The following is a 47,954-nucleotide window of genomic DNA, read 5'->3' on the forward strand; positions in this document are numbered from 1 at the left end:
CAGCGCGGCCGACCGGGACTTCTCGGCCGCAGCGACCTTCTCGGACGCCGCCGTGACCCGCTGCTGCGCCGCCGTGTACTCGGCCAGCGCGGCTCGCTTGTCGGCGGTCGGGATGAACGCGAACTGGGCGTCCCGGGCGCGGACCGCGGCGGCGGCCTGGGCCTCCTCGGCCAGCCGGAGCTCGTTCGTCGCGACGGTGACGGCCCGGATCGCGGACGGCACGGTCTGGAGCTTCTCGACCTGGAACACGCGGCCGAGGACCGAGTCGCCGGAGCGGAGGCCGACGGCGTTGAGGATCGCGAGCGCCCGGCCGAGGGTGCCGATGGCGGCCGCGGCGCCGATCAGGATGGGCCCGACGGGGGAGTCAGCGAGCGCGGCGAGTCCGTCGGCGAGGGCCTCGATCACCGGGAGGACCGCGGACCCGACCGGTGCGGCGGCGGTGACCAGCGCAATCAGGGCGCCCGCGATGGCGGCGAGGGTGTCCATCGCCTCGGGGCCGTTCTGCTGGATGTAGTCGACGAAGTCCTGGAACCCCTGCGACTGGTCGAGCCCGTCGGCCCAGTCGCGGAACGCCTTCGCGTACCCGACCATGCCCTGGGTGAAGGAGTCGGCCAGCGGGTCCATACGCATCATCAGGGACGCGAGGCCTTCGACGACGTACCCGAGGGTCTTCCCCATCGCGGACAGCGTCGGGGCGGCCTCGTGGTCCAGGTAGCTGATGAAATCCCGCCACCGGTCGGTGTTCAGGTGCTCGGCACCGTCCTGGGCGAGCCGGCCGAGCTCGCGGGAGATGGTGCCGATGATGTGCTCGACCTCGGGGGCGAGCGTCATCAGCTCGTCGATCGACTTGTCCAGCCCGGGGAAGAGGCCCTGCTGGGCGATGTCCTGGAAGTCCTGCAGCTCTGGGCGCAGCTCCTGGAGCTGGCGGACGAAGATCTGCCCGGCCGGCCCGAGGGCGTCCATAGTCTCCTGGAGCTTCTTCAGGTGCGCGTCGGTCGGGTCGATCTGGTAGTCGTTCAGCGCCTTGAGGGCGTCACCGACACCCTGGAACGCGAGCACGGTCACGCCGGCGGCAGCGGCGGTGGCCCCGAGCTGGTTCGCGAGCCCCGCGAGCGCCGGGACGCCGAGCGCGCCGAGGGGCACCAGGGCGGGAGCGAGCGCGAGCCCGGCCTGGACGAGGTTCGCCATCCGGCCGTCAGCGGACTCCAGGTCGGACGCGAACGTCCGGGCGGTGGCCGACGCGCCGAGGAGGGCCCGGTTGAAGGAGGAGACGTCGGCGTCGATGGTCACCGATACGCGGCGATTCACCAGTCACTCCTCCTTCGGCTCGGCGCCCTTCTCGTGGGCGTGCGTGGCGGCCTGGATCTCTTCGGGGTGCATCCGGCGGAGGTACACGTGCCTGCCGTCGGATGGGCGAGGGACACGGGCGCTCTCGAGGTGCGCCTTGATCCCGGCGTGCTGGTCGGGCTCGGTGTGGCGGCGCTCCCAGTCGCGGTCGACGGCGGCGAGCTTCCGCGCGTGCCGCTCGGATCCGGCGCACACCGCACAGACCCGGTCCTCGAAGGTGAGGACGTTGTTCTCGGGGTCGTCGAGGACCGACGAGTGCTGCCCGCAGCCGGGGCACACGTCTGCGTCGTACACGTACAGGCCCTCAGCGAGCGCCCGGTCCGCGGCACCCCACTCGGGCTCGAGCTGCCGGGTGATCGCCCTCACGACGTGGGTCGGCCGCCCCCACGCGTTGTAGGCCCACTCGTAGGTGGTCTCGAACGTCGGGGTCCAGCCCTCGTAGGCCTTCGGGGACGGACCGGCCCAGCCTTGGGCTACTCGGAGTCGGTCGCGAGCCGCTGGGAGTTGCGCAAGGCGGTCCGCGATTTTCCCAGGTCCACACCCGCGGTGTGCATCCGCACGATCTTCGCGGCGAGGCCGTCGCGTTCGCCGGGCGCCGAGTTCGCCTTGACGAACGCCCACGATCCGTCGGCGGGCCGCTCGTCGCCGTACCGGGTGATGAAGTGGTCGATGATCTTCAGCAGCTCATCGACGTTGCACAGCCCGATCCCGTAGAACCGGTCCCGCCGCGCACCGGTGGGGTCGTCGTCCTCGTCGCGCGCGGGGTGCTCGCGGGTGAACTCGGCCCACCGGTCCTCGTCGACGACCAGTTGCAGCTCGATCGACCGGGCGAGCATTCGTTCCCGGATCTCGTCGGCCTCAGCCGCGTCACGGTCGGCCTTCTCCTCGAGCTCCTTCAGGGTGCTCTTCTGCCCGACCCTGCGCTGCCGGCCGGGTCGCTCCCGGTCGGACTCGGCGTCCTCGCGCGCGACCTTCAGTGCGGCTTCTGACTCGGTGTACCGCGCCGTGGCGGCCTCGAGCTCGACCGACAGCTTCGGGGCCAGGCAGATCGTGTAGGCGCCGCGGAGGGGGCCGACGTCGGGGTCGTCGATCTGCATCAGCTGGGACAGGGGGATGGACATGCGGGTGCTCCCTTGGCTCGGAGGCTCGGATCGGCTCGGTGTGGTGCGGGCGAACGGAGAGGGCGGCGAGTCCGAGCCAGGCCTCGCCGCCCTCGTTCGTGGTGCAGGGCAGGCGACGGTCAGGCGGCGATGACGCCCTTCGCCACCTTCTGCAGCGGGTAGAGGTTCTGCTGGATCTGGTACTCGGCGAACTCGTCCTCGCCGGACTGGGTCTCGATCTGCGCGCCGCAGCGGACCTTCCACAGCTCGTACTTCTGGTCTGCGGCGAACGCCGTGTCGACGTCGATGCCCTTGCGGACCAGGACGTACTTGACGGTGCCCTCGGTGAGGAGGTCCTTCGCCTTGACGTTCGGGTCCCCGGTGTCGGCCTGTGGGTCGTCCGGGTAGGTGATCGCGATGGGCTGGTACTGCATGTTGCCCTCGCGGGGGAACTGGTCGCGGGTGCCGACCCGGCGGGGTGCGGTGCCGGTGTTCGGGGTCCGGGTCGGGTTCCACGTGTTGAACACGAGCGTCGCCTCGACCGAGCTGGCGGCGTTGACCTCAGTGGCCAGGCTGGCCGCCGCCGCGTCGACGACCGCGGACAGCAGCTTGATCTTCGTTGCGCCCTGGCTCTCGACGGCCTCGGGCTCGTAGATGGACATGCGGTTGCCTCCTCAAGGCGTCGGGTGCGCGACTCTCGGTTCGCGCGGTGGCGTTGCGTGGCTCGGAAACCGCCCGGGGACTTGCCCGGGCGGGGTCTCAGCTGGCTCGGCGGGCGTCGTCGGCCTCAAGCGCGGCGACGAGCTCGGGCTTGTTGCCCGGCGGCTCGACGACGATCTGGGGCTCGTCGTCGCCGGCGGCGTCGTTGCGGGCCTCGACCTCGGCCTGCAGCTCCTTCACGAGCCACTCGCCGTAGGGCCTGGCGACCGGCTCGACGCCGTCGACGGTCGTCTTCTCCGGGTAAGTGGCGTCGAGCGGGCGGCCGTTCCGGTCCACGGCCGGCTCGTCGACCACCTCGTGGCCCTCGGGGACGACCTTGGCGCCGACCGTGATCTTGACGCCGGTCTCCGGGTTCACGACCCGCACGTACTCGATGTCGGACTTGTGCATGACGGAGCTCCTCCGTGCTCGATGGTTGGCTGGTTCAGCGCTTGACGGCGGCGGCGTACCGGGCCGGGCACATGAACAGCGGCTTGCCGCCGGGCCGGGTCCAGGTGTCGTCGCGTGCGACGAAGAGGTTGTCCGGCGTGCGCTGGATGCGCCGGGGCCGGTCATCGGCCGGGGTGACGGTCTTCGCGTCGAGGAGGGATTCGGCGAGCTCGGCTGCCCAGAGGGACTGCCAGCGGTCGCCGCCGACCGCGGTGATCTGGAACTCGACGGCCCGGAGCGTCGACGTGCGGCCGACGCGTGCGCGGACCGGGGCTCCAGGGGTGGTGAACAGCACGAGGTACGGCAGCGGGGCGCTGATCGTCTTCTCGACGCCGTCGGAGTCGACTACGTGTCCGTCGTAGAGGGGCACGAGCTCGCCGATGGCGGTGCCGGGGCCTTCGACGAGCACGATCCGCTCGTCCGCGCCGAGGAGGTCCAGGACCGCGTCGGCGAGGGCGTTGCTGCTCACTCGGCGCCCCGGAGGACCGAGTCCTCGGCGTCGCCGCCGAGGTGGGAGATCGTGGTCGGCATCTCGCGCCACAGCGCCGCGGTGTGGTCGACGACGGGCGCGTTGTTCGACGTTCCGAACGTGAGGATCGCGGCGAGACCCCATCTGTAGCCGGCGGAGTCGAGCTCGCCGATCTCCCAGGTGAGTCCGAGTCCGTCGAGCTGCTGCATCTCGAGCGACAGCTCCGTGCCGCGGGCTCGGCGGTGGCCGGAGAAGTCCTGCATCATGCGGCGCTTGATCTCGAGCGCGGACCGCTTCATGGTGCGCGGTGCACGGCGCTGCAGCCGGCCGGGCGCCTCGGACAGGTCGACGGCGAGGCGGGCGACTTCCGAGGCGTCGATGTGGACGGTTCCCATGGTCAGCTCACCACCTCTCGCATCAGGAACCTGCGTGCGACGGCGTACGTCTGTCGCGCGGGGGCGACGATCCCGAACACGCGGCCGACCAGCTCGGGGTCCGTGGCCGAGGTCAACCAGGTGACGGTCTGGCCCGGGCCGACGGACTCGCCGGAGGTGTAGCCGGGTCCGTCGAGCGGCAGGTCGAGCGGGAAGTCCGACACCTGCCAGGCCGCGGAGCCCCCGTCGGCCGCCCGGGCGCTCCCGGCGGGCGAGTTCGCGCGCGAGGGGATGCGGGCCGGCCCCTCGTAGACGGTGACAGGCTCGGGGTCCTCGTACTTCCCCGTTGCGGGGTTGCGGGTGCGTTCCCCGTCGCCCGGGCGGGTGATCCTGCAGGTGTCGGTACGCAGCGCCGCAGCTTCGGCGATCCCGCGGGAGAGGAAGGCTGCGTCGATGCCGGACATCAGTAGCGCGGTGTCTGGTTGATCGCGAACGCCTTGCCGCGGCCCTTGCGTGCCGGGCCGGCGAGCAGCGCGAGCTCGCTCGCGTGGAAGTACAGGCCACCCTGGAGGGCCCTGGTGTCCCAGGTGACGGTCTCGGAGTACTCACCCTCGAGCGTCTTGCTGATGCTCTTCGCGCCGTCCGGGTTGAAGGTCGGCTGGAGCGCGCGGCGTACGGCCTGGACGAGGACTTGCTCGACCGCCTCGGGCGGCGTGGTGGCCGCTTCGAGGCGGTCGAGCAGTCCGGGGGACTGGGAGACCAGGATCGGGATCGCACGGTCGATCAGCGACTCGGCGGCTGCCGCCTGCTCTTCGGTGAGCGTGCGCCAGCCTTCCGCGACCGCTGCCGCGTCGATCGTGACGTAGTCCTCCAGTCCAGCCATCGGTCAGTCGACCTCGGCGTAGGGGCCCTCGACGATGCCCTTGCGGTTCTTCCCGGCCGCCTCGGCGGCCAGGACCCGCTGGACCTCGTCCTCGTCGGCGTTGGCGAGGTAGTTGTTCACCCCGTCGACGTCGTCGCTGGCCGGGTCGTAGTCGCTCTCCGAGGTGTCCGTGGTCTCGTCGGCGGCCGCGGTGGGCTCGTCGTCGGTGGCCTCGAACGCCTTGGGGTTGGTGACCTGGTCCTTCGCCCACGAGGGGACGGTCTGGCCGGGCTCGAGAACGACGTTCTCGAGCGTGTCCGGGTTGACCACGTGGACGAAGGTGGTGAGCTTCTGAGTCATCTTGGGCTCCCCTTCAGGTCAGGCGACGTCGGCGGCGAACGTCAGGTTCGGGTTCGCCATGACCGGCAGGCCGATCGCGGACGCCTTCGTGAACACCGCGACGGGGTCGGGGCTCTTGTACGTGCCCGCGACGATGCCCGGCTGGTCCGGGGACTCGATCGCGTACTCGTCCTCGAGCGCCTCGGCCGTCGTGCCCCACAGGGTGGCGCCGAGGTCGGTGCTCTCCGGGTCGTTCGGGTCGCCGGGCGCGGGCGCCAGGACGACGCGGTCGTCGGGGATGATCCGGGTCGCGGATCCGCCGACGTTGACCTGGGCGTCGTACACCTCGATCGGCGGCAGCCCCTCGGACTGCAGCAGGGCGTTGAGCTCCTCCGCGGTGACGCGGGTGCGCTCGGCGGCCGCTCCGGCGACGGCGTTGATGACCTCGGCGTTGCGCTGCATGAGCCGCGCGATCCGGGTCGACACCAGCGCGACGCCCGGCTTCTCGCCGTTCGCCGCCACGTAGGTGTCCACCCAGGACACGAGGTTCGTGATCGGGGTGGACGTGGCGGTGTCGGTCCACGCGGTGCCGGCGGTGACGGTGTGACCGGCGGCGCGACCGAAGTCGACCGTGGCCACCACGCCGTTCTCGGAGAGCACGATCTTGCCCTTGTAGAGGGCCTCGCCGCGGGCCATCTCCATGCGGGCCGCGATCTGCCGCGCGAGGCGACGGGCGTCGGCGTAGATCGCGTTGAGGATGGCGTCGTCGCCGGCCGCGCGGAGGCGGAGCCGGTCGTACTCGTTGAGCCGCAGCTGCCGCGAGATCGGCGGCAGCTCGCCGGACACGCGCTGGACGCCCTTGCGGGTCCCGAACGGGCTCGGGGCGTCGTACACGCGGAACGTCGCCGCGTCGACGAGGCCCTCGCCGCCGGCGGTGAACCGGTAGTCGAGGTCGTCGATGTTGCGGGACGGCAGGAACCGCGCGAGCGTGAACTGGTTCTGCTCGAAGTCGGCGAGCGCGGCGCGGGTGTAGCCCGTCAGCTCGGCCGGGTCGATGTAGTCAGTGATCAGGAACATGGGTCACTGCCTCTCAGATGTACTTGATCCGGCCGGCGCCGTCGGTCTTGCCGTCGGAGTCGATCGAGACGGGCAGGTTGGCCTCCACGACGGTGCCGTGGTGGAAGAGGACGCCCTGGACGTCGACCGAGGTCGAGGAGGGCGCCTTGACGGGCGAGAGGAGGTGGCCGGCGCAGACCTCGGTGCCGTCCGAGGCCGAGTTGTTGTACGGCCCGTACAGGCCGGTCGCCGTGATCTTGCCCAGTGGGATGCCGGACAGGAAGAACCCGTCCGGGTAGTGCGTGCCCGAGGTGAACGCCGACGTGTCCAGCGTGATGCCGACACCGTCGTCGGTCCCGTGCGCCGCACCGAGCCAGGACTGGTTGTCCTGGCCGTAGGTGGTGGTCTTGATGGAGAGGTCCATCGTTGACTCCTTCGGGAGATGGTCGGGGTGGTGCGGCTACGACTTCTTGCCGTGCCGCTGCTCGTAGGCCTCGCGCCCGGAGGCGACGGACCCGCCCTGCTTGCCGTCGGAGGGAGTGCCCTGCTGCCGGACCGGCTTCGGCCGGGTCGCGGTGGGCGCGACCTTGAACGCGTCGTTGTCGTCGACGGCCTTCTTGATCGCGGCGTCGAGCTTCGAGGCGAAGTCGTCGGCCGACGGGTCCAGATCGCGGACCGAGTCCATGAAGGTGCGGGAGTCGACCAGCAGCGCCGCGTTGGCGTCGTGCTTGCCGTGCCTCTTCAGGACCGCGTTCTCGATCTGGGTCGCCCGGGCCTGCCGCTGTGCAGCGGTGAGCTCGGACTTGAGCTTGTCGGCGTCGGGCTCATCCTCGGACTCGCCGGCGATGAGCTTGGCCAGCTCGTCGAACTGGTCGGCCTTCGTCTTGTTGCCCTTCGCCCGGGACTCCCACTTGCGGGACTCCTCGAGCGCGGTCTTGACGTCCTCGGGCTTCATGTCCTTGAACAGCTCGGTCCACGGGCTGTCGTCGGTCCCTCCGCTCGCGGCCGCCAGGGCGTCCTCGAGCTCCTTCTTCACCTGGTCGGGGGTCTTCCCCTCGAACACCGACGACCAGTCGTCCTCGGCGGCACCGAGGATCGGCCAGAGCGGCAGCTTCGTTCGCGGGTGGAGCCCGATGGCCTGCAGCGCCAGCCCCGTGCGGGGGTGACGAAGCGTCGGGTGGGTCGGCAGTGCAGCAGTGCTCATAGCAGGGTGTCTCCCGTGCGGGATCGGTCGCGGCACCGTGCGGCGCACGCGATGAGTGGGTGTTGCCAGCCGCCCGTGCGGGCGGAAGATCAGCGGATGCCCTCCTGGAGGCGGAGCTCGCGGAGGATCTTGCGGAGGTCGGAGCTGCCGGCGGCCCTGCGTGCGGCGTCGTACTTGCCGTACAGCTCGCCGGGGTCGTAGCCGTCCGGGGGCTCAGGGTTCGATGACCAGGTGACGTCCTGCTCGCAGTCGCAGAAGTCGTGGTAGCTGTTGTTCCGGCCGGCGCTGGTCTCGGACCGGTACACGTAGCCGCGCGATGCGAGTACGAGGCAGAACGCGCACGTCTCGGCCCCCATCGGGATCCGGGCGACCCGTGGCCGGGCTGGGTCGCGGCGGGCGGACTCGTTGAGGGCGTCCCGCTGCGCCTGCCGGATCAGCCGCTGCGAGGCGCCCTCGATCTTGGCGAGCATCGTCTCGATGTCGAGCTCGTCGACGTCGCGGGGCGGGGTGACGGCCCAACTGACGATGCCGTCGACCTGCGCCGAGTCGAGCGGGTCGGGCACGAGTGCCTGGAAGGAGCCCGGGATGCCAGCCTGGTCGCGCAGCTCGTCGTAGAAGTCCGCGGCCAGCGTGCCGGCAACCTCGCCCCACGCGGCGATGAAGTCCGCGAACAGGTCCCGGAGCGCCTGGATTCCTTCGTTGGTCGCGAGTTGCGCCGGCGTCAGCCCGAGGCCGGCGTACGCGGCCTGGAACTGCGCCCACGCTGTCGCGACGACCGTGGCCTGCGCCGCGGCCTGGGCGTCGAGTTCAGCCCTGCTGGCCACGACGCCGCGCAGCGAGGTCGATCACGTTGCTGTTGGCCGCCGCGAGGTCGGACACCATCTGCCGGGCCGCGGCCCGCCGCTTCTCGGACCGGAGCTGCGCGCGCTCGATCGGGGTGAGGCCGACCCTCTTGTAGGTGACCTCGGAGTCGGGGAGAAGGACACCGGCACCGATCAACTTGGTGGCCTCGTCGGCCGCGGCCTGCGGCGTCGGGGTCGCCGGGTTGGTCCAGTCCGGGGCGACCTGCTTCAGCTTGTCGACGTCGACCCTTCCGTCGCGCCACAGCAGCGCGTTGTACGCAACGTCGCGCCACCCCTGGGTGAAGCCTCGCTGCCGGCGCAGGCTGCGGTTGATGAGCCGGTCCTGGCCGGCTCGGATCGCGTCCGCAGACGCCGGGTTGTCGGTCGCGTACCCGAGGTACGACGCCGGGATACCGACCTCCGCGGCGAGCAGCATGGAGTAGGCCCGCACCTGGTCGATGTACGGGGTCGGCGGCGCCGCCGCGAACTGGCCCACCTGAGGGAGCTCGCCCCACTGCTCAGTGTCCTTGTCGAACGGCCGCGGCATCGCCAGCATGAGCCCGGCGACGGCCGCCCACGCGTCGGCCATCTTGCCTTCCTCGTCCTGGAAGACGGACATGTCAGCGCCCATGAGCCAGCGCTGAGGGGTGGTGTAGAACTCCCGGTTGACCTCCATGCCGAGCAGCGTCCGGATCGCGGCGTCGACGTAGTATCGGACCGCCCGGGTCAGCTCGGAGCGTCCGCCCTTGCGGGACGTCCTGGCGCGGTTGACGAGCCGCGACACGGGAACGCGGCCCTTCTCGTGGTCGTCCCGGTCGACGACCTCCATGCGCCCGTCGCGGCCGCGCTCGAGAGAGATCGTCTTGTCCGGCAGGTAGAGGGTCTCCATGTCGACCCGTCCGGTCGGTCCGACGGTGCGGGACAGCGCCGCGACGCTCATGCGGCGGCGGTAGTCCCACAGGGTGGTGCAGTCGGCAGGGGACTCGGCGGTGACGAGGATCGGCGGCTCGTCCTTGTCGGCGTCGCCGGTGCCGACGGTGACGAACGAGACGCCGGAGATGAGCGCGTCGAGCTGGGCCAGCGGCGCCTCCACGTCGAGGTCGTTGTCGACGTAGATCTCGTCCAGGCCCATGAGGTCGCCCGCGGAGACGAACTCCGACCAGTTCAGCCGCTCCTCGATCACGTCGATCGCGGTGCCGCCCCAACCGGCCGCGACCATGAGGTCCTTCAGGTGGGGCGGGATCGCGATGTCGAGCTGGCGAACCTTCTGCGAGCTCTCGTAGTAGCTCTCCAGCTCGCGGTTCTTCGTGGCGTGGCTCTGGAGCTGCTTACGCAGCTGCAGGTAGGGACCGAGTTCGTCCTCGAGCAGCCTGTGCCCGGCCAGAAGCGCGGGTGCCGCGTCGACGGGTGTTGCCACGCATCACCACCACCTTCTGCTGGTTCATCCGGGTCTTCTTGTCGCTCTCGCGCTGCTGCTGGAGCTGGGTCAGGTAGAACCGCCACATCAGCCGGGCGCCGACCATCGCGACGGCGGCGTCGACCTTCCGTGCGGACTCGCGGTGCTCCTTCGACAGCGAGATTCCGTGCTCGTTGGGCGCCCGGCGGGCGTTGCGGACGTGCTGCTCGAGGAGCGCGTGCGGCGCGTAGGTCAGGTCACCGTTCGCGATGTCGGTCTGGGTGCGCTCCGCGGCCTCGGTGAACTGCTTCATCCGGACCTTCGACCGCATGTCCCACACGACGGCGTGCTTGTGGTCGCCGGTGCGGACCGCCTTGAGCTTCAGCCGCCGGCCGTACCGGCGGGCCCACTCGTCGCAGAGGTTCTCCCAGTACCGCTCGCCGGTCTCGTCGTCACGGGCGTCCGACGGGTCGACCCAGAACCCGACCACCCGGTACGTGTTGAAACACCTGGTGACCTCGTGGTCGACGTCGGCCCGGTCGACCGTCCAGGCCGGGGCGCCGGCGGCGGTCGAGTGACCGGGGGGCTTCTGCCACACCTTCAGCGCGAACACCCGGCCGTCGGAGACCCGGCACGCGACCAGCGCCGTCGAGTCGTCGGACTTCGACGCGTCGAGGAACATCACCAGCTCGGTCCGGGCCGCGAGGTCGCTGTCGCGCTCGCAGGCCTTGAACTCCTGCGGGTCGGCCCAGGACTCCTCGACCGCGGTGATCTGGTTGTACCACTTCCGCCGCGACTCGCTGGCTGGGTTCTGCGGATTCAGGATCGACTTCACGATCCGGCCGCGCGGCCGGGTGTCGAGCCAGTAGGAGTCCCCGGAGATCGACCGGACGACCGCTGGCGCGTCCTCCGCTGTCAGGGGCGCCTCGGGCGGCGCCTCGAGCGAGTCGTACATGAGGCCGTAGTCGTCGATCGCGTCGTCGCCCTGGGTCTGCTCCCACGCTTCGCGCGCCTTCTCGCCGACGGACTCGCCGCCGGGCCGGAACGCGTTGCAGATGTCCAGCATCCGCGCCTGGCCGCCCTCGGACTTGGCCGCGTTGCCCTCCATCGCGCCGGCCATGTCGTGGCCGCCGTTCGACGAGTCCCAGTTCTGGGTCTCTGCGCGGATGGTGAGCGTGGGCCGGCCACCCTCGATCGCGGCCGGCGACGAGGTAACGGCTTGGATCTGCCGAGTGTCCGCGAGCCCGTAGACGTTGAGCTTGCCGACCTGGATGCCGTAGTGCTTCCTGGCCTCTGCGGACACCAGCCCGGGGAACAGCTTGAACGTGTTCCGCGTCTGCTCCTGCGACACGGCGACGATCTGCACCCAGGCGTTCGGCTCCTCGCGGCCGACCGGCTCACCGGCGTCGTCCCAGTGGGAGAACCGGACGTGCGCGAAGCACTCGGCGAGCGCGATGCACGCGGCGATCGGGTCCTTGCCCCAGCCCTTCAGCCGCTGCAGGACCGCCGAGTGGTACAGGAAATCGCCGTGCTCGTCGACGGCGTAGTACCAGAGGATGAACCGCGCCTGCTCCGGGGTGAAGATCCACGGGTCGCCGCGCTTGTCCCGCAGCCAGACCGCGCACCAGGCGAGGACGTTCCAGCCGAGCGTCTTCTCCGGGAGGACCCAGCCGTTGTCCCACTGCCAGGTGGGCCCGACCTTGATCGGCTCCCACTCGAGCTCGGCCGGCGGCGCGACCGCGGCTAGCTCGAGCTTCCACCACCGGATCCAGTCGTCGATCTGGTCCTTGATCGAGGTCGACTTCGACCTCGCGGCGGCCGACCGTCTACGCGCCACGGCGAGACCAGCGGGCGTTCGCCGCGTCTCGCGCCTTCGCCGACCGGTCGTTGGCGGGCGCCGGCTGGCCACCGCCGCCGCTGCCCTCGCCCTCGTCGGGGAGGTCGGGCAGCTTCAGCTTCGCGAGCAGCCCGGACAGCGTGGCTCGGTGCTGCCGCAGCTCGGAGACGAGCGGGTTGAGGACCATCTGCCCTTGGGAGCCCTCGATGAGGAGCGGCTCGTCGCGCTGCGCCTTCGCGAGCAGTTCGATGAGGTCGGCCTCTCGGCAGGCGTCCTCGAGCACCCGGTACTCGTCGGGACGCAGCTCGTACTCGCCGGCGATCTCGCGCCACAGCTTCTTGCCTGCGGCCTCGAGCGTGCGGGGTACGGGGCGCGTCGCGGTGCGTGCGGCCATGGTTCCTCCCGTGCGGGACTCGCCCTGTCGCCCGACCCCCGTGCGGGGCTCGAGCTGCGGCCACCGTGCGGCGGCCGGGGCGTCAGATCAGCGAAAAAACACAGGACGACCGGGCACGCATGGTCGGGAGTGCTATGCCCGCGGTCCTGAAGTCTTGGGGGTGGGGGAGGGGTACCCCCCCTGGGTACCGCGCGCGGACGCGCGGGTCAGCTGCGACGGGTGCGCCGGCGCCGGCCGCTTCTTGGCCTGCGCCTTCCACGTCGACGTCGACCGGTTGCACCGCTCGTGCTCGGGCGCCGTGGGTGCCGAGCAGACGTTGTCCGGGTGGCCCAGGTCCCACGCCTGCCCGGGCAGGATGCGGTGGTCCTGCATCCGGCACTGGTCTCCGCGCCTGCACTCGACCGTCCCGGTCGCCACGGTCGGCGCCCACGCCTCGCGCTCGGCACGATGCTCGGCGGCGCGCTCGGTCGCCTGGCTGGTGTGGCTGCCGTCGGCCCGCCTGGCCATCAGCTCTTGACCCGCGTACCGACGTACCAGAGGTGCCGCTTGTAGACGCGGTGCTCGGTGCGGATCTCGTGGATGCCGTTGACGTCGTCGACGGGCAGGATGCGCGGCTCGGTGAGGTCCCCCATGCGTGTCTCCCACAGGTCCCACGAGCCTGCTGGCGCGGACCGCTGAGCGCCGGACAGCGCCCATGCCCACGCGACGGTGTCGCCGAAGCAGACGTAGGGCGCGCGCCACGAGGGCGTGGCGTGCGTGGTTGGGCGGCGGTGCGGGACGAGGCCGCGGCGGATGATGCCGCCGCGGTTCTTCGTCGGGGACCAGTGGTACAGCGACATGCCCCGGTCGAGCGCGAGCCGGGTGAACGCCTTCTCGGTCTGCTCGATGGTGCCGGTGCACCAGTCGAGCTCGTCGCGAGGTGTGGCTCCGCAGTCCGGGCACGGGACCAGGATGCGGTCGCCGACCTTCAGCAGTTCGCCGTCGGCCAGGTCGTGGCCGACCTTCACCTCGGGGTACGCGCACTGGTGCGCGGTCGTGTCGGTCACGCGACCTTCGACCGCTTGATGATCGGCTTCGGTGCCCCGTGTCGGGTGCGGGAGTTGCCGGTCGTGCCGGCCCACATACCCCACTCGCCGCGGGTCATGGCCTCGCTCAGGCACGCGTCGGAGGCGGGGCAGCCGGTGCAGAGGGCCTTGCGCATCAGGTCGCCGGCGGGGCCGCCGGGCTTGTCGAACGCGGCGTCGACGAGAGGCAGGTGCTCCGGCTTCGTGCACGCAGGGCGGTCGAAGTCCGGGACGTGGAAGAGGACCACCGTGCTCACCTCCGCCGGCGTGCAGAACGCCCGGGGCCTGTGCGGCTCACCGGGCGTGCTCAGGGTGCACTCGTCCACCCCTTCGATGCTCACGGTACCGGACGTCGGTGGTCCCGCCTACGATTCGCCGGACGTGTCGCCCCACGGGTACTCGTGGATGGTGCCGTAGGGAACGCCCGGGTCGACCCGGGCAGTGACCGTTCCGTCGCTGTGGCGGACCATTCGAACTCCATACTCGCCACCTTGAAGCGCTGCCTCGCAGGCCTGCTCGATCGCGGCTTGGTTGAGCTCGGCCTGCTTGCGGGCCATCCCGGTGACCCCGCTATCGAAGTCACCCGTCACTGTCGCCACTCCTCGCGGTAATCGGGATGGTCGGCGTACACGGCCGCGAGGGCGCGCAGGGTGTCACACTCGACCGTCTCCAGCGTCGCCCCATCATGCGCGTCGCAGGGGTCGACACGGCCATGCAGCCCCACGATCCGCCGCTTCGCCTCACACTCGGCCAGCACGCGTCCGTCGTCCCAGAAGCCCCACGGGGCCGGGACAGCGTCGGCCGCCTCGGCGCCCGCCACGTCCTCTGCGATGCGCGCCAGCAGGAAGTCGGTGAGCGTCATGCGATCGGGTTCCCTTCCTCGTCCCGATGCCGGAGCTGGAACGACTCGACCGCACCGTACGCCGAGGCGGCCGTCACCAGCAGCAGGACGACGAACAGGATCCACCACCAGGAGCCGGCCCGGGCGGTCGCGACAAGGCCGCCGGCGCAGCCGATGGCGAGGATGGTGGCAGCGACCCCTGTCGGGATCTCGCGGGTGGGCGTGGACATGGGGATCATGATGCTGCCTCCGTTGTGATGATGGTGGTGCCTCGGTGGTCTCCTCCGGTGTCGCGGATCCGCTCGACCTCGCTGACCCGGTAGACCTTCCTGTTCTTCCCGTCGACGCCGCAGGAGCGGAGGAGCGGCGGGTGGATGACCGGCTTCTCGCCGCGGCGCTGTGTGGTGCGGCGGGAGGCCCAGCGTCGGATGGTGGACTCGTCGACCTCGGTGCGTTCGGCCATGTCGGTGGCGTTGAGGCGGTCGGCGTTGGCGATGTGGTCGGACCGGACGGCCATCCGGTACTCGGTCTCGGACAGGTCGCGGGCGCAGTGCTCGCACCGGTAGGTGACCTTCCCGTCGTCGGCGGTGGTGCGGAGGACCGGCCGCTTGCAGCGCTGGCAGGGTGCGCCCTTCTCGACCTGGTCGCCGTCGTGGAGGACGCTCTCGAGGTGTTCGCGGCAGTGCTCGAGGTCGTCGCCGAGCTGCTCGAACGGGAAGTCGGGGTCGTGGGCGAGGCGGGTCAGGTGCCCGGCGAGGTAGTCGCGGGCCTCGGTGAGGGTGGGGGCGTCGTCGCCGGGCTGGCCCAGGTGGTCGCGCACCTTCATCTCCCAGGTCCCGACCACCCAGGTCGGGTGGGGTTCGTCGCGGTTCGCGGCGTTGAACGCGACAGCGTCCGGGCAGGGTGCGTTGATGCGAGCGCAGGAGCGGTGCCGGCAGTCGCCTCGGCAGGTGGGGCCGTGGGACCGGGCGCCGTGGAACGGGCATCCGGCGCCGAGTGTGCAGGCACTGCCGTCGATGATCCGGCGGAGACGGAGCGCGTACGTCGTGGCGCGGGCGACCGGGCCGTCGAGGACCATGGCCTGCGAGTTGATCCCGCGGACGATCGCCTCACCGAGGAGCCGGGCCGCGTAGACGCCGATCAGGGTCAGGTCCTCCCGGACCTCGCCGATGCAGGATGCACAGGTCTGGTCGGTGCCGACGCCGTCGACCGTGACGTGCTCGTCACCGCAGACCCGGCAGTGCCGCTCCGGGCACGGCTGGCAGCCGACGCAGTGCGTGTTCTCGCAGCCCTCGAGGTGCCGGTCCCTGAGCACGCGTGGGCTCGTGGCCGACCTCGAGATGCAGGTGCGGGCGGTCTTCAACGTGCTCCCTCCCCAGGGGCGTCGGTGGACTGGTGGGCCGTGGCGGCATTGGTCGGCGCGAGGTCGGGGAACAGGTCGCCGATGCGCTGCGTCAGCGGTCGAGCTGTCGGCGTGGCCTGTGCGTGCGCTACTCGGGCGGCGTGGCAGAAGGCGCAGAAGCACTTGTGCGTCTGGTGGCCGAACCGGCTGTTGCAGTCCCAGCATGCGGCGACGAGGTTCGTGTTGGCGTTCGTCCCGCCGAGCAGCTTCGGCCACACGTGGTCGACGGTCTGCTCGTCATCGGGTGGGGTCACCTTGCAGTAGTGGCAGACCCCGCCGTCCCGCTCCCAGACGGTGCGCCGCTTGCTCGGGATGATCCCGTTCGTCATGCCGCGACCTCCTGGTAGTCGCCGGCATCGGTGAGCAGGACGCGCCTGGTCGCGATGTGGTCGCGGATCTTCACGCCCTGCATCGTCGTGACCGCGTTCCATCCGCCGAACACCGTGACCGGGACCTCCGCTGGGTCCTGACCGTGGCGGACCAGCCAGCCTTCCTGTTCAGCCGAGGACCGGTACTTCTCGATGAACCCGTGACAGCCCGTTGTGCCAGAGCCACATAGCAGCATCACGTTCGCTGGGGAGTTCACCTCACGGCGGCGGGAGCCGCCCATCCCGCGAGGCTGGCGGTGATGGAAGGAATGGTCGCCGGTCCAGGACTCGTCGAACAGCCGGGTGCCGCAGAGCTCCACCGGCTCCTGGCCGGCCGTCACGAGTCGCTCCCGGAGACCGGCGGCTGTCGCCTACGGATGGCTCGCGGCACGTCCTCGTTCGTGATCAGGACGTTGTGCCCGGGGTAGGACCGGGTCAGGTTGGCGACGTGCCCGTTCGCGCACCTGTGTGGGTACTTCGGAGGCCACGTCGTCAGGACCGTCGGGTCCACCCCGTCGCGGACCATCTCGGCCCCGCACTCGTCGCAGTCGTACCTCTTGCCGATGACGTAGGCGGCCACTTCGCGCTCAGCCACGGTCCTCACCACCCGTGGTCGAACCGGGTGGATTGCTTACGTCGCTGAATCGCCCACCGGGGCCGAACAGGGTCTTGGCGATGGAGCCGATGACCTCTTCGGCCCGCTCTCGCGTGTAGCCCTTATCGACCATCCCCTGGATGACGGCCTCGCGCTTCTCGGCCTTTTCCTCAGGTGTCACCGCGCACCTCCGGGCCGGGCGGGGCAGAGGGCCGTCCGGTGAACCTCAACGGCCCGGTCGTCGTGCGCCGCCCACCCGTAAGCCGGGTGGGCGGTCTGCATCCACGCGCAGTCGGGGCAGGACCACGACTGCGCTTTCTCGGTCGCCGGGGTGTAGTCGTCATTCGACATCGCGGGCCTCCCGTCGGTCCATCGCCTCGACGGCAGCCACGAGCAGTGCAGCGGCCTGCACCAGACGCTCGCGGTCGAAGTAGCCGGGTGCCTTGCCCTTGCCCTGACGGCGGGCGTAGGACGCTGAGAGCCGCACGAGGGTGTCGGTGTCGTGATGGTCGTCGTGGTCGCGGGTCCAGTTCTTATTGACCTGACGCTCGCGCTCGCCGGCGATGTCCCGGAGGACTCGGGCGGTGTCGGGGTGGGTGATGCCGCTCATCGGGTCGTCTCCTGGTCGATCTGTCGGTTCGGTGCGTGGTCGCCGTCGTGCCCGTAGGGCAGGCGGCAGTAGCGGCCTCGGTGCAGCGCGAAAGCGCATTGCAGACGCCGCGTTCCAGAAGCCGCTTCCTCGATCGGAAGGGAGCCGCCGCCGCGACCGGTCGGCGGCGCAGGTCGGGGATCGGTCGCGGGATCGAACCCGCTGGTGCTCGGCGCTGGGCGGTAACCGCTGTGTCGCGGTGGGATCCGATCGGTCATCACGCCTCCTCAGGCGTCGAGGAAGCGGGCGGTGTGACTACCGGCAGCGGATCGCAGGCGAGACACCGGACACCCGTCACCCACTCGCCCGGTTCGCGGTCTCGACAGAACCGGTCGCGGTGGTTGTGCCGCGCTGTCTCGGCCGTCATGACGCCACCTGCTCGGACAGCTTGAAGTACCGGTCGGTCTTCCAGCCGGTGCGGCGGGCGAGCTCGTTGAGGGACCCGCCCCTCGCGGTCCACCGGCGGATCACCTCGACCCGCTCGGCGCGGTTCGCGGGACCGCGCCACTCGCCGGAGAGGATCCGCTGCACGGCGACCTCGTCGACCTCGTCGACGGTGGTGAGGTCGCTGGTCCAGCCGAGGGGCCACGCGAGGGTGCCGGGGTCGTCCCACGCGGCCGGTGGTTGGTGGCCGGCCAGACGTGCGCGGCTGCGGGTGAACGCGGAACGGCCAGGGATGGTCTGGTGGTCGGCGTAGAAGTCGCGGACGCGGCGGGCTACCCCGACGGTGACCATGTCGCTGTACCGCCACTTCCCCGTGGAGGCGATCGGCATCTCGGAGAGCGGGTGACCAGCGGCCATGAGGCTGAAGACGCGGGCCTGGGTGAGGCCGGAGTAGACCTTGAGCCGCGAGTCGAGGTCGGCCTCGGTGAGGGTGGCCAGCGCGAGGTAGGTGGCGCGGCGGACGGGGCGGCCGGCGCGGATCTGCTCGCCGATCCGGGATCCGTGGGTGCCGCCGATGCCGGCGGCGGACCCGATGCCACCGTAGGTGAGGCCGAGCGCGAGCCATGGCTCGAGGACGGCGTAGGTCTCGGCGGCGGAGTACAGCAGCTGGACGCCGCGGTGGCGGTCGTAGCGGAGGTTCTTGTCCTCCCGGGCCCGGCCGAGGAGGCAGGCGTCGCAGGCGTCCTCGTTCGCGCGGCGGTGGGCCTGGTAGCCGGCGCGGGTGCCGTGGCGGGGGTCGTCGGGCGCGATCATGCGAGCTGCCTCCGGATCTGGGAGAGCACCGTGGCGTCCTCGACCTTGAACAAGCCCAAGGCGCCGCGGTACGGGACTGGTCGGTGGAGGACCCGGACCTCACCGAGGACAAGGTGGGCGGCGTTCTCCTCCGCCCACCGAGAGCACATGCGACCCGACAGCGGGTCGTAGCAGGCGTCAGCGGTGTGGATCGCCTCCACCCGGGCGGTCGCGACGAACCCGCCGTCCCCGAACCACGCCGTGTCCGCACGCGGCCCCCCGGCCGTGACGTCGAGGCCGGTGCGGTGGCGCACCACCCGGAACGCTTCCTCGCCCTCCCACCTGGACGACGCGTGCAGCAGCACCGTCCGCCCCGAGGCGGGCAGGAACTGCTTCCGCGCGGCCTCCTGGCCACGCTTGTTCGCCCTGTTCTCGACGTCCTTCCCACCTCTGCAGATGGCCCAGAGGTACGGCTGACGGATGGAGAGCGCCATCATCGGGCGCCGCCCAGGGTGTCAGCGGTGGAGGTAGTCCACTGCGGCGAGGAGCCGCGTGGGGTTGTCGGCGAAGTTCCCCAGGCCCCGGTTGCATGGGCCGCAGAGGATGCCGCGGACGCGGCCCGTGCTGTGGCAGTGATCGACGTGCATCCGATAGCCGCGCGAGTCGGCCGGCGGGTCGCCACAGATGGCGCAGACGCCGCCCTGGGCGGCGAGGATCTCGTCGTACTGCTCAGGCGTGATGCCGTACTTCTGCTTGAGGTAGGAGCGCCGCCGGTGGCGTTCCCACTCGTCTGGGTTCGCGTCTCGCCATGCACGCGTGCGAGCCGACGAACAGGACTTGCAGAGTCCCGGCTTCGCGGACATCCACTTGAGGTCCTTGCGGAGCTTGCAGTCGCGGCAGGAGCGGAGCCGCTCGGCGCGGGCCTCCGCGAGGTGCAGAGCGTACGACTCCGCGCGCTCACGGCGAGTGCCCGGTAGTGGGTCATGCCAGCCGCACTTGCAGGTGGCTCCGGGGCCTCGCAGCACCCCAGGGCGACTGAAGATCCCAGCATGACCGGGGACTCGGATACCCGCCACACCGCCACCCTTCCACTGGCCACCGACAGCAGCTGGCCCGCTGAACCGCTGATCGCGTACATCAGGCACCGCCAGCGAGGTCGAGGGGGCTGGAGGTGGCGTCGAGGGCGTCGACGGTGGCCATGTTCCGCTCGGCCTGGACGTAGTAGGACGGCTTCAGCTCGGCGCCGATGCCGTAGCGGCCCATCCGGACCGCGGTGTAGACCTCGGACCCGACGCCCATGAAGGGCGTGAGAACGCGCTCGCCCGGGAGGGTGCGGAGGTCGATGAACCGTTCGATCACGTCGAGCTGGAGCGGGTGGACGTGCTTCTCGTCGTCCTCGTCCTTAGCGTCCTGGAACGGCAGCACGCGGTCGATGCGTACGTCGTCCCAGACGCTCGACGCGTAGCGGCGCCAGATCCAGTGGGACCAGCGGTTCTCCTTCTGGTCGCCGGTCCAGCCGCGGTAGGGCTCGAGGTCGGCCGGCGGTTCCTCGGAGCCGGCGTAGATCCCGGTGAGGCCCGCGGGGTGGTGGACAGGTTCCGAGGCGCCGGGCTTCCGGAAGATCAGCAGTTCGTCCGGGGCTGCGACACCGCCGAGAGCGGCATCGTCGACGATCGTTTTGTGGGCGAGGTTCTTCGCCATCGTGCGCAGCCGGACGCCGAGGGGCTCCTTCCAGATGACGTGCCGGGCGATGAACGCCCAGCCGCGGGCCTGGTGGGCTCGGATGACGTCGCCGGGAAAGTCGGTGTAAGCGTCGCGGCCGGTGTTGCCGGACGGGACCAGCGCGGCGTGCACGGCGACGGTGCGGCCCGGGATGGTGACCCGGTAGAGCTCGTCGACGACGAACCCGTACATGGTGAAGAACTCGTCGTAGCTGCGGGCGTTCGACAGGTCGCGGTCGTCGCTGGAGTACTGGTACAGCCCCCCGAACGGCGGCGAGTAGATCGCGGCGTGGATCGAGTCGGCCGGGAGCGCCGCGAGGACGTCCATGCAGTCCGCGTTGTAGATCGCGTACCGGTCGGTGATCTGCTGCTTCAGGACGCCAGCCACGGCGGGACCTCCAGGGGGGTGTCGTAGGAGCGGGCCGGGGCGGCGGCCGCGTCGTTCATGTGGGCGACCAGCGCGGTGAACATCCGGTCGGCCTGGTCGGCCTTGCGGTGAAGGTTCGCGAGAGCGTTCTGGCCGCCGGGGGTCGTGATGACGTCGACCTCGACGGGCTGTGTCTGTCCGAACCGCCACATGCGGCGGACGGCCTGGTACAGCTGCTCGTAGGAGTGCGACGGGAAGTAGGTCATCCGGTGGGCGTGCTGCCAGTTGAGGCCCCACGCGCCGATCGAGGGCTTCGTGACGAGGACCCGGATCTCGCCGCGGGTGAAGGCCGCGAGCTTCTCCTCCTTCGCCTCGGGCGCGTCGGACCCGGTGACTTCGACGGCGCCGTCGATCAGCTGCGCGAGGAGCCGGGACTCGTCGTTGAGGTGGCACCACGCCACGGCTGCGTCTGCGTCGGCGAGCCGGGTGGCAGCTGCCTCGCAGCGCTCGGTCAGGGTGCGGCGGGTCTCGGCGCGCTCCTCCGCGAGGCCGACCGCGGGGACGTCGAACAGTCCGCCGTCGTCCTCCCGGCCGGCGTCGACAACGGTGACGCGCTCGACGAGCTCCGGGAGCACGAACGGCCCGTCCTCGAAGCCGTAGTCGGACGGCCTTCGGATTGCGCGCGCCCACGACGACACCCACTGCCAGAACGGGACCTCGGCGTGGCCCTTCAGCCGCCACCCGACGTCACGGCTGGTGGCGGCGAACCGCGACCGGTTCGAGACCGTGCGGTTCTTGTTGGTGAAGAACCTGGTCAGGACGTCGGTGTAGCCCAGGTCGCCGAGGGCCTCGCTGGAGGTGCCGAGCTCGGTGTAGTCGTTCGGGGCGGCGGTTGCCGTCGCGAGGAGCCGGTACGGCGTGCGCCGCATGAACTCGGTGATCTGGGCACGTGTGGCGCCGTCGAACGACTTCAGGATGGAGGACTCGTCGCACACGACGCCGCCGTAGTCCTCGTGGTCGAACTTCCCGAGCTGCTCGTAGTTCGTGACCGTGATCGGGGCAGAGACGTTCCCGTCGCGGGAGAGCGCTGCGTCGTGGCCGAAGCGGTGGGCCTCGTCGACGATTTGGAACCCGACCGCGAGCGGGGTGAGCATCAGGACTGGCTTTCCGGTCTGGCGGTGCACGTTTTCGGCCCACGCGAGGGTCATCGGGGTCTTGCCCAGGCCGCAGTCCGCGAAGAGTCCGGCGCGGCCGCGGCGGACCGCGAAGTCGACCAGCTGCATCTGGAAGTCGAAGAGGTGCTCCGGCATCACGATGGGCTCGAAGCCGCCGCCGTGCGCGAGCTGCGCGCGGCGCTCGAGGAACTCGGCGTACGTCGTGCTCACGCGAGCACCTCCGCGGTCTGCCGGCCCAGCCAATGCGCGACGTTGACGGGCACGGCGTTCCCGGCCTGCATCTGCTGCTCGCCCTGGTTGCCGTGAATGACGTAGGCGGGCACGAACCGCTGGGCGTTCGCTGCCTCGCGGGGCTTGAGCATCCGGAAGTAGCAGTCCTCGACCGCGATCGCCTCGGCGTCGCTGGTGAGGATTCCGTGGGCTTCCCGGGTGGCCATTGTCGACAGCGCCGACGCCGTCGCCGGGTAGGGCTTCGCGCCCTTCCGGTACGGGATCACCAGGGACCGCGTGGACTTCGCGGTGACCGTCCGCAGCGGCTCGGTTACCGGCCGGTTCATCGACGGGTCACCGGCCGCGTATCCGCCGTGGTGGGCGGAGATGAACGCGCCCGGCGGGATGGTGAGGCCGTGGTGGTAGCCGCCGGCGCTGAACGTCGGGACCGGGCCGCTGACGCCGTGGTTCTTCCCGTTGCGGCGCAGCATCGACACGAACGGCTCGGACATGGCGATGCCGTTCTGGATGGTGTTCACCTGCGCCGGCGTCGGGGACTGGTCCACCGGCCAGGCGCGGACGTACCCGTTCGCCGCGCCCGAGGCGCCGTCCCAGGTGTTCCCGGCCGCCGCGACGAGCGCCGGGAGGCCGATCGTCTCGGCGCCCATCGCGATCCGGCGCATGGTGGCCGCGCCGAGCGGCCGCTTGCGGTCCCCGATGCGCTGCCCGAGGTCGGTCCAGTCGATCGCGGCCGCGGCGGGCGACACGTAGGGCTCGACCACGCCGTGGGCCGGGTTCTCGGGGCAGGTGTAGAGGTACTGGGGCCCGTACTTCCCGACCGGCTGGCCGGCGATCCGGCGGGCGCCCGGCTTCCACGCCTGCTCGGCCTCGACGTCGTGGCCGCAGGCGGGGCACCACGCCAGCGGGCGGGGCTTCAGATCGGGGAGCCGGACGCCGCGGCGGGTGATGCCGAAGTAGAGACGGTCGCGCCACTGCGGGGCGTGCTGGTTCACCTCGTCGCCGATGTGCGCGGCGGAGACGCACACGATCTGCACGTTGTAGCCGAGGGTCTCCCAGCCGTGGAGCCACGTCGGGAACAGGTGCCAGTCAGCGGCTTCGACGACGTTTTCCACCAGGATCGCCGAGTGCTCGTGCACCTCGGCGGAGCGGAGCACCTCCCAGAACGTGACCCTGGTGCGCTCGAACGCCTCAGCTGGGACGTGGCCGTGCTCTTCCCAGAGGGTCGGCTGGTCCGCCGCCTGGCGGCGCCGGCGGCCGCCGGCCGGGGAGAGCTCGGTGCAGATCGGCGACGCCCACAGCAGGTCGGTCTTCGGCAGGTAGCGGACGTCGACCTTCTGGATGTCCGCGCACAGGTGCTCGGTGTCAGGGTGGTTGGCGGAGTGCGTCTCGATCGCGCGTTCCCAGTCGTTACCGCGCGCCCGGCCCTGGTGGACCCGGAGGCCTGCGTACGTGTCGAACGATCGGCCGCAGCCGCACTCGAACCGGGTCCGCTTCTTCACCTGGGGGGCGGCGTAGTCGGGGTGCTTGGTCGCCATGTGGCGGCGGAGGTTCTCGAACGAGCGGGAGCAGCAGGGGCAGACGCCGTTGGCGATGCGCTGGCGGTCGCGGGCGTGCGCGGCCCGGGCTGCTTCGCCGTCCCGGATGGAGGCCTCGAGCTGGTCGCGGAGCGCGGTCTCGCGGGCGGTGGCCTGGGCGAGCTTCTGCTCGACCGTGTCGCCGCCCCAGACGCGGGCGTGGCCGCGGGGGCAGTACCAGGTCTCCCCGGTGCGCTTCGTCTGCTCGTAGAAGGTGCGGGTCATCGCGAACTGCAGGCCGCAGCCTCCGCGGTCCTTGGGGCCGCAGTTGACGGTGACGAACTCGACGGTGAGGTGCATGGTCTCCATCAGCGGGTCACCTTTCTGGTCGTGGCCGGAGCTGTGGGGCCGTCGTGGCAGTCAGGGCACGGGCAGTGACCGACCATCCGGACGTCCGTGGACGTCTGCACACCGCAGTGGTGACCGCAGCGGCTGGTGAGTTCCTGCAGGCCGGTCACGACTGGGCCTCGATGTGCACCCGGCCGCAGCCAGCCAGGAGTGCCTGACGCTCGACGGACCGGCAGATCACCCGGTGGGCTTCCTCGCGGGTGGTGAACGGCTGCACCAGCAGCGCGACCGTGCAGCGGACCCCGAGATTCCGTTCGTAGGCGATCGCCTGCGCGGCCTGGGTGGCGACGCGGCCGGCGTCGATGCTGGCGAGGGTGGTCATGCTGCGTCCTTGCTGGTGTCGGCGGGGGTGCTGTCGCACCTGTGGGGGCGGTGCCAGGGGTAGCCAGAAACGAGCTCGCGGGCCTTGTCCTCGGGCATTCCGCCGGAGGTGACCTGGAAGTGCTCGATCAGCTCGCGCGGGGTGAAGGCCTCGCCGGCGACGATCACGTGGCAGCCGACAGCGAGATCCGAGAACGGGGCGCGGTCCTCCCACTCATATGGGCGGCGCTTCGCGTCCGCAGGAGCACCGGCGCGTCGAGCGAAGATCAGCTTCGTCTCGCAGCCCGGCCGGTTGCACCACGCCCACGGCTTCTTCGGAGGCGTCATGATGCACCGCCCTCAGCGTTCGGAGAGCTGCCCGCTGCGAGCAGCCGCAGGGCGGCGTCCACCTGGCGCTTGGCGTAGCCGAAGGGGTCCTCCAGCGACTGCGCGACGCCTTCCAGCTGCCGCGCTGCGCGCTTCGTCGCCTCCCGCACAACCATCGCGTCCACGACCGTCTCGGCGATCAGGCCGTCATCCACGCGGTGCCAGATTTCGCGGGCGTCCGCCGCCTCCTCGATCTTCTTCAGCAGGTCGTGCACGCGTGCGGCGTGGGGAGTGTCCGCCCCTATCTGACGCTGCGCGAGACGCTCGCGAGCGTCGTCCCAGAGTCGCTGATACCGGTCACGGTCGCGTTCGGCCTCACCCAGCGCGGTGCTCTGCCGGTAGAACGACCACGCCAGGAGCCGCTGCAAGCCGGGGGCGGGGTTCTTGGGGTGCAGCTTCGGCGCAGGCCGCACGATCGTCATGGACCGCGTGCGTCGGCCGGACGGGGGCGACATGATGCCCCAGGCCTCTGGGATCTCCAGTCCCTCGACCAGGGCAGGGTCGGCAATGACGAGCCACCACCGCTCGCAGAACTGGAGCCACGGCTCGGCCTTCGTGGGGTCCTGCAACTCGACCATCACGTCGGCGCGCGTCACCTTGATCTCGTGGCCGATGAGGCCCGTGCCGCCCGACGTGGTGAGCGGCATCCAGAGCGCGTCGGCGCGGCGTCGGCCGTCAGGGGAGCCGATCTCGGAGGCGAACACGCCGCCCGCCGGCCGGCCGGCGGGCAGGTAGTGCCGCCGGAGGATCGCGGTCAGGTCGGCCGCCGTCGTGAGCTGGACGGTGTCGGTCATCACGACGCCTCCAGCTCGAACAGGGTGGGCTCGTCGACGTCATCGACAGCGACCGGCGGCGGGACCTGCTTGCGGCGCGGAGCCGGGGGAGTGACCGGCGGGCGGGAGTCGTCCCGGACCGGGACGTACACCTTCACGGCAGCGGCGTTGGTCGACTCCAACGTCGACGGCGTCGTTCGGCCCTTCCACTCGATCAGGCCCTCACGCTGTGCCCGGATGAACCCGCGGGAGATCAGCGCCTTCCGCACCGGCGGGAGGTGGTCGCGGCAGTCGTTGATGCTGAAGGGCTGCCCCTGAGCGGCGAACGCCTCGATGACGGCGTAGATCACGGCCCGGTCCCAGTCGTCCGACGGGCCGTACTCGCGCACGGCATCGTTGAAGCGACGGAGCCCGGCGCGGATCGCGCGCTTCGTCTCCTCGGTCGGCGGGCACTCGACGACCTGGTCCTCCCAGCTCACGACCGCGCTCCTCTCCACCGGTCGATGAGCGCCCCGAGACGCTCATCACCGAACTCCCACCGGACGGACGGGTGGGGGTAGAACGCGACCTGCGTCTCGCAGGCCGGGGGACCGGAGAACGGCGACAGGCCGGACGAGGGAGAACACCCGCCGCCGCTCTCCGGTGTCTGGCCCGGTCCTGCCGCAGCTTCCCCACTACGAGCAGGACCGGGAGTCAGGGTGACCTCGGCGCTCAGCTGTCGCGGCACCGAGGGGAACAGGAACGCGAGGAGCCGGCCGATCACTGGTCCTCACCTCCGACCAGGCGGAGATCGGGCCGGCTGGGGACGGCGCCGAGGATCACCGGCACGTCCGGGTCGGCCTCAGCGGCGGCCTGTGCCGCGGCGGTCCGGATCGCCTCCACGTCGTGCAGACCCAGCGGCCGGCCGACCGTCGTCACACCCCCCGACGCGACAGCGAACTCGACCGAGTCCGCGATCGCGACCGCAGTGTCGACGTCGACCATCAGACCGACCAGGCCCGGTGCCGCGAACGTCGCGATCGGGTTCCGGGCCGTCACGACCGACCACCGCCCTCAGCGGGCGCGTCGGCCAGGGCGCCGCACCCGCAGCCCGGGAACGGGCACTCGCCGAGCTCGGTATGGTCGGCGTTCGGGTGGCCGCAGGTGCAGTCGACGTACTCCGGCTCGGGAGCCTGGGGTTCGGGCGGAAGGGTTGGCTCGTCGTCGTCCGTCATGATCCGACGACCGCAGTTCCCGCAGGTCCCATCACCCCGGTCGTCTACGACTCCACACAGGCACCATGCGGGCGAAGAGGGGATTTCGGACGCGCAGCCGTGCTCGGCAACATGGGCCGCGTCCTCATCGAGCGCAGTCGCCACGGCGTGCCCGACGTGCAACCGCCAGTCGGGCCAGTCGTAGAGCCCCTGACCGCCGTTGCAGGAACACCGCACCAGCCGGTTCGGGCGCTCGTCGGGAACGTGGTCGCTCAGGACGTCCGCGACGATGTGGGGTCGGCGCCACCGAACGGTCTCAACCACGGCCATCGCCCCCAGCGGGCGGAGCGCTCAGGTTCACCGGCCGCGGACCCTGCTCGGTCCCGATCATCACGGCGTTGTCCGGGGACATGGCAGCAGCGCCGTCGAGCAGAGCGCCGAACGCGTTCTTGGCCTGCTGCTCGCGCTCGGGCGTGGCCGTGGCGCACGGGAAGCACACCCACGATCCGCCCGGACCGTAGGGCCGGAGGTCGTCCTTCTCCGTCGTCCCGCAGTAGTGGCAGGCGTGCTCCGCGTTCTCGGCCGTCGGGGTGTGAGCATTCGGCGAGCTCATGCGCCCTCCTCGGTCATCAGCTGGCCCTGCGCTGCCACGGCGGCGACTGCGCCGGAGCCGTGGAACAGGTCGTCCAGGGTGTCGGTGTCGGGGTTGTAGGACATGGCGTCGAGAACCCACCTGGTCCACTCGGGCGGCTTCGCTCCAGCGAATCCGTCGTTGCGCTTGGGCGCGATGAGCACGTCGGGGACGCAGCCGGCACCGTTGCGGCTGCTGCGGCGCCCCTCGGGCGGGTAGAGCAGGACGAGCTCGTACTTGCCGTGGATTCGGGCGGGACCGGGCATGGCGTTGGGCTTGACCCAGACCATGACGCGGACCTCGACCGGCAGGGGCCGGTAGGCGTCGAGTCCGTCGATGGACGTGGCGATTGCCCCAGCCGGCGCCGGGGCGGGCGCCGGGGTCCGGATCGGCTCAGGAACCGACGGCGCGGTCAGGGGCTCGAACTCGATCTCGCGGGGGTCAACTCCGATGTCGCCCATCACTTCACCTCCGGCTTGGTCGCAGTAGTCGTGCGCGGCCTCGTCCTCCCGGAACCGCTCCCAGTCCTCATCGGTCGCGCCGTCGCGGATCCACATGCGGGTACCGCACGGGCAGACCATGACCGCGACAGCGTCACGGGGTATGCGCCCGAGTCGCAGGTCCCACAGCTCCTCGAGCTCGCCGACGCGGACGGTGCCGTCGGGGCGGTCGGCCGACGCCCAGCGTCGCCGGGCCGCGGCCTTCGCACGCCGGCGTGCGGCGCCGCTCCGCGGTGTGGCGATGGCGGTTGCGGTGTTCGTCATGGGACGATTCCTCTCGTTCGTGAGCCCCTGGTGCGTCTTGGTGGATGGCCGGGGGCTCCGGCTTTCTGCTGCTGGATGTGGTGTTCGGGCGTCAGGCGCTGTCGGCGAGTTCCCGCTCCCACGGGGGCTGGTAGACGCCCTTGTTCCTGCGATCGACGGCCCGGTCGCGGGCGTCGCTCTTCTTCCGCGCGGCGAGGGCCTGGGCGTCGCGTTGCGCGTCGACCTCCCGCTGCACCGCGGCCGCTTCGATCTCCTCGGGGGTCCGCTCGGCCGCGACCAGGGCCCGGCGGCGACGGAGGAGCTCGACCTCGAAGTCGTAGCGGGCCTGCCGGCCGGGCTCGGCCGGGCGGCGCATCGAGTGGACGTCGATGAACCCGTGGACCACGGACGCGACGAACGCGACCCGCCGGTTCTCCTCGACGGTCCGGCACAGCACCAGCGCAGTCACCAGGTCCCCGAGGGTCACCCCGGCCGGGCCGCCGTACTCCCGGAGGAAGTCGTCACGGGAGACCGGCTGCGAGGCCCGGCGCGCCATGGCAGACAGACGGGCCTCGCAGCGTGCGCACAGCCGCCGGGCTTCCGTTGCCACCGTCGGCCCACTCCGGGGTACGACCGACAGCTGGCGGGTGCGCGCAGAACAGACCGGCCGGGCGGCACGGGGGACAAACCGCCCGGACGGCGTCAGGGGACCGGCGTACACGTGGAACACACCAGAGCCGGGACGGTGCACCAGGGACGCGTGGAGACGGGCCGCGACCAGGCCGACGTGGGCGGTCACGCGTCCTCCAGCTGGTTCCACCACTCCTCGAGCGCGGACGCCGAGATGCGGTACCCCTTGCCGATCTTCTTGGCCTTCAGCGTTGCGCCCTCGGTCGCCTTGATCGCGCGGCGGATGGTGTCCGGACCGACCCGCTTGATGGCGGCGGCCTCCTGGATCGTGTAGGCCTCTTCGGCCGAGACGGTGGTCACGCCGCCACCGGGTGCTTGATCGCGATCTGCTCGACGTCGAGCACCTTGGCGGCGCGGGCGAGCAGGTGGTCCGGCAGCGGCTTGCGTCCCGCCTCAATGTTCGAGAGGTAGGCGTAGGAGATGCCGAGCTGGTTTGCGAAGTCGCCGAGCTTCCACCCTCGCGTGGTGCGCAGCGTACGGAGGGTCGCTCCGACGCGCTGCCGTTCGGCCAGGTCGGCCGGCGAGACCAGTTTCGGAGTCATGCGGAAGACCGTAAGGAACATCAGGGAACATGTCAAGGACAACACGGAAGAACGTGCCGAAGAATGCATCTTGGCAGGTCAAATGCCCTGACATTTGCGTAGTTCCACCGTTGTATTCCCGCATGACTGCCCCGGTGTACGGGAATGCGCCCGTTGATGTTCCCTAGGGTTTCCGCAACGCTCTCGGTATGAACGCAAGGCGAGACCCCCATGGCCCAGAACAGCAGTCAGCGGCGCGCGAGCGATCTAGTCGCCGCATGGCTGGCTCAGAACGAGAAGAACCCGGCCTGGCTGGTCGATCAGACCGGCGCGGACCCGGGCACCATCGGCGACTTCCTGAACGGCGTGCGATGGCCGAAGACGGGAACGCAGGGCAAGATCGAGAAGGCTCTTGGCTGGCAGCCCGGCACCATCCGCCAGATCGGCAACGGCGCCGACTTCGACCCTCCGATGGTGAATCTCCGCAAGGACAGCCCGACGAGCTCTGCCGGCCGGACCGAGGAAGCGGACTCCCTCCTCTACCGCCGGCCAGACGGCATCTCGGACTCCGAGTGGGACAAGCTCAAGTCCGAGACCCGTGACTACCTGGAGTGGCTCATCGAGAAGGCCTCCCGCGAGCGATAGGCCACCGCCCCTCAAGTTCCCGGCGCGGAGCACCGAAGAGCCCATACCTGGCGTGAACGATCCGCACTCGGGGAGGCGGGATCAGTCAGTGTCGGCGGTATCCCCAAAGATGCGGACTCGTTGTACCCGAAAACCGACCCGGGCAGCTGGTCGGAGCCCGGGCAGCCACCAGCGATCCATCAGGGGGTAGTGAACGTGCACAACGTCGGGACCGCCGCCCGCGCCCACAGGTACGACCCCGGAGCCGATGCTGCCCTGCGGCATCCCGACTGGGTGATACGACATCGGAACCTCCACGGCGTCCCGGAGGTTCTGTGCCTGAGACGCCGAGTGATCCTGATCGAGAACACCCACGACCGAGCCACCCGGCGATGCAACCTCGCGCACGCGATCGCCCACATCGACCTCGCACACAAGGCGACGAGCGGCATCCTGTCGAAGCGGCAGGAGCTGGCCGCGGATCTGCTCGCCGCCCGCCGGCTGATCGCGCTCAGCGACCTTGCCCAGGCGGCCGTGTGGGCCGAGTCCTTCGAAGAGCTGGCCCGCGAGCTGGACGTCGATGATCGGGTGCTCTGGGTCCGGTACCGCCACCTCCATCCATCGGAGCGCGGGCACCTGTTCCGGGTCTTGGACGCGAAGATCCTCACGGCCTAGAAGCCGCGGCCGGTGTATTACACCCGGACCTAGCGTTCGGGCCGTGCCGAACCAGCCCGCCACACCTGCCATCGTGTTTCGGGCCCCCGACGAGCTCCGGGACGCCCTGCAGCGGATCGCCGATGACCGGGGTGAGACGTTGTCCGCCGTCGTGCGCCGCGCCTGCTCGGAGTACGTGCGGCGCTACCCGCTCGACGAGTCCTGAACCTCGCGCGGGCTGAGCTCGAGGACGCCGGCGACGGCCTGCATCGCTTCGAGGGACGCCCGCTGCCCGGGGTGCTGGTAGAGCCGGGTGGTGAGGATCGACGAGTGTCCGATCAGGGCGGTGATCTGGTGGGGGTCGACGCCGGCCTCGAGCAGCTGCGTCGCGGTGGTGTGTCGCGCCTCGTGCGGGTGGTAGTACCGGCCGCCCGGGTGACCGACGCCCGCCGTGCCCTGGAGGGCGTGCCACTCCTCGCGGTCCTGCTTCTCGTTCGCCGGTCGCCCGTCGACGGTCGGCCAGACGAGGCCCCACGGGTTCTTGGGCGCGATCTCCTTCCAGTCCGCGAGCGCTTCCCGCATGGCGGGCACGAGCGGCACCATCCGGAACCCGGCCTTGGACTTCGGTGGGAGGAGGTGGAAGCCGTCGATCAGGTGTCGGTGCGCGAGGCCGTCGGGGATCCGGAACCCGCTGGCCGGGTGGCGGGGCTCGACGTAGGGGAGGGCCTGCAGCTCCCACTCCACGGTGACGAGGCCGGCGTCGAGGTCGACGCAGTCCCAGGTGAGGCCGAGGCATTCGCCCTGCCGCATCCCGTGCAGGAACGCCATCGCCCACCGCGAGCCGTGGGGGAGGAAGGAGGCGACCTGGAGCATCGCGAGCGCCTCGGGGATCGACATGGCGGTCCGGTCGCTGACGGCCTTGGTCGGTGCCTTCACGTCGAGCACGCGGCGCGGCACCTGGTGGCCCTCGGTGATCGCGGCGCGCAGCATCGCCGTCAGGGTCGTGTGGGTGCGCAGCGCCGTCGACGTCGACCGGCCGGCCTTCCGCTGCGCCTCGGCGACGGCGCGGACGTCGGCCGGCGTCAGCTGCTCGAGGTGCTTGTGCCCGATGGTCGGGACGATCCACTGGCGCACCGCGGACCGGTCCGTCGCCCACGGCTTCGGCCGAAGGGTGCGCTGGGTCATCTCCAGCCAGGTGTCGGACCACGCCTTCACCGACGTGCGCGAGCTCGCGGCCGGCGGCCCCTCGGCGGCGATCTGTCGCTGCCGCTCCTTCAGCTTGGCCTTCGCCTCGGCCTCGGTCTTCCCGGTGACCGTGACGCGGCGGCGCGTGCCGCGCGCGGTGTACCCGGCCTCGATCACGCCGGCCCAGCGGCCGTCGCCGCGCTGGTAGACCGACCCGGTGCCGTACTGCCGCCGCTTCCGCTCGCGGGTCACTGGCCTACCCCGGGCGGTGTGCTCAGGTCGACGACGGACGCGGTGAGGTAGCCGCAACCGAGGCAGCAGGCAGCGACAGACGCCACCGAACCGAGGCCGTCACTCGCTGTCGACCAATCGGTCCCGCCGCACTCGGGGCAAGCACTCTCGGCCTGGTGCTGCTCGTTGATCGTCATTGCCTACCTCCTGCGTATGACAGCCATCTTGTTAGCCATGTGCAGCCTATGCAACGCCCGACGAAATGGACGAAACCCCCTGTGAACAGGGGGTTTCAGCGTCGGCTACGCGTCCTAGCGTATCATTCGCAATGAGAAGGTCAGGGGTTCGAATCCCCTCAGCTCCACCATGTGATCTCTCAGGAGATCCCGGACTGCCCGGACCCTAGTTGGGGTCCGGGTTTTCTGTTTCTGGGGTCTGGGCCTGGGGGTCGGCCGGTGGGTTGGTAGTCGCGGGTGGGGTCGATGGTCAGCTCGCGGAGGAGTTCTCCGGTGGCGGCGTCGATGACGCGGACGTGGAGGTCGTCGACGAGCTTGATGACGCGGGTTCGGCGGTGGGCCCAGCCGATGCCGATGTGGTGCAGCCGCCCGTTGACGCGCAGGGTGAGCTTGCCGTTGCTGTCGATGACGTCGTGCAGCACGCGGTAGTGGGTCTCGCCGGTCCGGTCGGCGCCGGGGGTGGCCTTGGGGCGGGCCTGGTAGGCGGTGGCCGGGGTCGCTAGGTGTGGAAGGGAGCGGTGCGGGCGGCGATGGTTGTACTCCTCGACGAAGACGTCGATGAGGGCCTGCAGCTCGGTGAGCGTGGCTGGCTGGGCCGGTTGGGCGGTCAGCCACTTCTTCAGCGTCTGCTGGAACCTCTCGACCTTCCCGGTCGTGGTCGGGTGGTTGGGTCGGGTGTTCTTCTGCACGATGTCGAGGCGTCGTAGCTCGGACTCGAGTCCGTTGCGGCCACCGCGGCCGCCGGAGAAACGGGTTGTGTAGACCATGCCGTTGTCGGTGAGCACCGATGCGGGGTACCCGTGCTGACCTGCGGCTTCGCTGAAGGTGGTCACCGCGATCGGCCCGGTGACGCGGTGGTGGGCGGACACGTGTAGCGCGTAGCGGGCGTGGTCGTCGAGCCAGGTGATGATCTCGGTGTCTGCACCGGTGCCGGTGTAGTCAGTGAGTCGGTAGTGGGTGAAGTCGGACTGCCAGGTTTCGTTCGGCATGGCTGCTTCGAAGCGGGTGTAGGAGCTCCTGGGTCGCTTCTTCGGGCTGGGTTCGACCAGCCCGTGGCGGGTCAGGGTCCGCGACACGGTCGCGGGGGAGATCGTGATCTGGTGGTGGTGCTCCAGGTGCCAGGCGATGGTGTCGGGGCCTGCGTCCAGGCCGGTGTCGGCCAACTTCTTGCGCAGCTCGACGATCAGCGTGATCGCCCGGTCGCTGATCGCGGTCGGGTTCGTCTTGGGTCGTCGGGATCGTGGCTCGAAGGCGGCCTCGCCCTCGGCGCGGTAGCGGGCCAGCAGTTCGTAGGTCCACGACCTCGACACGCCATAGGCGGCCACGACGTCGGCGACGGTGCGGCCTTCGATCTCGATCGCGGTGATGATCAGCCGGGCTTTCGACACGCCCGCAGCCTCGGGCCACGTGCACTCGTGCCGGTGGGGTTCAGTCCGGGATGTCTTGAGAGATCAGTCCGGGATGTCCTGAAGGAACACACCCTCAGCTCCACCATGTGATCTCTCAGGAGATCCCGGCCAGGCCGGACCCGGATCGGGGTCCGGCCTTCTGTTTCCTTCAGCGCGGATCGGCCGGCGCGACGCCCCTGGCGGTCACCCGGCGTTCTTCTCGAGCCACTCGACCACGCTTCCCGAGGTGTTGTCGCCGATGACGCCTGTGGCCGCCGACCGGACGTGAGGAGCCGCGTTCGCAACGGCGTAGGACTCGTCGGCGATCTCGAAGAGCGGGAGGTCGTTGCTGTTGTCGCCGAAGCAGACGAGCCGGGTCGCTCCCAGCGCATCGGCGAGGGCGCGGACCTCGGTCGCCTTCGTCACGCCCGCCGGAGTGAGCTCCAGCCAGGTGTCCATCGGGTGGTAGGTATCCCTCTGGACGTTGACGGTCGCCCGCGACCGCTCCCCGGCGAGGCGGGTCGCCAGCTCGGCGATCGCCGGGGCATCGCCGATGACGGCGATGTAGAACACGGCCGCAGTCCGGAAGCCGTCCCAGTCCCCACAGGGGTCGAACCTCGGATCCGCAGGGCGGTCCCGGAGGTAGCGCTGCACTGCTGCCGTCTCCTGACCGGAGACCCACCGCACCCGGTCCCTGGTGCCGTAGTCGAAGACGAGCGGCATCAGCCCCAGGTGACGCGCAGCCTGGAGGACCGCGTGCACCGTGTCGGCAGTGAGGAAGTGCTGCCGCACGATCGCTCCGTCACCGGGGTGCACCGTGAAGGCGCCGTTGTAGACGACGGCGGGTGTGCCCCAGCCGGCGCCGAGGGCGCGGGCGGCCATCAGGTGTGACCGGGCGGTCGCGTACGTCAGCAGCAGCCCTCGGTCGCGCACGAGCCGGTCGAGCCGGCGCGCGTGGTCGGTCGCGAGGACTCCGTCGGCGGACAGCAGGGTCCCGTCCAGGTCGCTGACGTAGAGCGTGCGCTCGGTCCCGGCGCTCGAGAGGTTCACGGCAGTCCTGTCGGGTCGGTGCGGTCGACACCGAACTCTAGGCGGGCGCCGGACCGCTGACCGCCGCCCAGCGCGCTCCCGACGTGACGCGACATAGAAAATATGGTACACAATCCTTCACAAGGAGGTCAGGTGGTCGGATTCGAGTCAGTCGGCGTCATCGGTGGTGGCGTGATGGGCGCAGGCATCGCCGAGGTGCTGGCGAGGTCGGGGCGATCGGTCACCGTCGTCGAGGTCTCCGAGCCGGCCCGGGCCCGGGCGGAGCGGCGCATCGCGGCGTCCCTCGGGCGCGCGGCGGAGCGCGGGAAGCTCAGCGAGGCCGAGGTGGACGCGACCGTCGCGCGGGTCTCGTGCGTGACCGGGTTGCGATCCGTCGCGGAGTGCGACCTGGTGATCGAGGCGGCTTCCGAGGACGAGAGCACCAAGCTGGCCCTGTTCCGCGAGCTCGGCGCGTTGCTCGTGAAGGAGGAGGCGCTGATCGTCTCCAACACCTCGTCCATCCCGATCGTCAAGCTCGGGGTCGCTTCTGGCCGGCCGAGCCAGGTGATGGGGGTGCACTTCTTCAACCCCGCACCTGTGATGCGGCTCGTGGAGCTGATTCCCTCGCTCATGACGAGCGAGCAGACGCTGACGCGGATGCGAGCGCTGGTGGCCGAGGGGCTCGGCAAGGAGCCCGTCGAAGCCACGGACAGGGCCGGGTTCGTCGTGAACAGCCTGCTCGTCCCGTACCTGCTGTCGGCGATCCGCATGTACGAGGCCGGGTACGCGTCCGCCAGCGACATCGACCGCTCCATGGTGCTGGGCTGCGGTTACCCGATGGGTCCCTTGGCCCTCGCGGACCTCATCGGCCTGGACACGATCCGAGCCATCGGCATCTCGCTGTACGACGAGTTCAAGGAGCCGCTGTACGCCCCGCCTCCGTTGCTGGAGCGGATGGTGGACGCCGGCCTGCTCGGCGCCAAGTCCGGACAGGGGTTCCACCCCTACGAGGAGGTCTGAGTGGCCGACGAGGCAACCCACGGCACGGACGGGATCGAGCTGCCGCTGTCGGGGGTGCGGATCCTCGATCTCACGCGCTTCCTGTCGGGGCCCTACGCCACGATGGTCCTGGCGGAGCTCGGCGCCGACGTCATCAAGATCGAGCAGCCCCACACCGGCGACGACGCCCGGGAGATGGCCCCGAAGGTCAACGAGGAGAGCTATCCCTTCGGGATGCCGAACCGCAGCAAGCGATCGGTGTCCCTCGATCTCAAGGACCCCCGCGGCGTCGACCTCTTCCTGCGGCTGGCGGAAGGGGCTCAGGTCGTCGTGGAGAACTTCCGGCCCGGCGTGGCCGACCGGCTCGGGATCGGGTACGAAGCGGTGCAGGCCGTGCGCGAGGACGTCGTGTACTGCTCGATCAGCGGCTTCGGTCAGACCGGGCCGTACCGGAACCGTCCCGGGTTCGACATCATGGCGCAGGGGATGACCGGCTTCATGCGGATGACCGGTGAGCCCGGGGGGCGCCCCGCGAAGGTCGGGATCGCGATCAACGACATCGCGGCCGGGGCGACCGCGATCTACTCGATCATGGGTGCCGAGATGGTGCGCCGGCGCACCGGGCGGGGACAGTACCTCGACATCTCCCTGGTGGACGCCGGCCTCGCGTGGACGGTCTGGGAGTCCGGTGCCTACTTCGCCTCGGGAGAGGTTCCGGTGCCCGCCGGGACCCGCCACCGCCGCTCGGCGCCGTACCAGGCGTTCCGTACGGCCGACGGCTACGTCACCATCGGGGCAGCGAACCAGCGGCTGTGGGTGCGGCTCACGGCCGTCCTCCAGCGACCCGAGTGGGTCGAGGACCCCCGCTTCGGCACCAACGAGCAGCGCATCGCGCACCTGCCGGACCTCGAGCGGTTGATCGAGGAGATCACCGTGTCCCGGACCACCGAGCAGTGGTTGGCCGCCCTCGACGAGGCAGGGATCCCGTGCGGCCAGGTCCTCAGCTATGACGAGTCGGTGAACGACCCGCACGTGCTGGCTCGCGACATGGTCGTCGAGATGGAGCATCCCCTCATCGGCCCGATGCGGACGATCGCGCCGCCCACCAAGTTCTCCGGGATGCCGTTCGCCGTGCGCAGCCCCGCGCCCTGGCTGGGGCAGCACACCGCCGAGGTCTTCCGGTCGATCGGTGTCGACGACGACGTCATGGCCGACCTGTTCGACGCCGGCGTGCTCTTCGACCACCACCCCGAGCTCCACGAACCCACGTCCGACTGAGGCGCCGAACGAGCGTGCGCTCGAGGCCGAGTGAGGAGAGAGACGCGTTGACCGCTGCACGAGCACTGGACGGCATCCGCGTCGTCGACCTGACGAGGGCCCTGGCGGGGCCCTACGCGACCATGATGCTGGCCGACATCGGTGCGGACGTGATCAAGGTCGAGCCCCCGGGAGGCGACGACAGTCGCGGATGGCTGCCCTTCACCGGCGACGCCGACAGCGGGGACCCGGGCATCTCGGCCTACTTCCTGTCAGCGAACCGCGGCAAGCGGTCGGTGACGCTCGACCTCAAGACCGAGGAGGGTGCTGAGGCGCTGCGGCGGCTCTGCGCCGACGCCGACGTGCTCGTCGAGAACTACCGCCCCGGTCTGCTGAAGAGGCTCGGGCTGGACCCGGCGGAGCTGAGGGAGGCGAACCCGCGGCTGGTCACGTTGTCCATCACCGGGTTCGGGTCCGGCGGTCCGGATGGGCACCGGCCGGGATTCGACCAGATCGCCCAGGCGGAGGCGGGTCTGATGAGCCTCACCGGTGCGGTCGACGGGGAGCCCACCAGGGTGGGGCTGCCGATCTCCGACCTGCTCGCCGGCATGTTCGGGGCCTTCGGAGTGATGGCGGCACTGGCCGAGCGGGAGCGGACCGGTCGCGGCCAGCCTGTCGAGACGTCCCTGCTGGCGTCCGTGGCAGCGGTCCACTCCTTCCAGGGGGCGGGGTGGCTCGCCGCGGGCAAGGCACCCGGCAGGACCGGGAACCGGCACCCGTCGATCGCTCCCTACGGGACCTTCCGATGCAGGGACGCCGACATCGTGATCGCTGTGGGCTCGGAGTCGTTGTGGAAGAGGTTTGCGGCGGCGGTGGGGCTCGATCCCGATCGACACGACATCGCGACGAACTCGGCTCGGGTGCGGCACGTCGACGCCCTGGAGGCGGAGGTCAACGCGCTGCTGACCGACCGGGACGCCGACGAGGTGCTGAAGATCCTGGATGAACGCGGCATTCCTGCGGGACGCATCCGGTCCGTCCCGGAGGTGTGGGAGTGGGACCAGGTGCGCCACCTCGGGCTGGCGCACACGCTTCGTCACCCCGTGCTCGGCGACGTCGAGGTTCCGGGTGGTGCCCTCCAGTACGGCGGGTCGGGCGCGGCGTCCGACGTACCGCCACCGCTGCTCGGGCAGCACCAGGCGGACCTCGACGACCCCTGGCGGACCCGGAACGGTGCGGACGGTTGCGGGACGGACGAGGATCCGCCCGGAGCGTCGCGGTGAGCCGCGACCGCCTCGCACCCCTGGTGCCGGGCGACGACACGGAGGCGAGGGTCCGCGAGCGGTACCACGGGTGGGCCACCGGGGGACTCGCCGTGGTGCGCGAGCTCGCCGAGAGGACGATCCGCGGCGCCGAGTGGCCCCGTCGGCCCGGCGTGACCGGGCCCGCCGTCACCCCCGCTCTCCGCGAGCTGCTCGACGGGGATGCCGCACGGGCGCGGAGCGAAGGCTGGCTGGTCTCTCCGCCGGCTGAGCGGGCCGGTCACGCCGGTCGGCTCCAGGGCCTCGGCCTCGCCGTCAAGGACGTCATCGACGTCGCGGGGTTGCCGACCCGGAACGGTGCCGAGGGCGTCCCGGCCAGGGTGCCGGCGGTCCATGCGACCGCCTGGGCGGCCCTCGAGGCGCACGGCGCCCGGTGCGTCGGCAAGGCGGCGACACACGCGTGGGCCTGGGGGGTCACCACACCCTCGATCGCCAACCCCGTGGACCCCGACCGGATCGCCGGCGGCTCGTCCGGAGGCTCCGCCGCCACGGTCCGCGGCGGCGCCGCCCACGCGGGGCTGGGGACGGACACCGGGGGCTCGATCCGCATCCCGGCCGCGTTGTGCGGGGTCGTCGGCATCCGCCCCACCTGCGGACGCATCGACATGCGGGGGATCACCCCGCTGGCGCCCGAACAGGACGTGGTCGGCCCGCTCGCCGCCGATGTCACGACCGCGGCTGCCGTGCTCGAGGTCCTGCTGGGCCGGCCCTGCATGCCGAGCGAGGGAGCCGTCCGAGGGCTGCGCATCGGCCACCTGCTGCGCACGGGCGGACTCGATGACCAGGTGGACCAGGACTACACCGAGACGCTGCGCGACCTCGAGTCGCAGGGTGCCGATCTCGTCCCGCTCGAGACCGACCTGCCGCGCCTGGCGGTGAGCCTCTCGCTGTTGACCATGCTGACGTCGTCGGCCCGGCTCTACGCCGAGCAGGTGCACGCGGCCCCGAGCGCGTTCGGCCCCGAGTCGCGGGCCCTGCTCACCCTCGGCGCGGACCTCCTCGACACCGCGGTGCTGGAGCGGGCGCGGCGTGCCCTCGAGGCCTCGACGGCCGAGCTGTTCGGCTCCCATGACCTCGATGTCGTGCTGACGCCGACCACGCCCTGTGTGGCGCCTCCGCGCGGGGCCGAGCACGTCACCGTGGGAAGCCGTGACGAGCACGTCGACGCCGCTCTGACGAGGTTCACCGCGTGGGCGGCGGCCACGGGTCTTCCCGCGATCGCGGTGCCGACGGGGCGGGGCCGCCTGCCGACGTCGATGCAGGTCATGGCGGCACCGGACCGGGAGGACACCTGCATCCGCGTCGCGCAGTCCATCGAGCAACGCCGACCGACACTCACCCGAGGAAACGAGGAATGATGCCCAACCTTCCCGCGATCGACCCGATCGACCTGCGTTCCACCCTGGACGACGACGAGCGGGCCGTCGTGGCCGCGGTGCGTCAACTGGTGAAGGACCAGGTGCTCGACCACGTGGAGGAGTGGTTCGAGCGCGGATACTTCCCCGTCCGGGAGCTCGCCCCCGAGCTGGGCAAGATGGGGCTGCTGGGCATGCATCTCGACGGCTACGGGTGCGCCGGCACGAGCGCCGTGGCCTACGGCCTCGCGTGCCTGGAGCTGGAAGCCGGCGACTCGGGACTGCGCAGCTTCGTCTCGGTCCAGGGTTCGTTGGCCATGTTCCCGATCCACAAGTACGGCTCGGAGGAGCAGCGGCAGCAGTGGCTGCCGGGAATGGCCGCCGGCGAGATCGTCGGCTGCTTCGGCCTGACCGAGCCGGACTCCGGCTCCGACCCGGCGAGCATGCGGACGCACGCGCGCCGGGACGGTGAGGACTGGGTCCTGAACGGGTCGAAGATGTGGATCACGAACGGCAACGTCGCCGATGTCGCCGTGGTGTGGGCGCGCACCGAGGACGGGATCCGCGGCTTCATCGTTCCCGCGGGCACTCCGGGATTCGAGCAGCGGACGATCCACCACAAGATGTCGCTGCGCGCCTCGGAGACGGGCGAGCTCGTGCTCGACAACTGCCGGCTGCCGGGAGATGCGATGTTGCCGGGGGCCGCGGGCCTCAGTGGCCCGCTCTCCTGCCTGAACGAGGCCAGGTTCGGCATCCTGTTCGGCGCACTCGGGGCCGGTCGCGCGAGCTTCACCGCCGCCGTCGACTACGTGGGGAACCGGACCCAGTTCGGGAAGCCGCTGTCCGCGTTCCAGCTCACGCAACACAAGATCGCCGAGATGACGGTCAAGCTGAGCGCCGGGACTGCGCTGGCGATGCATCTGGGCCGGTTGAAGGATGACCACCAGCTCACCTCGGACCACGTGAGCATCGGCAAGCTCGCCAACGTGCGCGCGGCGCTGGACGTCGCACGCACGGCCCGCACCATGTTGGGCGCGAACGGGATCAGCCTCGAGTACCCGGTGATCCGGCACATGGTCAACCTCGAGTCGGTGATGACCTACGAGGGCACCGAGGAGATCCACGCCCTGGCGATCGGGCGCGCCATCACGGGCATCGCGGCGTTCGCGTGAGCGCGGTCCAGCACCGTGACGGTCCGCACGGGGCGCGGATGCTGCTCCTGGACGCGCCGGAGCGTCGCAACGCACTGCGGCTGGGGATGCTCGACGCGCTGTCGGCGGGACTCTCGGAGGACCCCGATCGGACCGTCGTCATCGCCAGCAGCACCCCGGGGATCTTCTGCGCCGGCGCCGACCTGCGGGTCCCGGACGAGGAGCGCGCGTCGATCAGCGACCGGCTCTACGAGCTGTACGAGCTGATGGTGACGCGTCCGGGCGTGGTCGTCGCGCTGGTCGACGGAGCGGCGGTCGGGGGCGGGGCTCAGCTGGCGACGGCCGCGGACCTGCGCATCGTCACCGGCCGAGCCAGGTTCCGGTGGGTCGGGCCAGGACACGGCCTGGCCGTCGGTGCCTGGATCCTGCCGCACCTGGTCGGCCGTACGGCGGCGCTCGACCTGGCCCTGACCGCGCGCTGGGTGGACGCCCCGGCCGCCGTGCGCCTCGGGCTCGCCGTCGAGGTGTCCGACTCCGCGGACGCCGAGCTGGAGCGGATCTGCGCCGGTGTGACGAGCGGCGCGCCGTCGGCCGTCGGGCGGGTGAAGCAGGTCGCGGCGCCGAGCGGGCTCGTCGAAGTGCTGCGCCGGGAGCGGCAGCTCAACGCTGCCGCCTGGGACGGGCGCGTCGGGGGTTGACAGCCCCTTGCGATTTGATATCTGATATACCAACTCAATCAAGGAGCGTGAGCATGGAGCTGAACCTCGCCGGCAAGACGGCGTTCGTGACGGGCGGTAGCAAGGGGATCGGCCGCGAGGTGGCTCGCCACCTGGCCCGGGAGGGCGTCAAGGTCGCCATCAGTGCCCGCGGGGCGGAGGCGCTGGAGAAGACCGCCGCCGAGCTCGAGGCAGAGACCGGGCAGACCGTCCTGGCGGTCCCCGGGGACATGAGCGTCAACGACGACGTCGAGCGCTGCGTGAACGCGACGCTCGAGGCGTTCGGCTCCATCGACATCCTCGTGACCTGCGCGGGAAGCTCGCCGGGCGGGCTGCTGGAGGAGCTGACCGACGACCAGTGGTTCCAGAGCCTGAACCTCAAGTTCATGGGCTACGTGCGGACCGTGCGCGCCGTCGTTCCGCACATGGTCGAGGCCGGCTCGGGCTCGATCGTCCTGGTGGTGGGCAACGACGGGCTCAAGCCGAGCTACTGGGAGATGACGGCCGGCGCGGCGAACGCCGCCGACCTCAACTTCGCCTCCTCGATCGCCGACCAGTACGGCCCGAAGGGCGTCCGGGTCAACACCGTGAACCCCGGACCGGTCGACACGGACCGGTGGGACGGGCTGGAGAAGGCCTTCGCGCGCGACATGGGCGTCGACCAGGCCGAGGCCCGCCGGCGCGCCGAGGCCTCCATCCCGAGGGGGCGGATCACCCAGCCGCAGGAGGTGGCCGCCCTGGTCACCTTCCTCGCCTCCGACGTCGCCGCCAGCGTGCACGGCGCCCACATCCCGATCGACGGCGCCCAGCGCAAGGCGCTGATGGAGCGCTGACCGTCCGCACCACCGAGCAAGCACCAGGACCAGGAGGAGCCAGCTGTGCCGTACGCCCGAACCGACGACGGGATCGACCTCTACTACGAGGAGGCCGGCAGCGGCACGACCCTCATCTTCGTCCACGAGTTCGCGGGCGATCACCGGTCCTGGGAGCCGCAGATGCGGCACTTCTCGCGCTGGTACCGGTGCCTGGTCTTCGCTGCTCGCGGGTTCCCGCCCTCGGCCGTACCCGCGGCCCCGGACGCCTACGGGCAGGCTCGGGCAGCCGATGACATCATCGCGGTCCTCGACGCGGCCGGCGTCGACCGCGCGTACGTCGTCGGCAACTCGATGGGCGGGTTCGCGGCCCTGCACTGTGCGCTCCGGCATCCCGACCGCACCTTGGGGGCGGTGGTGGCCGGTTGTGGATACGGTTGGCACCCCGACCTCAACGCCAAGTTCCGCAGCGAGTCGGAGAAGATCGCCGACGCGTTCGAACGGGAGGGCTCACAGTCCGTGTCGCAGTGGTACGGCGTGGGGCCGGCGCGTGTGCAGTACCAGAACAAGGACCCGCGAGGTCATGCCGAGCACGTCCGGGTCCTGGCCGAGCACGACGCCGTCGGTGCGGCGCTGACGATGCGTCAGGTGCAGGTTCGGCGGCCGATGCTGTTCGACCTGGCCGACGAGCTCGCGGCCTGCCGCCCCCCGGTGCTCGTCGTCGCGGGGGACGAGGACAACGGCGTCCTCGAGGCGGGGCTCATGCTCAAGCGCACCATCCCGCGCGCGGGTCTGGCGATCCTCCCGCGCACCGGCCACGTGTCGAACATCGAGGAGCCGGCTCAGTTCAACGGTCTCCTCGAGCTGTTCATCACCGGCGTCCAGAACGACGCGTGGGGGCCGCGGGATCCCCGATCCCTGTCGGCGTCGATGACGGGAGCCAGGTCGGACTGAGCGACCCGGCACGCATCCGCGCCGCGCGAGAAGCCTGACCAAGGAGGGATCGAGAATGAAGCCGCCCCCGTTCGAGTTCCACCGCGCCCACTCGGCGCTCGAGGCGTCGCGGCTGCTCGCGGAGCTGGGGGAGAACGCGAAGCTCATCGCCGGCGGCCAGTCGTTGGTGCCGATGATGAACTTCCGGCTCGCGCATCCCGCGGCGTTGGTCGACATCAACGCGCTCAGCGACCTCGACTACATCCGCCGTGAGGGGGACGTGCTCGCGGTGGGGGCCCTGACGCGTCACCGGACGGTGGAGACCTCCCGCGACGCCGCGGTCCACGACGGCTTCGGCGTCCTGCCCCGGGCGGCGCGGTGGATCGGGCACCGACCGATCCGGACGCGGGGCACCGTGGGCGGCAGCCTGGCGCACGCCGACGGTGCGGCGGAGTGGTGCATGTTGGCCAGGCTCTTCGACGCCCAGATCCGTCTGCTGAGCACGCGCGGCGAACGGCTCGCCTCCATCGACACGTGGTTCCAGGGATTCCTCGGCAACGACGCGGAGCCCGACGAGGTGGTCACCGAGGTCCGCTTCCGGCGCCCGCGCGCGTTCGGGGCGTTGTCGGAGTTCGCGCAGCGGGCGGGCGACTTCGCGGCGGCGGCGGCGGCCGTCGCCTTCGACCTGGAGCAGGGCCGGGTCACCCGGCTGGGCCTGGTGCTCGGTGGCGTGTCGACCGAGCCGCTCCTGGTCGAGGAGGCCGCCGAGCTGGCCGACGGAGAGTCGCCGAGCGACAGCCTGTTCCGCCGGGTCGCCGAGGTGGCTGTGGCCGCCGCGGACACCGATACCTACCGCCGGCACCTGATCTCGACCTTGGTGCAACGTGCGTTGCGAGAGGCCCTGGCAGCAGAGGAGACGAGCCGTGGCTGACGACCGTGAACCGCGCCCCAGCGGGAAGTGGGTCGGGGCCCGCGTGCCCCGTCGTGAGGACGGCCGCATGTTGCGCGGCGAAGGCACCTTCGTGGACGACATCCACCGCGACGCGTTGCACGTGGCCTTCGTCCGGAGCCCGGTGGCGTCGGGATGGGTACGAGAGATCGACACCGCTGAGGCAGCGGCGATGCCCGGCGTGGTGGGCGTCTTCACCGGCGCGGACCTGGGTCATCCGACCCTGACCGCGGTCCTCGACCGCCCGGAGTTCGTGCCGACGGCGATGCCGATGCTGGCGGCCGACAAGGTCCGTTTCGCGGGCGAACCCGTCGCGGCCGTCCTCGCCGAGTCCAGGTACGCCGCGGAGGACGCCGCGGAGGCGGTGTGGATCGAGATCGAGGAGCTGCCCGCCGTCGTCGACATCGAGGACAACGCCCGGGTCGAGGTGCCGGTCCACGACGTCGCGGAGGACGGCGTGCTCCTCGACCTCCAGATGTTCCTCGACCCCGACCTGGAGACGACGATGTCCCAGGCCGCGTTGGTGCTGGACGAGCAGTTCAGCTTCGGCCGGGTCGCGGCCAGCCCCATGGAGGCCCGCGCCTGTCTCGTCGAGTGGGCGCCACGCGACGAGCAGATCGTCGTGCACATCTCGACGCAGATCCCCCACCAGGTCCGCTCGGGCATCGCCCAGGCGCTCCGGCTGCCCGAGCGCTGTGTGCGCGTCGTGGTCCCGGACGTCGGCGGGGGCTTCGGGGTGAAGACGGTGCTCGGCCGCGAGGAGGTCGTGGTGGCGGCGCTGGCCCACAAGCTGCGGCGAGCGGTGCGCTGGACCGAGGATCGTCAGGAGCACCTCATGGCGGCGTTCCACGGGCATGAGCAGCGGTTCCACGTCCGGGCGGCCTTCGACAGCACCGGCTCGATGCTCGCTCTCGACGCCGACATCCGGGTCAACGTCGGCGCCTACTCCGCCTACCCCTTCAGCCTCGGGGTGGAGCCGCTCATGGCCGCCTCGGAGATGCCCGGCGTCTACAAGGTGGGGAAGTACTCCGCGCGTGGCCGTGGCTACGCGTCGAACAAGGCGCCGACGGCGCCGTACCGCGGTGTCTCCCGTCCTCAGATCGTGTTCGTGATGGAGCGCCTCATGGACAAGGCCGCCGCCGCCCTGGGTCTCGACCGGATCGACATCCGGCTCCGCAACACCATCGCCGACACGGACTTCCCGTACACCGGGCCGAACTTCGTGACCTACGAGCCCGGGTCGTACGTCGAGGCGCTGCAGCGGTGCGTGACCGAGGTGGAGCGCGCCGGGTGGGCCACGCGCAAGCAGGACGCGACGGACGGCCTGCTCCGCGGCATCGGCATCATCAACTTCTCCGAGCGCACCGCGTTCGGCACCTCGGTGATGGGGATGCGCAAGATGCCGATGACCCCGGGGTTCGAGGTCGCCCACGTGCGCATGGACCCGACCGGCCACGTCACCTTGACGAGCGGCACGCTGGGCCACGGCCAGGGTCACGAGACCTCGTTCGCCCAGGTCGTCGCCGACCGGCTCGGCCTCACCCCCGACCAGGTGAAGCTGCGGCAGGGCGACACCGATCTCGCGGCGTTCGGCTGGGGTACGTGGGGAAGTCGGTCGCTCGTGGTGGGCGGCGGGGCCGCGGCCCGCGCGGCCGACGAGCTCGCGGGCAAGCTGCGTGCCATCGCGGGGGAGATCTTCGGGGTGGAGCCCCATCGGATCGTCCTCGCCGACGGTCTCGCCTCCGTCGACGACAAGCCCGAGGCGAACGTGGAGATCGCTGCCCTCGCGGCGTTCGCCCACTTCCAGTCGCACCAGGTCAACGTCAACGACAGCCAGCTGCTGGAGGGGCGTGGTTCCTTCGACCCGCCCGGGATGTTCTCCAATGCGGCACACGCGGCCTTCGTCGAGGTGGATCCCGGCACCGGCGGTGTCCGGGTCACCGACTACATCGTCGTCGAGGACTGCGGAGTCGTGGTCAACCCGCTGATCGTCGACGGGCAGGTCCGCGGCGGCGTCGCGCAGGGGATCGCGGCGGCGCTGTACGAGGAGATCTCCTTCTCGCCCGAGGGACAGCCCCTGTCGGTCAACTTCATGGACTACCTGGTGCCCACGGCGTGCGAGATCCCCAAGGTCCAGATCCACCATCTCCAGACCCCGACCGACCTCAGCGTGCTCGGTGCCAAGGGCATGGGCGAGGGAGGGACCATCGGCGCGCCGGTCGCCGTCGCGACCGCCGTGAACGACGCGCTGGCCGGTCACGGGCAGGACTTCGACCGCATTCCGATCCTGCCGGAGCACATCGTGGAGAGACTCGGCGCGGCCCGAATCGCAGGGCCGGCCGAGGCGAAGGAGGCTCGGTGAAGGACATCCATCTGGTCACCATGACCGTCAACGGCACCGAACGGGAGATGGCCGTCGAGTCCCGCAAGACCCTGGCCGACGCACTTCGCGAGGATCTGCGGCTCACCGGCACCCACGTCGGCTGCGAGCACGGGATCTGTGGTGCCTGCACCGTGCTGGTCGACGGCGAGCCCGTGCGTGCCTGCCTGCTCTTCGCGGTGCAGGTGGACGGACGGTCGGTCCGCACCGTGGAGGACCTCGCCCAGGACGGCGAGCTCAGTGACCTGCAGCAGGAGTTCAGCCGCTGTCACGCGCTGCAGTGCGGGTTCTGCACACCCGGCTTCCTCATGCTCGCCGAGGGCTACCTCGCGAGCGACCCCGACCCGTCGGAGTCCGAGGTCCGGGAAGTGCTCTCCGCCAACCTCTGCCGATGCACCGGCTACGAGGGGCTTGTCGAGGCCGTGTGTGCCACGGCACTGCGGCGCCGGCAAACGCCCTGAACTTTCGTCGCAATTGGATCTGGCCGCCGCCTGATCGCTGATATATAATACATCACATAGCGATTTCGGGGTCGCCTGTCCTTCCACTCATGAGGAGCACCATGTTGCGCAACACGAAGACGAAGGTCGGACTCGGAGTCCTCGCGATGACCCTTCTCGCCACGTCCTGTGGTGGAGACGGGGGATCCTCGGGAGAGTCGGGCGGCGACCTCCCGACCATCCGGTTCCAGGTCATCGACTCGGACCCCGCCTCCATCCCGCTGCAGGTGATGATCGACGAGGGGCTCGACCGGGAACACGGCTTCAAGGCCGAGGCCGTGGTCGTGGACCCCGACGCGAGCATGAGCACGTTCCTGCTCGGTGAGAGCGACATCGCCACCGACCAGGACGGCATCACGCTGACCATCGCGCAGCAGCAGGGCGAGTACGCGCTGGGGTTCGCCCCGGCCCTCAACATGATGACGGGCGTGGTCGCCTCCGACGACTCCGGTATCGAGACGGCCGAGGACCTGGTCGGCGCCAAGGTCGGTCACTTCGGCCTCGACTCCGGCACCACGAGCGCCATCGGCGTCATGCTGCAGGAGCTCTACGGCATCGACATCAACGAGGACATGGACCTGAAGGAGGCCGGGGCCGCCGCGCTGCCCGAGCTGATGGCTTCGGGCGAGGTCGACGCGATCTTCAACTACGAGCCCTTCGCGCTCCGCGCCACCATGATGGGTGGTCACTACGTCTTCCAGCCGGCCAAGGCCTGGGCCGAGAAGACGGGCGGCTACGCCCCCAACCTGGCGCTGCTGGCTGCCCGCTCGGAGTGGCTCGAGGAGAACCCCGATCTGGCCGTGGGGGCACGGGACGCATGGTTCGAGGCGGTGAAGGTGATCGAGGACTCCGACTACGAGCTGCTGAAGGAGCCGGAGTACGCCGAGATCCTCGCCCTGCGTGACGAGGCCGAGCTCGACGCGTTCGTGCAGTACTGCGCCGACCTGCCGTGCTACTCCTCCAGCTGGGACGAGTCGGACGTCACGGGCACCCAGGAGTGGCTCCAGCTGTTCGCCGACCGTGACCTCCTCATCGAGGACATGCCGGAGAAGCCGGTCACGACCGTCCTCGAAGAGCAGTGACCGTCAACGCGCCTGCAGCCGCCACGTCGGCGA

General features: G+C 70.7%; 64 protein-coding genes (1 of these 64 running past the window's edge). 15 read left to right on the forward strand and 49 right to left on the reverse strand.

The annotated features are described in order from the left end of the window. The 46 genes from ABD086_RS08880 to ABD086_RS09105 all read right to left on the reverse strand — a co-directional run. Window positions 1-1,308: the 5' portion of a coiled-coil domain-containing protein gene (locus ABD086_RS08880; RefSeq protein ID WP_343907130.1), read on the reverse strand. Its footprint begins 2,277 nt before the window's first position; only the first 1,308 of its 3,585 coding nucleotides appear in the window; its start codon is at window positions 1,306-1,308; the stop codon falls past the left edge of the window. Between the two features lie 3 nt (window positions 1,309-1,311). Then, window positions 1,312-1,713 carry a hypothetical protein gene (locus ABD086_RS08885; RefSeq protein ID WP_343907131.1) on the reverse strand — a complete coding sequence of 134 codons (402 nt, stop codon included), beginning with the start codon at window positions 1,711-1,713 and terminating at the stop codon, window positions 1,312-1,314. Window positions 1,714-1,820: 107 nt separating this feature from the next. After that, window positions 1,821-2,468 (reverse strand): hypothetical protein, encoded by a 648-nt coding sequence (locus ABD086_RS08890; protein WP_343907132.1) that lies wholly within the window; start codon window positions 2,466-2,468, stop codon window positions 1,821-1,823. 119 nt (window positions 2,469-2,587) lie between these two features. Then, entirely contained in the window at window positions 2,588-3,109 is a 522-nt protein-coding gene (locus ABD086_RS08895) for a phage tail tube protein (RefSeq protein WP_343907133.1), read from the reverse strand. A 97-nt stretch (window positions 3,110-3,206) separates the two neighbouring features. After that, window positions 3,207-3,557, reverse strand: coding sequence for a hypothetical protein (locus tag ABD086_RS08900; protein ID WP_343907134.1), 351 nt, complete (start codon window positions 3,555-3,557; stop codon window positions 3,207-3,209). A gap of 34 nt (window positions 3,558-3,591) precedes the next feature. Beyond that, a complete protein-coding gene (locus tag ABD086_RS08905) occupies window positions 3,592-4,065 on the reverse strand; it encodes a hypothetical protein (protein ID WP_343907135.1) in 474 nt (157 codons plus the stop codon). Next, entirely contained in the window at window positions 4,062-4,460 is a 399-nt protein-coding gene (locus tag ABD086_RS08910; RefSeq protein WP_343907136.1) for a hypothetical protein, read from the reverse strand. Before ABD086_RS08910 ends, ABD086_RS08905 begins: the two co-directional genes overlap by 4 nt. A 2-nt stretch (window positions 4,461-4,462) precedes the next feature. Next, window positions 4,463-4,903 (reverse strand): DUF6093 family protein, encoded by a 441-nt coding sequence (locus ABD086_RS08915; protein ID WP_343907137.1) that lies wholly within the window; start codon window positions 4,901-4,903, stop codon window positions 4,463-4,465. Further along, window positions 4,903-5,322, reverse strand: coding sequence for a hypothetical protein (locus ABD086_RS08920; protein ID WP_343907138.1), 420 nt, complete (start codon window positions 5,320-5,322; stop codon window positions 4,903-4,905). The genes ABD086_RS08915 and ABD086_RS08920 overlap by 1 nt, the downstream gene beginning before the upstream one ends. 3 nt (window positions 5,323-5,325) lie before the next feature. Beyond that, entirely contained in the window at window positions 5,326-5,661 is a 336-nt protein-coding gene (locus ABD086_RS08925; RefSeq protein WP_343907139.1) for a hypothetical protein, read from the reverse strand. Window positions 5,662-5,679: 18 nt separating this feature from the next. Next, on the reverse strand, window positions 5,680-6,717 hold the full coding sequence (locus tag ABD086_RS08930; protein WP_343907140.1) for a major capsid protein: 1,038 nt from the start codon (window positions 6,715-6,717) through the stop codon (window positions 5,680-5,682). A gap of 13 nt (window positions 6,718-6,730) precedes the next feature. Next, window positions 6,731-7,120 (reverse strand): head decoration protein, encoded by a 390-nt coding sequence (locus tag ABD086_RS08935; RefSeq protein ID WP_343907141.1) that lies wholly within the window; start codon window positions 7,118-7,120, stop codon window positions 6,731-6,733. A gap of 36 nt (window positions 7,121-7,156) precedes the next feature. Further along, a complete protein-coding gene (locus ABD086_RS08940; protein ID WP_343907142.1) occupies window positions 7,157-7,900 on the reverse strand; it encodes a hypothetical protein in 744 nt (247 codons plus the stop codon). An 89-nt stretch (window positions 7,901-7,989) separates the two neighbouring features. Next, window positions 7,990-8,724 carry a VG15 protein gene (locus tag ABD086_RS08945; RefSeq protein ID WP_343907143.1) on the reverse strand — a complete coding sequence of 245 codons (735 nt, stop codon included), beginning with the start codon at window positions 8,722-8,724 and terminating at the stop codon, window positions 7,990-7,992. Continuing rightward, entirely contained in the window at window positions 8,708-10,159 is a 1,452-nt protein-coding gene (locus ABD086_RS08950) for a phage portal protein (RefSeq protein WP_343907144.1), read from the reverse strand. Before ABD086_RS08950 ends, ABD086_RS08945 begins: the two co-directional genes overlap by 17 nt. After that, window positions 10,071-11,975: a hypothetical protein gene (locus ABD086_RS08955; RefSeq protein WP_343907145.1), complete on the reverse strand. Its 1,905-nt coding sequence runs from the start codon at window positions 11,973-11,975 to the stop codon at window positions 10,071-10,073. The genes ABD086_RS08950 and ABD086_RS08955 overlap by 89 nt, the downstream gene beginning before the upstream one ends. Further along, on the reverse strand, window positions 11,965-12,369 hold the full coding sequence (locus ABD086_RS08960; RefSeq protein ID WP_343907146.1) for a hypothetical protein: 405 nt from the start codon (window positions 12,367-12,369) through the stop codon (window positions 11,965-11,967). The genes ABD086_RS08955 and ABD086_RS08960 overlap by 11 nt, the downstream gene beginning before the upstream one ends. A gap of 132 nt (window positions 12,370-12,501) precedes the next feature. Beyond that, on the reverse strand, window positions 12,502-12,876 hold the full coding sequence (locus ABD086_RS08965) for a hypothetical protein (protein ID WP_343907147.1): 375 nt from the start codon (window positions 12,874-12,876) through the stop codon (window positions 12,502-12,504). Then, the gene (locus ABD086_RS08970) at window positions 12,876-13,415 is read right to left on the reverse strand and encodes a hypothetical protein (RefSeq protein WP_343907148.1); all 540 of its coding nucleotides are present in this window, start codon (window positions 13,413-13,415) and stop codon (window positions 12,876-12,878) included. Before ABD086_RS08970 ends, ABD086_RS08965 begins: the two co-directional genes overlap by 1 nt. Beyond that, a complete protein-coding gene (locus ABD086_RS08975; RefSeq protein WP_343907149.1) occupies window positions 13,412-13,774 on the reverse strand; it encodes a WhiB family transcriptional regulator in 363 nt (120 codons plus the stop codon). The genes ABD086_RS08970 and ABD086_RS08975 overlap by 4 nt, the downstream gene beginning before the upstream one ends. Window positions 13,775-13,798: 24 nt before the next feature. Then, window positions 13,799-14,023, reverse strand: a complete 225-nt coding sequence (locus ABD086_RS08980) for a hypothetical protein (RefSeq protein WP_343907150.1) — start codon at window positions 14,021-14,023, stop codon at window positions 13,799-13,801. Continuing rightward, on the reverse strand, window positions 14,020-14,295 hold the full coding sequence (locus ABD086_RS08985; protein WP_343907151.1) for a DUF6221 family protein: 276 nt from the start codon (window positions 14,293-14,295) through the stop codon (window positions 14,020-14,022). The genes ABD086_RS08980 and ABD086_RS08985 overlap by 4 nt, the downstream gene beginning before the upstream one ends. Continuing rightward, the gene (locus tag ABD086_RS08990; protein ID WP_343907152.1) at window positions 14,292-14,504 is read right to left on the reverse strand and encodes a hypothetical protein; all 213 of its coding nucleotides are present in this window, start codon (window positions 14,502-14,504) and stop codon (window positions 14,292-14,294) included. Before ABD086_RS08990 ends, ABD086_RS08985 begins: the two co-directional genes overlap by 4 nt. A 5-nt stretch (window positions 14,505-14,509) precedes the next feature. Next, entirely contained in the window at window positions 14,510-15,589 is a 1,080-nt protein-coding gene (locus tag ABD086_RS08995; protein ID WP_343907153.1) for a single stranded DNA-binding domain-containing protein, read from the reverse strand. 44 nt (window positions 15,590-15,633) lie between these two features. Continuing rightward, window positions 15,634-16,005 carry an HNH endonuclease gene (locus ABD086_RS09000; protein ID WP_343907154.1) on the reverse strand — a complete coding sequence of 124 codons (372 nt, stop codon included), beginning with the start codon at window positions 16,003-16,005 and terminating at the stop codon, window positions 15,634-15,636. Continuing rightward, complete coding sequence (locus tag ABD086_RS09005; protein ID WP_343907155.1) at window positions 16,002-16,385, reverse strand: hypothetical protein; 384 nt, start codon at window positions 16,383-16,385, stop codon at window positions 16,002-16,004. Before ABD086_RS09005 ends, ABD086_RS09000 begins: the two co-directional genes overlap by 4 nt. Then, window positions 16,382-16,639 (reverse strand): hypothetical protein, encoded by a 258-nt coding sequence (locus ABD086_RS09010; protein ID WP_343907156.1) that lies wholly within the window; start codon window positions 16,637-16,639, stop codon window positions 16,382-16,384. The genes ABD086_RS09005 and ABD086_RS09010 overlap by 4 nt, the downstream gene beginning before the upstream one ends. After that, window positions 16,632-16,820: a hypothetical protein gene (locus ABD086_RS09015; RefSeq protein ID WP_343907157.1), complete on the reverse strand. Its 189-nt coding sequence runs from the start codon at window positions 16,818-16,820 to the stop codon at window positions 16,632-16,634. Before ABD086_RS09015 ends, ABD086_RS09010 begins: the two co-directional genes overlap by 8 nt. 159 nt (window positions 16,821-16,979) lie before the next feature. Beyond that, window positions 16,980-17,249 carry a hypothetical protein gene (locus tag ABD086_RS09020; RefSeq protein ID WP_343907158.1) on the reverse strand — a complete coding sequence of 90 codons (270 nt, stop codon included), beginning with the start codon at window positions 17,247-17,249 and terminating at the stop codon, window positions 16,980-16,982. A 402-nt stretch (window positions 17,250-17,651) separates the two neighbouring features. Beyond that, window positions 17,652-18,485: a hypothetical protein gene (locus tag ABD086_RS09025; protein ID WP_343907159.1), complete on the reverse strand. Its 834-nt coding sequence runs from the start codon at window positions 18,483-18,485 to the stop codon at window positions 17,652-17,654. Next, the gene (locus ABD086_RS09030) at window positions 18,482-18,958 is read right to left on the reverse strand and encodes an ASCH domain-containing protein (RefSeq protein ID WP_343907160.1); all 477 of its coding nucleotides are present in this window, start codon (window positions 18,956-18,958) and stop codon (window positions 18,482-18,484) included. Before ABD086_RS09030 ends, ABD086_RS09025 begins: the two co-directional genes overlap by 4 nt. Before the next feature lie 21 nt (window positions 18,959-18,979). After that, window positions 18,980-19,327 carry an endonuclease VII domain-containing protein gene (locus tag ABD086_RS09035; RefSeq protein ID WP_343907161.1) on the reverse strand — a complete coding sequence of 116 codons (348 nt, stop codon included), beginning with the start codon at window positions 19,325-19,327 and terminating at the stop codon, window positions 18,980-18,982. A 274-nt stretch (window positions 19,328-19,601) separates the two neighbouring features. Next, on the reverse strand, window positions 19,602-20,573 hold the full coding sequence (locus ABD086_RS09040; RefSeq protein WP_343907162.1) for a DNA-methyltransferase: 972 nt from the start codon (window positions 20,571-20,573) through the stop codon (window positions 19,602-19,604). Next, entirely contained in the window at window positions 20,558-21,937 is a 1,380-nt protein-coding gene (locus ABD086_RS09045; RefSeq protein WP_343907163.1) for a DEAD/DEAH box helicase, read from the reverse strand. The genes ABD086_RS09040 and ABD086_RS09045 overlap by 16 nt, the downstream gene beginning before the upstream one ends. Next, window positions 21,934-23,841 carry a DNA cytosine methyltransferase gene (locus ABD086_RS09050; protein ID WP_343907164.1) on the reverse strand — a complete coding sequence of 636 codons (1,908 nt, stop codon included), beginning with the start codon at window positions 23,839-23,841 and terminating at the stop codon, window positions 21,934-21,936. Before ABD086_RS09050 ends, ABD086_RS09045 begins: the two co-directional genes overlap by 4 nt. Before the next feature lie 145 nt (window positions 23,842-23,986). Next, complete coding sequence (locus ABD086_RS09055; RefSeq protein WP_343907165.1) at window positions 23,987-24,202, reverse strand: hypothetical protein; 216 nt, start codon at window positions 24,200-24,202, stop codon at window positions 23,987-23,989. Beyond that, window positions 24,199-24,528 (reverse strand): hypothetical protein, encoded by a 330-nt coding sequence (locus ABD086_RS09060; protein ID WP_343907166.1) that lies wholly within the window; start codon window positions 24,526-24,528, stop codon window positions 24,199-24,201. The genes ABD086_RS09055 and ABD086_RS09060 overlap by 4 nt, the downstream gene beginning before the upstream one ends. Continuing rightward, a complete protein-coding gene (locus ABD086_RS09065; protein WP_343907167.1) occupies window positions 24,525-25,361 on the reverse strand; it encodes a hypothetical protein in 837 nt (278 codons plus the stop codon). The genes ABD086_RS09060 and ABD086_RS09065 overlap by 4 nt, the downstream gene beginning before the upstream one ends. Further along, window positions 25,361-25,819, reverse strand: a complete 459-nt coding sequence (locus ABD086_RS09070) for a hypothetical protein (RefSeq protein ID WP_343907168.1) — start codon at window positions 25,817-25,819, stop codon at window positions 25,361-25,363. The genes ABD086_RS09065 and ABD086_RS09070 overlap by 1 nt, the downstream gene beginning before the upstream one ends. 280 nt (window positions 25,820-26,099) lie before the next feature. Continuing rightward, window positions 26,100-26,378, reverse strand: a complete 279-nt coding sequence (locus tag ABD086_RS09075) for a hypothetical protein (RefSeq protein WP_343907169.1) — start codon at window positions 26,376-26,378, stop codon at window positions 26,100-26,102. After that, on the reverse strand, window positions 26,375-26,863 hold the full coding sequence (locus tag ABD086_RS09080; RefSeq protein ID WP_343907170.1) for a hypothetical protein: 489 nt from the start codon (window positions 26,861-26,863) through the stop codon (window positions 26,375-26,377). The genes ABD086_RS09075 and ABD086_RS09080 overlap by 4 nt, the downstream gene beginning before the upstream one ends. Further along, on the reverse strand, window positions 26,850-27,146 hold the full coding sequence (locus tag ABD086_RS09085; RefSeq protein WP_343907171.1) for a hypothetical protein: 297 nt from the start codon (window positions 27,144-27,146) through the stop codon (window positions 26,850-26,852). Before ABD086_RS09085 ends, ABD086_RS09080 begins: the two co-directional genes overlap by 14 nt. Continuing rightward, window positions 27,143-27,928 (reverse strand): hypothetical protein, encoded by a 786-nt coding sequence (locus ABD086_RS09090; protein ID WP_343907172.1) that lies wholly within the window; start codon window positions 27,926-27,928, stop codon window positions 27,143-27,145. The genes ABD086_RS09085 and ABD086_RS09090 overlap by 4 nt, the downstream gene beginning before the upstream one ends. 91 nt (window positions 27,929-28,019) lie before the next feature. Then, complete coding sequence (locus ABD086_RS09095; protein ID WP_343907173.1) at window positions 28,020-28,463, reverse strand: hypothetical protein; 444 nt, start codon at window positions 28,461-28,463, stop codon at window positions 28,020-28,022. A gap of 239 nt (window positions 28,464-28,702) precedes the next feature. Further along, complete coding sequence (locus ABD086_RS09100; RefSeq protein ID WP_343907174.1) at window positions 28,703-28,897, reverse strand: helix-turn-helix domain-containing protein; 195 nt, start codon at window positions 28,895-28,897, stop codon at window positions 28,703-28,705. Next, the gene (locus ABD086_RS09105; protein ID WP_343907176.1) at window positions 28,894-29,139 is read right to left on the reverse strand and encodes a helix-turn-helix domain-containing protein; all 246 of its coding nucleotides are present in this window, start codon (window positions 29,137-29,139) and stop codon (window positions 28,894-28,896) included. Before ABD086_RS09105 ends, ABD086_RS09100 begins: the two co-directional genes overlap by 4 nt. A gap of 210 nt (window positions 29,140-29,349) precedes the next feature. On the opposite strand from ABD086_RS09105, the gene ABD086_RS09110 reads away from it, so the two are divergent. From ABD086_RS09110 to ABD086_RS09120, 3 genes are all read left to right on the forward strand, one after another. Continuing rightward, the gene (locus tag ABD086_RS09110; protein WP_343907177.1) at window positions 29,350-29,763 is read left to right on the forward strand and encodes a hypothetical protein; all 414 of its coding nucleotides are present in this window, start codon (window positions 29,350-29,352) and stop codon (window positions 29,761-29,763) included. A gap of 273 nt (window positions 29,764-30,036) precedes the next feature. Then, window positions 30,037-30,417: an ImmA/IrrE family metallo-endopeptidase gene (locus tag ABD086_RS09115; RefSeq protein ID WP_343907179.1), complete on the forward strand. Its 381-nt coding sequence runs from the start codon at window positions 30,037-30,039 to the stop codon at window positions 30,415-30,417. Window positions 30,418-30,460: 43 nt separating this feature from the next. Beyond that, window positions 30,461-30,622 (forward strand): ribbon-helix-helix domain-containing protein, encoded by a 162-nt coding sequence (locus ABD086_RS09120; protein ID WP_343907180.1) that lies wholly within the window; start codon window positions 30,461-30,463, stop codon window positions 30,620-30,622. On the opposite strand, the gene ABD086_RS09125 is transcribed toward ABD086_RS09120, so the two are convergent. The 3 genes from ABD086_RS09125 to ABD086_RS09135 all read right to left on the reverse strand — a co-directional run bounded on the left by ABD086_RS09125 (window position 30,601) and on the right by ABD086_RS09135 (window position 34,486). Then, the gene (locus ABD086_RS09125; protein ID WP_343907181.1) at window positions 30,601-31,833 is read right to left on the reverse strand and encodes a tyrosine-type recombinase/integrase; all 1,233 of its coding nucleotides are present in this window, start codon (window positions 31,831-31,833) and stop codon (window positions 30,601-30,603) included. The two genes, ABD086_RS09120 and ABD086_RS09125, sit on opposite strands and share 22 nt — an antisense overlap. 355 nt (window positions 31,834-32,188) lie before the next feature. After that, a complete protein-coding gene (locus ABD086_RS09130; protein WP_343907182.1) occupies window positions 32,189-33,436 on the reverse strand; it encodes an IS481 family transposase in 1,248 nt (415 codons plus the stop codon). A gap of 204 nt (window positions 33,437-33,640) precedes the next feature. Continuing rightward, the gene (locus tag ABD086_RS09135; protein ID WP_343907183.1) at window positions 33,641-34,486 is read right to left on the reverse strand and encodes an HAD-IIB family hydrolase; all 846 of its coding nucleotides are present in this window, start codon (window positions 34,484-34,486) and stop codon (window positions 33,641-33,643) included. 132 nt (window positions 34,487-34,618) lie between these two features. On the opposite strand from ABD086_RS09135, the gene ABD086_RS09140 reads away from it, so the two are divergent. The 12 genes from ABD086_RS09140 to ABD086_RS09195 all read left to right on the forward strand — a co-directional run bounded on the left by ABD086_RS09140 (window position 34,619) and on the right by ABD086_RS09195 (window position 47,921). Then, entirely contained in the window at window positions 34,619-35,485 is an 867-nt protein-coding gene (locus ABD086_RS09140) for a 3-hydroxybutyryl-CoA dehydrogenase (protein WP_343907184.1), read from the forward strand. Continuing rightward, window positions 35,486-36,742: a CaiB/BaiF CoA transferase family protein gene (locus ABD086_RS09145; protein ID WP_343907185.1), complete on the forward strand. Its 1,257-nt coding sequence runs from the start codon at window positions 35,486-35,488 to the stop codon at window positions 36,740-36,742. A gap of 47 nt (window positions 36,743-36,789) precedes the next feature. Next, on the forward strand, window positions 36,790-38,004 hold the full coding sequence (locus ABD086_RS09150) for a CaiB/BaiF CoA transferase family protein (protein WP_343907186.1): 1,215 nt from the start codon (window positions 36,790-36,792) through the stop codon (window positions 38,002-38,004). Further along, a complete protein-coding gene (locus ABD086_RS09155; RefSeq protein ID WP_343907187.1) occupies window positions 38,001-39,401 on the forward strand; it encodes an amidase in 1,401 nt (466 codons plus the stop codon). The genes ABD086_RS09150 and ABD086_RS09155 overlap by 4 nt, the downstream gene beginning before the upstream one ends. Next, window positions 39,401-40,570: an acyl-CoA dehydrogenase family protein gene (locus tag ABD086_RS09160; RefSeq protein WP_343907188.1), complete on the forward strand. Its 1,170-nt coding sequence runs from the start codon at window positions 39,401-39,403 to the stop codon at window positions 40,568-40,570. Before ABD086_RS09155 ends, ABD086_RS09160 begins: the two co-directional genes overlap by 1 nt. Next, window positions 40,567-41,247, forward strand: a complete 681-nt coding sequence (locus ABD086_RS09165; protein ID WP_343907189.1) for an enoyl-CoA hydratase/isomerase family protein — start codon at window positions 40,567-40,569, stop codon at window positions 41,245-41,247. Before ABD086_RS09160 ends, ABD086_RS09165 begins: the two co-directional genes overlap by 4 nt. Window positions 41,248-41,300: 53 nt before the next feature. Beyond that, window positions 41,301-42,098: an SDR family NAD(P)-dependent oxidoreductase gene (locus ABD086_RS09170; protein ID WP_343907190.1), complete on the forward strand. Its 798-nt coding sequence runs from the start codon at window positions 41,301-41,303 to the stop codon at window positions 42,096-42,098. 45 nt (window positions 42,099-42,143) lie between these two features. After that, window positions 42,144-43,031: an alpha/beta fold hydrolase gene (locus ABD086_RS09175; protein ID WP_343907191.1), complete on the forward strand. Its 888-nt coding sequence runs from the start codon at window positions 42,144-42,146 to the stop codon at window positions 43,029-43,031. Window positions 43,032-43,086: 55 nt separating this feature from the next. Continuing rightward, on the forward strand, window positions 43,087-43,941 hold the full coding sequence (locus ABD086_RS09180; RefSeq protein WP_343907192.1) for an FAD binding domain-containing protein: 855 nt from the start codon (window positions 43,087-43,089) through the stop codon (window positions 43,939-43,941). A gap of 67 nt (window positions 43,942-44,008) precedes the next feature. Next, window positions 44,009-46,321 (forward strand): xanthine dehydrogenase family protein molybdopterin-binding subunit, encoded by a 2,313-nt coding sequence (locus tag ABD086_RS09185; RefSeq protein WP_343907193.1) that lies wholly within the window; start codon window positions 44,009-44,011, stop codon window positions 46,319-46,321. Then, complete coding sequence (locus ABD086_RS09190; RefSeq protein WP_343907194.1) at window positions 46,318-46,800, forward strand: (2Fe-2S)-binding protein; 483 nt, start codon at window positions 46,318-46,320, stop codon at window positions 46,798-46,800. The genes ABD086_RS09185 and ABD086_RS09190 overlap by 4 nt, the downstream gene beginning before the upstream one ends. A 101-nt stretch (window positions 46,801-46,901) precedes the next feature. Next, on the forward strand, window positions 46,902-47,921 hold the full coding sequence (locus ABD086_RS09195; RefSeq protein ID WP_343907195.1) for an ABC transporter substrate-binding protein: 1,020 nt from the start codon (window positions 46,902-46,904) through the stop codon (window positions 47,919-47,921). Window positions 47,922-47,954: the final 33 nt, after the last annotated feature.

It is taken from the genome of Nocardioides aquiterrae (genome assembly GCF_039526625.1).
Taxonomy (GTDB): Bacteria; Actinomycetota; Actinomycetes; order Propionibacteriales; family Nocardioidaceae; genus Nocardioides; species Nocardioides aquiterrae.

Coding starts and splice junctions, on each gene's coding strand:
- ABD086_RS09000 (WP_343907154.1), bottom strand. CDS start 16,005: ATGACGAACGGGATCATCCCGAGCAAGCGGCGCACCGTCTGGGAGCGG.
- ABD086_RS09065 (WP_343907167.1), bottom strand. CDS start 25,361: ATGACCGACACCGTCCAGCTCACGACGGCGGCCGACCTGACCGCGATC.
- ABD086_RS09080 (WP_343907170.1), bottom strand. CDS start 26,863: ATGGCCGTGGTTGAGACCGTTCGGTGGCGCCGACCCCACATCGTCGCG.
- ABD086_RS09020 (WP_343907158.1), bottom strand. CDS start 17,249: ATGAGCGGCATCACCCACCCCGACACCGCCCGAGTCCTCCGGGACATC.
- ABD086_RS09055 (WP_343907165.1), bottom strand. CDS start 24,202: ATGACCACCCTCGCCAGCATCGACGCCGGCCGCGTCGCCACCCAGGCC.
- ABD086_RS09170 (WP_343907190.1), top strand. CDS start 41,301: ATGGAGCTGAACCTCGCCGGCAAGACGGCGTTCGTGACGGGCGGTAGC.
- ABD086_RS09185 (WP_343907193.1), top strand. CDS start 44,009: ATGTTGCGCGGCGAAGGCACCTTCGTGGACGACATCCACCGCGACGCG.
- ABD086_RS08900 (WP_343907134.1), bottom strand. CDS start 3,557: ATGCACAAGTCCGACATCGAGTACGTGCGGGTCGTGAACCCGGAGACC.
- ABD086_RS09060 (WP_343907166.1), bottom strand. CDS start 24,528: ATGACGCCTCCGAAGAAGCCGTGGGCGTGGTGCAACCGGCCGGGCTGC.
- ABD086_RS09105 (WP_343907176.1), bottom strand. CDS start 29,139: ATGACTCCGAAACTGGTCTCGCCGGCCGACCTGGCCGAACGGCAGCGC.
- ABD086_RS09050 (WP_343907164.1), bottom strand. CDS start 23,841: ATGGAGACCATGCACCTCACCGTCGAGTTCGTCACCGTCAACTGCGGC.
- ABD086_RS08895 (WP_343907133.1), bottom strand. CDS start 3,109: ATGTCCATCTACGAGCCCGAGGCCGTCGAGAGCCAGGGCGCAACGAAG.
- ABD086_RS08990 (WP_343907152.1), bottom strand. CDS start 14,504: ATGTCCACGCCCACCCGCGAGATCCCGACAGGGGTCGCTGCCACCATC.
- ABD086_RS09195 (WP_343907195.1), top strand. CDS start 46,902: ATGTTGCGCAACACGAAGACGAAGGTCGGACTCGGAGTCCTCGCGATG.
- ABD086_RS08910 (WP_343907136.1), bottom strand. CDS start 4,460: ATGGGAACCGTCCACATCGACGCCTCGGAAGTCGCCCGCCTCGCCGTC.
- ABD086_RS09095 (WP_343907173.1), bottom strand. CDS start 28,463: ATGGCGCGCCGGGCCTCGCAGCCGGTCTCCCGTGACGACTTCCTCCGG.
- ABD086_RS08935 (WP_343907141.1), bottom strand. CDS start 7,120: ATGGACCTCTCCATCAAGACCACCACCTACGGCCAGGACAACCAGTCC.
- ABD086_RS09160 (WP_343907188.1), top strand. CDS start 39,401: ATGCCCAACCTTCCCGCGATCGACCCGATCGACCTGCGTTCCACCCTG.
- ABD086_RS09025 (WP_343907159.1), bottom strand. CDS start 18,485: ATGATCGCGCCCGACGACCCCCGCCACGGCACCCGCGCCGGCTACCAG.
- ABD086_RS08890 (WP_343907132.1), bottom strand. CDS start 2,468: ATGTCCATCCCCCTGTCCCAGCTGATGCAGATCGACGACCCCGACGTC.
- ABD086_RS08915 (WP_343907137.1), bottom strand. CDS start 4,903: ATGTCCGGCATCGACGCAGCCTTCCTCTCCCGCGGGATCGCCGAAGCT.
- ABD086_RS09090 (WP_343907172.1), bottom strand. CDS start 27,928: ATGACGAACACCGCAACCGCCATCGCCACACCGCGGAGCGGCGCCGCA.
- ABD086_RS09085 (WP_343907171.1), bottom strand. CDS start 27,146: ATGAGCTCGCCGAATGCTCACACCCCGACGGCCGAGAACGCGGAGCAC.
- ABD086_RS09110 (WP_343907177.1), top strand. CDS start 29,350: ATGGCCCAGAACAGCAGTCAGCGGCGCGCGAGCGATCTAGTCGCCGCA.
- ABD086_RS08920 (WP_343907138.1), bottom strand. CDS start 5,322: ATGGCTGGACTGGAGGACTACGTCACGATCGACGCGGCAGCGGTCGCG.
- ABD086_RS09180 (WP_343907192.1), top strand. CDS start 43,087: ATGAAGCCGCCCCCGTTCGAGTTCCACCGCGCCCACTCGGCGCTCGAG.
- ABD086_RS09035 (WP_343907161.1), bottom strand. CDS start 19,327: ATGTCCGCGAAGCCGGGACTCTGCAAGTCCTGTTCGTCGGCTCGCACG.
- ABD086_RS08960 (WP_343907146.1), bottom strand. CDS start 12,369: ATGGCCGCACGCACCGCGACGCGCCCCGTACCCCGCACGCTCGAGGCC.
- ABD086_RS08965 (WP_343907147.1), bottom strand. CDS start 12,876: ATGGCCAGGCGGGCCGACGGCAGCCACACCAGCCAGGCGACCGAGCGC.
- ABD086_RS08985 (WP_343907151.1), bottom strand. CDS start 14,295: ATGACGCTCACCGACTTCCTGCTGGCGCGCATCGCAGAGGACGTGGCG.
- ABD086_RS09030 (WP_343907160.1), bottom strand. CDS start 18,958: ATGGCGCTCTCCATCCGTCAGCCGTACCTCTGGGCCATCTGCAGAGGT.
- ABD086_RS08940 (WP_343907142.1), bottom strand. CDS start 7,900: ATGAGCACTGCTGCACTGCCGACCCACCCGACGCTTCGTCACCCCCGC.
- ABD086_RS08930 (WP_343907140.1), bottom strand. CDS start 6,717: ATGTTCCTGATCACTGACTACATCGACCCGGCCGAGCTGACGGGCTAC.
- ABD086_RS08925 (WP_343907139.1), bottom strand. CDS start 5,661: ATGACTCAGAAGCTCACCACCTTCGTCCACGTGGTCAACCCGGACACG.